This window comes from Enterococcus pseudoavium NBRC 100491, assembly GCF_001544295.1.
Lineage (GTDB): Bacteria > Bacillota > Bacilli > Lactobacillales > Enterococcaceae > Enterococcus_A > Enterococcus_A pseudoavium.
Genome location: NZ_BCQF01000015.1, coordinates 1 through 57671, shown reverse-complemented (window position 1 = coordinate 57671; position 57671 = coordinate 1). Strand labels below are relative to the sequence as shown.

53 protein-coding genes and 1 other annotated feature (1 of these 54 running past the window's edge) are annotated in these 57671 nt (G+C 39.6%); of the genes, 41 read left to right on the top strand and 12 right to left on the bottom strand.

From position 1 onward, the window contains the following. The 9 genes from EP1_RS08470 to EP1_RS08430 form a co-directional block, all read left to right on the top strand. Positions 1–328 carry the 3' portion of a DUF871 domain-containing protein gene (locus tag EP1_RS08470; RefSeq protein ID WP_067626403.1) on the top strand. Its footprint begins 764 nt before the window's first position, so 328 of the gene's 1092 nt are visible here — the last part of the coding sequence; the start codon falls outside the window, past its left edge; the stop codon is at positions 326–328. A gap of 80 nt (positions 329–408) precedes the next feature. Next, positions 409–634, top strand: a binding site (T-box leader). A gap of 322 nt (positions 635–956) precedes the next feature. Further along, positions 957–1598, top strand: a complete 642-nt coding sequence (locus EP1_RS08465) for an amino acid ABC transporter permease (RefSeq protein WP_067626401.1) — start codon at positions 957–959, stop codon at positions 1596–1598. Between the two features lie 13 nt (positions 1599–1611). Beyond that, the gene (locus EP1_RS08460; protein ID WP_067626398.1) at positions 1612–2247 is read left to right on the top strand and encodes an amino acid ABC transporter ATP-binding protein; all 636 of its coding nucleotides are present in this window, start codon (positions 1612–1614) and stop codon (positions 2245–2247) included. A 54-nt stretch (positions 2248–2301) separates the two neighbouring features. After that, positions 2302–3129 (top strand): amino acid ABC transporter substrate-binding protein, encoded by an 828-nt coding sequence (locus tag EP1_RS08455; protein ID WP_067626395.1) that lies wholly within the window; start codon positions 2302–2304, stop codon positions 3127–3129. Between the two features lie 146 nt (positions 3130–3275). Beyond that, on the top strand, positions 3276–5681 hold the full coding sequence (locus tag EP1_RS08450) for a DNA translocase FtsK (RefSeq protein ID WP_067626392.1): 2406 nt from the start codon (positions 3276–3278) through the stop codon (positions 5679–5681). Positions 5682–5987: 306 nt separating this feature from the next. Next, positions 5988–7931 carry a BglG family transcription antiterminator gene (locus EP1_RS08445; protein WP_067626390.1) on the top strand — a complete coding sequence of 648 codons (1944 nt, stop codon included), beginning with the start codon at positions 5988–5990 and terminating at the stop codon, positions 7929–7931. 4 nt (positions 7932–7935) lie between these two features. Next, positions 7936–8397 (top strand): PTS sugar transporter subunit IIA, encoded by a 462-nt coding sequence (locus EP1_RS08440; protein WP_174519748.1) that lies wholly within the window; start codon positions 7936–7938, stop codon positions 8395–8397. A 140-nt stretch (positions 8398–8537) separates the two neighbouring features. Further along, positions 8538–8849: a PTS fructose-like transporter subunit IIB gene (locus tag EP1_RS08435; protein WP_067626386.1), complete on the top strand. Its 312-nt coding sequence runs from the start codon at positions 8538–8540 to the stop codon at positions 8847–8849. Between the two features lie 11 nt (positions 8850–8860). Continuing rightward, a complete protein-coding gene (locus tag EP1_RS08430) occupies positions 8861–9952 on the top strand; it encodes a PTS fructose transporter subunit EIIC (protein ID WP_067626384.1) in 1092 nt (363 codons plus the stop codon). A 38-nt stretch (positions 9953–9990) separates the two neighbouring features. On the opposite strand, the gene EP1_RS08425 is transcribed toward EP1_RS08430, so the two are convergent. After that, the gene (locus EP1_RS08425) at positions 9991–10749 is read right to left on the bottom strand and encodes a DeoR/GlpR family DNA-binding transcription regulator (RefSeq protein ID WP_067626383.1); all 759 of its coding nucleotides are present in this window, start codon (positions 10747–10749) and stop codon (positions 9991–9993) included. A 171-nt stretch (positions 10750–10920) separates the two neighbouring features. Here EP1_RS08425 and EP1_RS08420 point away from each other — a divergent pair, with 171 nt between their 5' ends. The 4 genes from EP1_RS08420 to EP1_RS08405 all read left to right on the top strand — a co-directional run bounded on the left by EP1_RS08420 (position 10921) and on the right by EP1_RS08405 (position 16393). Then, positions 10921–13269: a formate C-acetyltransferase gene (locus EP1_RS08420; protein WP_083507521.1), complete on the top strand. Its 2349-nt coding sequence runs from the start codon at positions 10921–10923 to the stop codon at positions 13267–13269. Between the two features lie 15 nt (positions 13270–13284). Next, entirely contained in the window at positions 13285–14067 is a 783-nt protein-coding gene (locus EP1_RS08415; RefSeq protein WP_067626382.1) for a glycyl-radical enzyme activating protein, read from the top strand. A 278-nt stretch (positions 14068–14345) separates the two neighbouring features. Further along, a complete protein-coding gene (rlmN, locus tag EP1_RS08410) occupies positions 14346–15413 on the top strand; it encodes a dual-specificity RNA methyltransferase RlmN (RefSeq protein ID WP_067626380.1) in 1068 nt (355 codons plus the stop codon). 164 nt (positions 15414–15577) lie between these two features. Next, positions 15578–16393 carry a prenyltransferase gene (locus tag EP1_RS08405; protein WP_067626379.1) on the top strand — a complete coding sequence of 272 codons (816 nt, stop codon included), beginning with the start codon at positions 15578–15580 and terminating at the stop codon, positions 16391–16393. 122 nt (positions 16394–16515) lie between these two features. Here EP1_RS08405 and EP1_RS08400 read toward each other — a convergent pair whose 3' ends face one another. The 5 genes from EP1_RS08400 to EP1_RS08380 form a co-directional block, all read right to left on the bottom strand. Then, a complete protein-coding gene (locus tag EP1_RS08400) occupies positions 16516–16995 on the bottom strand; it encodes a DUF2798 domain-containing protein (RefSeq protein ID WP_067626377.1) in 480 nt (159 codons plus the stop codon). Between the two features lie 230 nt (positions 16996–17225). Further along, positions 17226–18053 (bottom strand): NUDIX hydrolase, encoded by an 828-nt coding sequence (locus EP1_RS08395; protein WP_067626376.1) that lies wholly within the window; start codon positions 18051–18053, stop codon positions 17226–17228. Positions 18054–18153: 100 nt separating this feature from the next. Then, positions 18154–19086: a peptidylprolyl isomerase gene (locus EP1_RS08390; RefSeq protein ID WP_067626373.1), complete on the bottom strand. Its 933-nt coding sequence runs from the start codon at positions 19084–19086 to the stop codon at positions 18154–18156. A 146-nt stretch (positions 19087–19232) separates the two neighbouring features. Next, positions 19233–19619 (bottom strand): YtxH domain-containing protein, encoded by a 387-nt coding sequence (locus EP1_RS08385; RefSeq protein WP_067626370.1) that lies wholly within the window; start codon positions 19617–19619, stop codon positions 19233–19235. Then, positions 19620–20078 carry an HIT family protein gene (locus EP1_RS08380; RefSeq protein ID WP_305040961.1) on the bottom strand — a complete coding sequence of 153 codons (459 nt, stop codon included), beginning with the start codon at positions 20076–20078 and terminating at the stop codon, positions 19620–19622. It lies immediately after the preceding gene. 286 nt (positions 20079–20364) lie between these two features. On the opposite strand from EP1_RS08380, the gene EP1_RS08375 reads away from it, so the two are divergent. The 14 genes from EP1_RS08375 to EP1_RS08310 all read left to right on the top strand — a co-directional run bounded on the left by EP1_RS08375 (position 20365) and on the right by EP1_RS08310 (position 31008). After that, positions 20365–21111, top strand: coding sequence for an ABC transporter ATP-binding protein (locus tag EP1_RS08375; RefSeq protein WP_067626366.1), 747 nt, complete (start codon positions 20365–20367; stop codon positions 21109–21111). A gap of 64 nt (positions 21112–21175) precedes the next feature. Further along, entirely contained in the window at positions 21176–22384 is a 1209-nt protein-coding gene (locus tag EP1_RS08370) for an ABC transporter permease (protein WP_067626364.1), read from the top strand. Between the two features lie 3 nt (positions 22385–22387). Then, on the top strand, positions 22388–23257 hold the full coding sequence (dat, locus tag EP1_RS08365) for a D-amino-acid transaminase (RefSeq protein ID WP_067626362.1): 870 nt from the start codon (positions 22388–22390) through the stop codon (positions 23255–23257). A gap of 89 nt (positions 23258–23346) precedes the next feature. Beyond that, positions 23347–24129, top strand: a complete 783-nt coding sequence (locus tag EP1_RS08360) for a phosphotransferase family protein (protein WP_067626360.1) — start codon at positions 23347–23349, stop codon at positions 24127–24129. 127 nt (positions 24130–24256) lie between these two features. Beyond that, positions 24257–24910 (top strand): tRNA (guanosine(46)-N7)-methyltransferase TrmB, encoded by a 654-nt coding sequence (trmB, locus tag EP1_RS08355; protein ID WP_067626357.1) that lies wholly within the window; start codon positions 24257–24259, stop codon positions 24908–24910. 71 nt (positions 24911–24981) lie between these two features. Beyond that, the gene (gene comGA / locus EP1_RS08350; protein WP_067626355.1) at positions 24982–25917 is read left to right on the top strand and encodes a competence type IV pilus ATPase ComGA; all 936 of its coding nucleotides are present in this window, start codon (positions 24982–24984) and stop codon (positions 25915–25917) included. Beyond that, the gene (comGB, locus tag EP1_RS08345; RefSeq protein WP_067626353.1) at positions 25892–26905 is read left to right on the top strand and encodes a competence type IV pilus assembly protein ComGB; all 1014 of its coding nucleotides are present in this window, start codon (positions 25892–25894) and stop codon (positions 26903–26905) included. The genes comGA and comGB overlap by 26 nt, the downstream gene beginning before the upstream one ends. Continuing rightward, entirely contained in the window at positions 26902–27171 is a 270-nt protein-coding gene (gene comGC, locus EP1_RS13675) for a competence type IV pilus major pilin ComGC (RefSeq protein ID WP_067626351.1), read from the top strand. Before comGB ends, comGC begins: the two co-directional genes overlap by 4 nt. Further along, positions 27152–27613 carry a competence type IV pilus minor pilin ComGD gene (gene comGD / locus EP1_RS08335; RefSeq protein ID WP_067626349.1) on the top strand — a complete coding sequence of 154 codons (462 nt, stop codon included), beginning with the start codon at positions 27152–27154 and terminating at the stop codon, positions 27611–27613. Before comGC ends, comGD begins: the two co-directional genes overlap by 20 nt. After that, a complete protein-coding gene (gene comGE / locus EP1_RS08330; protein ID WP_245630597.1) occupies positions 27591–27878 on the top strand; it encodes a competence type IV pilus minor pilin ComGE in 288 nt (95 codons plus the stop codon). The genes comGD and comGE overlap by 23 nt, the downstream gene beginning before the upstream one ends. Next, positions 27865–28278, top strand: coding sequence for a competence type IV pilus minor pilin ComGF (comGF, locus tag EP1_RS08325; RefSeq protein WP_067626345.1), 414 nt, complete (start codon positions 27865–27867; stop codon positions 28276–28278). The genes comGE and comGF overlap by 14 nt, the downstream gene beginning before the upstream one ends. Beyond that, positions 28271–28585: a competence type IV pilus minor pilin ComGG gene (gene comGG / locus EP1_RS08320; protein ID WP_245630596.1), complete on the top strand. Its 315-nt coding sequence runs from the start codon at positions 28271–28273 to the stop codon at positions 28583–28585. Before comGF ends, comGG begins: the two co-directional genes overlap by 8 nt. 171 nt (positions 28586–28756) lie before the next feature. Further along, positions 28757–29764: a class I SAM-dependent methyltransferase gene (locus EP1_RS08315; RefSeq protein WP_067626340.1), complete on the top strand. Its 1008-nt coding sequence runs from the start codon at positions 28757–28759 to the stop codon at positions 29762–29764. Positions 29765–29811: 47 nt separating this feature from the next. Further along, the gene (locus tag EP1_RS08310; RefSeq protein ID WP_067626338.1) at positions 29812–31008 is read left to right on the top strand and encodes an acetate kinase; all 1197 of its coding nucleotides are present in this window, start codon (positions 29812–29814) and stop codon (positions 31006–31008) included. A gap of 356 nt (positions 31009–31364) precedes the next feature. Here the strand turns inward: EP1_RS08310 and EP1_RS13815 are convergent, their stop codons facing one another. Then, a complete protein-coding gene (locus EP1_RS13815; protein ID WP_425552605.1) occupies positions 31365–31640 on the bottom strand; it encodes a hypothetical protein in 276 nt (91 codons plus the stop codon). A gap of 265 nt (positions 31641–31905) precedes the next feature. Here EP1_RS13815 and EP1_RS08300 point away from each other — a divergent pair, with 265 nt between their 5' ends. From EP1_RS08300 to EP1_RS08285, 4 genes are all read left to right on the top strand, one after another. Further along, entirely contained in the window at positions 31906–32472 is a 567-nt protein-coding gene (locus EP1_RS08300; RefSeq protein ID WP_067626335.1) for an NAD(P)H-dependent oxidoreductase, read from the top strand. 209 nt (positions 32473–32681) lie between these two features. After that, entirely contained in the window at positions 32682–33533 is an 852-nt protein-coding gene (locus tag EP1_RS08295) for a DUF368 domain-containing protein (protein ID WP_067626333.1), read from the top strand. A gap of 315 nt (positions 33534–33848) precedes the next feature. Beyond that, positions 33849–35288 (top strand): proline--tRNA ligase, encoded by a 1440-nt coding sequence (gene proS, locus EP1_RS08290; protein WP_067626331.1) that lies wholly within the window; start codon positions 33849–33851, stop codon positions 35286–35288. A 318-nt stretch (positions 35289–35606) separates the two neighbouring features. After that, on the top strand, positions 35607–36584 hold the full coding sequence (locus EP1_RS08285) for a D-2-hydroxyacid dehydrogenase (RefSeq protein ID WP_067626329.1): 978 nt from the start codon (positions 35607–35609) through the stop codon (positions 36582–36584). Between the two features lie 17 nt (positions 36585–36601). Here the strand turns inward: EP1_RS08285 and EP1_RS08280 are convergent, their stop codons facing one another. Next, entirely contained in the window at positions 36602–37537 is a 936-nt protein-coding gene (locus tag EP1_RS08280; protein WP_067626327.1) for an aldo/keto reductase, read from the bottom strand. 724 nt (positions 37538–38261) lie between these two features. On the opposite strand from EP1_RS08280, the gene hisS reads away from it, so the two are divergent. From hisS to EP1_RS08260, 4 genes are all read left to right on the top strand, one after another. Then, positions 38262–39560 carry a histidine--tRNA ligase gene (gene hisS / locus EP1_RS08275; RefSeq protein WP_067626324.1) on the top strand — a complete coding sequence of 433 codons (1299 nt, stop codon included), beginning with the start codon at positions 38262–38264 and terminating at the stop codon, positions 39558–39560. A 24-nt stretch (positions 39561–39584) separates the two neighbouring features. Next, on the top strand, positions 39585–41357 hold the full coding sequence (aspS, locus tag EP1_RS08270) for an aspartate--tRNA ligase (protein ID WP_067626323.1): 1773 nt from the start codon (positions 39585–39587) through the stop codon (positions 41355–41357). Between the two features lie 104 nt (positions 41358–41461). Continuing rightward, positions 41462–42340 (top strand): YitT family protein, encoded by an 879-nt coding sequence (locus EP1_RS08265; RefSeq protein ID WP_067626420.1) that lies wholly within the window; start codon positions 41462–41464, stop codon positions 42338–42340. Positions 42341–42642: 302 nt separating this feature from the next. Continuing rightward, on the top strand, positions 42643–44523 hold the full coding sequence (locus EP1_RS08260; RefSeq protein WP_067626321.1) for an acyltransferase family protein: 1881 nt from the start codon (positions 42643–42645) through the stop codon (positions 44521–44523). Between the two features lie 24 nt (positions 44524–44547). Here the strand turns inward: EP1_RS08260 and EP1_RS08255 are convergent, their stop codons facing one another. Continuing rightward, positions 44548–44823 (bottom strand): GIY-YIG nuclease family protein, encoded by a 276-nt coding sequence (locus tag EP1_RS08255; protein WP_067626318.1) that lies wholly within the window; start codon positions 44821–44823, stop codon positions 44548–44550. After that, positions 44813–45547, bottom strand: coding sequence for a tRNA1(Val) (adenine(37)-N6)-methyltransferase (locus tag EP1_RS08250; RefSeq protein WP_067626316.1), 735 nt, complete (start codon positions 45545–45547; stop codon positions 44813–44815). The genes EP1_RS08255 and EP1_RS08250 overlap by 11 nt, the downstream gene beginning before the upstream one ends. Before the next feature lie 75 nt (positions 45548–45622). Between EP1_RS08250 and EP1_RS08245 the strand changes: the two genes are divergently transcribed. The 4 genes from EP1_RS08245 to EP1_RS08230 all read left to right on the top strand — a co-directional run bounded on the left by EP1_RS08245 (position 45623) and on the right by EP1_RS08230 (position 54007). Next, the gene (locus tag EP1_RS08245) at positions 45623–46237 is read left to right on the top strand and encodes a lysophospholipid acyltransferase family protein (RefSeq protein ID WP_067626314.1); all 615 of its coding nucleotides are present in this window, start codon (positions 45623–45625) and stop codon (positions 46235–46237) included. Between the two features lie 334 nt (positions 46238–46571). Further along, positions 46572–47705, top strand: a complete 1134-nt coding sequence (locus EP1_RS08240; RefSeq protein WP_067626311.1) for an exonuclease SbcCD subunit D — start codon at positions 46572–46574, stop codon at positions 47703–47705. Then, the gene (locus tag EP1_RS08235; RefSeq protein ID WP_067626309.1) at positions 47705–50827 is read left to right on the top strand and encodes an AAA family ATPase; all 3123 of its coding nucleotides are present in this window, start codon (positions 47705–47707) and stop codon (positions 50825–50827) included. The genes EP1_RS08240 and EP1_RS08235 overlap by 1 nt, the downstream gene beginning before the upstream one ends. Beyond that, positions 50828–54007 (top strand): DEAD/DEAH box helicase, encoded by a 3180-nt coding sequence (locus tag EP1_RS08230; protein WP_067626307.1) that lies wholly within the window; start codon positions 50828–50830, stop codon positions 54005–54007. Between the two features lie 105 nt (positions 54008–54112). Here the strand turns inward: EP1_RS08230 and EP1_RS08225 are convergent, their stop codons facing one another. Continuing rightward, on the bottom strand, positions 54113–54820 hold the full coding sequence (locus EP1_RS08225; RefSeq protein WP_067626304.1) for an HAD family hydrolase: 708 nt from the start codon (positions 54818–54820) through the stop codon (positions 54113–54115). 829 nt (positions 54821–55649) lie between these two features. Between EP1_RS08225 and spxA the strand changes: the two genes are divergently transcribed. After that, a complete protein-coding gene (gene spxA / locus EP1_RS08220) occupies positions 55650–56048 on the top strand; it encodes a transcriptional regulator SpxA (protein WP_010739854.1) in 399 nt (132 codons plus the stop codon). A gap of 79 nt (positions 56049–56127) precedes the next feature. On the opposite strand, the gene EP1_RS08215 is transcribed toward spxA, so the two are convergent. Further along, on the bottom strand, positions 56128–56733 hold the full coding sequence (locus EP1_RS08215) for an HAD family hydrolase (protein ID WP_067626302.1): 606 nt from the start codon (positions 56731–56733) through the stop codon (positions 56128–56130). Positions 56734–56971: 238 nt separating this feature from the next. On the opposite strand from EP1_RS08215, the gene EP1_RS08210 reads away from it, so the two are divergent. After that, positions 56972–57616, top strand: coding sequence for an adaptor protein MecA (locus tag EP1_RS08210; RefSeq protein WP_067626299.1), 645 nt, complete (start codon positions 56972–56974; stop codon positions 57614–57616). Positions 57617–57671 lie beyond the last annotated feature (55 nt).

Genomic DNA, 57671 nt, shown 5'->3' with positions numbered 1-57671 from the left:
AGCAACGGAAATTGAGCGTAAGATCGTTGCTTATCCAAAACACTTCCGCCGCGGTGATATTACTGCTACTGCTGTTCGTTCAACCATGGTTCGGGTAAAATATGCCGATGTCGCAAATCCTGTTCACGACAACACGCAAGAATTTCAAATTGGCGATGTCGTAGTTGGTAATGATGAATTTGGTAAATACAAGAATGAACTACAAATCATTTTGGAACCCCATAGCGATTCACGAAAAAATTTAGTTGGTAAAATTCCGCAAGAAGGACTGATTATGTTGGATTTTCTGAAGCCATGGACGAAATTCCAATTCGTTCCTAAAAATTAAATTTGAGATTGATGATAAAAAGATGAAGATTCCTTGTTGACAAACGGGTTAAAGGCGTGTAAAGTGTGATTTAACTTAATCAAACGACAATGAAAAGAAGAGTAGCGATTCATTTGTTCTCAGAGAGTCTCTGGTAGGTGAGAAGGGACAACAATGTTTTGTGAACCACATCTTTGAGTCGATCAGCTGAAGGCAGTAGGTTGATCCGGGAGAGCCCGTTATCGCAGAGGTCAGATTGACCAGTTGAGATCGTTCGTTGTGAGACGACGATGAAAAAAGGTGGAACCACGTAATTACGTCCTTTAGCCCTAGCGGCTAAAGGACTTTTTTTATTTTACCTACTGAAAAATGCTGACCCGTAGAGGTTCTTTTTGTGAAAAAAGGACAAAACTGAGGTGGAACCGCGTATTCAACGCCCTCTGGTAGAGATACCAGAGGGCGTTTTTTGCTAGTTTAACTTTTTCGTTTCTTGAAAAAGTTAACGGATTAAAACAAATTAGCGGTCAGTTGTTAGTAAAAAAATGAAAAACTAATTGCTACCAGCAAAGTCTATCTCTACTAGAAAAAAGTCACGATTAAGAACCTTCGAAAGGCCGTACAACTTTCGAAAAAATGGAGGGATATTGGAATGAATTATTTGATCGAGGTCATGCCGCAATTACTACAAGGAGCAACGATCACACTGAAATTATTTGCTTTTACGATATTAGGCTCATTGCCGCTGGGAATTTTATTATCATTCGGCTTGGCGAGTAAGTTTAAACCACTGCAATGGATCTTGCGTTTTTATGTTTGGATCATGCGGGGAACCCCACTGTTATTGCAATTGATTTTTGTCTTTTATGGGTTACCGTTGATTGGAATTATTTTTGATCGTTTTGATGCCGCCCTCTTTGCCTTTGTCTTGAACTACGCCGCTTATTATGCAGAAATCTTCCGCGGCGGAATTCAATCAATTCCGGTTGGGCAATACGAAGCATCAAAAGTGATCGGGTTAACGCCTGTTCAAACGATCACGCGAATCATCATTCCCCAAGTAGTCAAAATCGTTTTACCGTCAGTCGGCAACGAAGTGATCAACTTAGTAAAAGACACGTCGCTAGTATATATTCTCGGCTTATCCGATGTGATGCGAGCTGGGAAGATCGCGATGGAGCGGGATACGACCTTACTTCCGTTATTTGGAGTAGCGATTATTTACTTAGCGCTGACGGGAGTTACGTCAGTTATCTTGAAACAATTAGAAAATCGTTTAAATTATTATCGTTAGGCAGGTGGAAAAAATGATCGAATTAAAAAATGTGAACAAATCATTCGGCAGTAAAAAAGTCATCAATAATTTGGATTTAGTCATTCCTGAAGGACAGATCTTAGCGATCGTTGGACCGTCTGGCGGTGGAAAGACAACTTTATTAAGAACCTTGGCTGGATTAGAGACGGCCGATAGCGGCACCTTTTTACTAGATGGCCAACCCTTTGATCCGACGGGCTCGAAAGAACAGGAGCAAGTTGTTGGGGTAGTTTTCCAAGATTTTCAATTGTTTCCCCATTTAAGTGTCTTGGACAATATCACGATTGGCCCACGCTTAGTCTTGAAACAGTCTAAAGAAACGTATTTGAATAAGGCTGAACATTTAGCCAAACTTTTAGGAATCGAAGAATTATTGAGTAATTATCCTTACCAATTATCTGGTGGACAAAAACAACGGCTAGCGATTGCACGGGCGATGGCGATGAATCCAAAAGTGTTGGCTTATGATGAACCAACCAGTGCGTTAGATCCAGCTTTGAGACAACAGGTTGCAAGTTTGATCCTGGAGTTAAAAGCAGATGGCGTTACCCAAATCGTCGTCACCCATGATTTAGTTTTTGCAGAAGAAATCGGAGATAAGGTCCTGAAGGTGGAACCGATTAAATAAAGGGTGTTTAGCTATTAGTTAGCTATTAAATAAAAAATACTAGGAGGAGTAATGATGAAATTAAGAAAATTGGTATTGGGCATGGCGGCGGTATTGACTTTGGTATCATTGGCAGCTTGTGGGAAGAAAGAAGCCAGCGGTGACGACAGCTGGAAAACGATCGAAAAGGATCAAAAGGTGACGATCGGCTTAGATGATACCTTTGTTCCAATGGGCTTTAAAGATGAAGATGGAAAAATCGTCGGTTTTGATGTTGATTTAGCCAAAGCCGTTTTTGATCAATATGATGTCAAGGCAGATTTTCAACCAATCGATTGGTCAATGAAGGAAAATGAATTGGAAAATGGTACGATTGATTTGATTTGGAATGGTTACACCGTAACTGAATCACGGAAAAAGAAGGTACTATTCAGCAATCCTTATGCGCAAAATGAACAAGTTTTAGTCACTAAAAAAGATAGCGGCATTACGAGTGCAGAAGCGATGAAAGGCAAAATCTTAGGAGCTCAAGAAGGCTCTTCAGGGTACGAAGCTTTCGGGAATGAACCAAAGATGTTGAAAGATATCGTCAAAGACAACGATGCTACGCTGTATGCTAGTTTCAATGAAGCAATGATCGATTTAGAAAATGGTCGAATCAATGGGCTATTGATCGATAAAGTCTATGCCGATTACTATTTGAAACAAGCGAATAAATTAGATAAATACACGATTTCAAGTGTTGGATTTAAAAATGAGAATTTTGCAGTTGGTGCCCGTAAAGGTGATAAAGAATTAGTGCAGAAAATCAACAGTGCTTTCAAAGAGTTACAAGAAAATGGCAAATATGCCGAAATCTCGCAAAAATGGTTTGGTGAAGAATTGACCTTGCCTAAAGAATAGCGAAAAGGTGTAGCGCTAAGCTTCAATTAGACCTCAATCAAAGTGATTTGTAGGGATTAATTTCCTAGTCAGAAAGAAAAGGCGGACAAAACTTTTGTTCGCCTTCTTTTTTTTGTATAATGGTACAGAATGAAAAGAGGGATAACATGGCGCAGAAAAAGCGTACAAAGAAAAAAAGAAAAACGAAAAAGCAAAAACAACTGCAAGAACAGCGCCTAATTATCGGATTAGGACTTTTATTTATTTTATTCTCGGTTTTCGCTTTATTTAAATTAGGTTTCTTAGGGAATCTAATTGCCAACGTTTTGCGATTAGTTGGCGGCAATACGTATCAATTTTTAGCTGTATTATTAGGTATTTATGGTGCATTGCTAGTAGCGAAAAATACGAAACTACGTTTGACGAAACCACGACGCTTTGCAGGGATGGGGATTTTCTATTTAGGAATTTTAATGATCTTACATGCCCGTCTATTTGCTAACGTTGAGAGCAAAGATCCTAATATTTTGAAAACGACGTGGGATTTGTTAATGACGGACTTTTTAGGAAATCAGATCACCCAAAATGTCGGTGGTGGGATGCTCGGTGGCGGGTTATATAATTTGACCCACTTCTTAGTTTCGCAAGTTGGGAGTTATTTGATCGCTATTCTATTTTTGATTTTAGGAGTCTTTTTATTTAGTCAATTAGAATTTAATCAGGTCATCGATTATTTAAGTAATTTTGTTGACCAGTTGCAGGAAAAATTTTCGGAATCGGATGAGAAAAAAGCACTGAAAGCAGAGAAAAAAGCTGAGCGACAAGCACAAAGGGCCCAAGCAAAGGCGGAAAAACAAGCAGCTGAAAAAGAAAAATTGGAAGCTGAATTGGCTGAGCGAGAGAAAAATCGGGTTCGCTCCTTGACTGCCGGTGAAAAATTGGCTAAAGAAAGTCAAGAACCTGTAAGCCAAGAGCCCGAACAAATGACTCTGGTACCAATCGAAGGCTTCCAAGAAAAGGTAGAACCGACCAGTTCAGCGCAACTAAAAGCTAAACCAGCGTTTGCTGAAGAAGAGGAACCGGAAGATCCAGGTGATTTGGAATTTGAAATTAGTGCAGAACCGGAAGATCATGATTATCAATTGCCGACTTCCACGTTACTAGATTCAATTCCGGCAACGGATCAAAGTGATGAATACCAAAAGATTGAACAAAATATCAAAGTTCTGGAAAAAACCTTCAACAGTTTTGGGGTGGATGCTAAAGTTGTCAAAGCTAGCTTAGGCCCATCGGTAACCAAATTTGAAGTTCAGCCAGCCGTTGGTGTCAAAGTCAGCAAAATCGTTAATTTGACCGATGACATCGCCTTGGCTTTGGCAGCCAAGGATGTACGGATGGAAGCGCCGATTCCTGGTAAATCTTTAATCGGAATTGAAGTGCCCAACAGTACAATCAGTACCGTGTCTTTCCGTGATATCATTGAAGCGCAGCCTAATCATCCAGATAAATTATTGGAAGTACCTTTAGGGCGGGATATTTCGGGGATCGTCCGGACAGCTGATTTAACGAAAATGCCTCATTTATTGATTGCTGGTTCAACTGGTAGTGGGAAATCGGTGGCTATTAATGTAATCATTACAAGTATTTTAATGCGGGCAAAACCGAATGAAGTGAAATTGATGATGATCGATCCGAAAATGGTGGAATTAAACGTCTATAATGGGATCCCTCATCTATTGACACCCGTCGTGACGAATCCACGAAAAGCAGCGCAAGCTTTACAAAAAGTGGTCCAAGAAATGGAAGAGCGTTACGAAAAGTTCGCTGCAACAGGTGTCCGAAACATTTCTGGCTTCAATGAATTAGTGATTCAGAAAAATTTAGAAGATGGTCAAAATCGACCAATCTTGCCGTTTATTGTCGTAATTGTCGATGAGTTGGCCGATTTGATGATGGTGGCAAGTAACGAAGTGGAAGATGCCATTATCCGTTTGGCTCAGATGGCACGGGCAGCTGGGATTCATATGATTCTGGCGACCCAACGTCCCAGTGTCGATGTCATTACCGGAATCATCAAAGCCAATGTGCCGTCACGAATCGCGTTTGCGGTTTCCAGCGGAACGGATTCACGGACGATTATTGACAGCAACGGAGCAGAAAAACTTTTAGGTCGCGGAGATATGCTGTTCTTGCCGATGGGTGAGAATAAACCAATTCGTGTTCAAGGCGCTTTTATCTCTGATCACGAGGTAGAACGAGTAGTAGAATTCGTCTCTGATCAGCAAGAAGCTCATTATGAAGAAAAAATGATGCCGACTGAAGAAACAACCTCTTCGCCATCAGAAACACCGCAAGATGAACTATACGAAGAAGCTAAAGCATTAGTAGTCGAAATGCAAACGGCCAGTATTTCATTATTGCAACGCCGTTTTCGGATTGGGTATAATCGAGCGGCTCGAATTGTCGATGAATTAGAGGAACGTGGAGTAATCGGCCCTTCAACAGGCAGCAAACCACGAGAAGTACTCATTGAAAAAGCGGAAGAAGAACCGGAAAATCCGTTGGAAGACTGATAAAAGTCTAAGCTTTGCCATTTTGGCAAAGCTTTTTTCTTTTGGATTAATTGCACATATGTGCAAATTAGAAGTCGATTTTTTATTTGAAATGTGAATCAAAAAATGTATATTTTCCTAATCGTCAATTTGAAAAAGCTATAATTTCGGGCTTTTTTTCATTTTTATCAAGCAATGATCCATGAAGGAAGAGATAGAATAAAGATTTTTCAACATTAATGTGTAACATTTTTGTGTTATACAATAGGAAAAGCCTGTGCTATCTTTTTGTTATATTGATAAGCGCTTACAATTGGAGGAGTAAAAATGAAAGGGATGAATCCACGACAAAAAAAATTAATCCATTTACTTATTCAGAATGAAAACTATTTACCAGTATCGTTCTACTCCGAGAAATTGGAAAAATCGAATAGAACTATTTATTCTGATTTAGAAAAAATTCAAAAGCTACTCCCGGAACAACAACTTGTTTTAGAGAAAAAGCCACGAGTCGGAATCCGCTTGATAGGTCCCGTTGAATCGAAAATGCGGTTTCTAGAAGTTATTAATGGAACGACAGCAGACGCGCTCGGTTATCAAGAACGGCAGTGGCAAATTGCTAAAAAGTTATTGATTGATGACGAGACAGTCACGCAGCAAATGCTTGCTCAGAAATTCCATGTGAGTCCAAGTTCAATTGTGAGTGATTTTGAAAAACTGACAGACAAATATCGGGTAAGACTTTCTGCCTCAAAGCAAGGAACCAAAGTGTTTGGAAGTGAAGAAGAACTTCAAAATAGTTTGTTTCGCTTTTGTGAGGACTATTTGGATAAACATGGGGTAGGAGCTGAGCAATTATTTCATGATGAGACGGAGAAATTGTTATTTAAATTATACCCGCATCAATTAGTTGAGACTGTTTTCTCACAGATTAAGGAACTAAAAAAGCAGTCAGAGTTTTGGATACCGGAACAGTATGTAAAATCATTGGTGCTTCGTTTATTAATTTTTTGCTTCCGTTTAAATAAGGGCAAACATATCGAAGAAAAGGATTTCTTTTTTGATCAAATAAAATTGATCGATACGTATTTAGTTGCCAATGATTTATTGGTAAAGATTGCAGAAAAGAACAACTTCGAGTATCAGGAAGAAGATATATCTTATGTGAACAGGCAATTAGTTGGTTATGGGGTACGGGCTTGCGTAAAGAATAAAAGGAACTATAAAAAATATTCTGAGACAATCCAGAAAATTTTAAAAAATATGTCAGAGATCATGCAAGTTGACTTTCAAGGCGATCTACAATTAATTGAACGATTTTCGAACCACTTTATTCCGATGGTCTATCGGTTAAAAATGGGGATTGTAATTACCAATCCGTTAGTCGAAGAGATAAAAAATCAGTATGCAATTATTTTCAGCACAACATGGTATGTCTTAGCGAATACTGAAGAAGAATTAGGAATTCAGTTCAACGATGAAGAAATTGCCTTAATTGCAATGTATTTTCAAATATCTCTAGAAAAAAATCGACATGGGAAAAAGATTTTAATTGTTTGCCCGAGTGGTTTAGGAACATCTGAACTGATTTTTAATAAGATCAATCGAATTTTACCCGCTCAAGATACTGCCGAAATTACGACATTGGATAAGCTTTACAAAAAGAAGCTAGATAATGTTGACCTGATCATTTCTTCGGTGAAACTAGAAAAGATTGATAAACCAACGATTAAAGTCTCCACTTTGATGACACAAGAAGATCTCAAAAATATTACGGCAATTTATGCAAATTTATTTTATTCGGAGGAGTCAGAAGAAAATGCTAATCTAACCCTGCCTTTCTTACAGGAAGTGATTGACTTAGAATTTATTTACACTCAAAAGGAATTTGCAACTAAAGAGCAGTGTCTAAATTGGTTGATTGACCAGTTGGAGCGAAAAAACATCGTTTCACCGGCTTTTCGCAAAGAAGTTTTTGAGCGGGAAGTCATTGGGGAAACGGCGTTAGCAACAGGTGTCGCAATCCCTCATGCATCACCTCAAAATGTCTTACAAACGAAAATTACGATTGTCACACTGGAACGACCGATTGTTTGGGATCAACGAAAAGTTCAGTATATTTTATTGATGTGTATCGCCAAAACTGATCGTAAACTTGTTCGGGGCTTAATCACGGACATTCATAAAATCGTTCAATCAGAAAAAAAATTAACTCACTTTTTCGCAGAAAAAACGGCGACAGAAATTTATGAAACCATTATTAGGAGGTAGAATGATGCAAGTAATCAACGAAGAATTGGTCGATTTAGCGATTGAGGCCGATTCAAAAATAGCGGCTATCAATATACTCGCTGATCGGATCAATCAAGCAGGACGCTTATATAACCACACAGGGTATGTTGAAAGTGTAATAGAACGAGAAAATTTAACTACGACAGGGATTGGGTTTGGGATTGCCATCCCCCATGGGAAAAGTGCTCATGTAAAAGAAACGACCGTAGCTTTTGGACGGTTGAATCAAAAAGTCGATTGGCAAAGTTTAGATGGTGAAACTGTTAATTTGGTCTTTTTATTAGCTGTTCCAGAAGAATGCCAAGGGGATCAACATTTGAAAATTATTGCGGGTCTATCAAGAAAACTTGTTCATCAAGAATTTCGCGATACCTTGGCACAAGCAGCCAGTAATCAAGAAATCGTTGAGTTGTTAAATGATAGTTTAGCTGGCGTGGTAGCTTAAAAAAGTAGTCCCAAAAGAAGCTGTCTTCCCAATGAATGAAAGTGGTAAAAATATCTAGTTGGAATGTCCAAAGAATCCTTTTTAATCATGAGTAAAAGGGTCAATGAACTTTAATTAAAAAATCGAAGGAGAGAAAAATTATGAAATTAGTTGCTGTAACAGCTTGTCCATCAGGAGTTGCCCATACCTATCTTGCTGCAGAAAGTTTAGAGGTGGCTGCAAAAAAAAACAATGTGGAGATTCACGTAGAAACACAAGGATCAATCGGAATCGAAAATGAATTATCAATGGATCAAATTAATTGTGCAGATGCAGTCATTTTAACTAATAATATTGCGATCAAAAATGAAGAACGATTCAAAGGGAAACCTGTCGTACGCGTTAGTGCCGGAGATTGTATCAATAAGGGAGAAGCCATTGTTAAAAAACTCCAACAGAAATTGGCCAAATAGGAGGAAGTAGAATGATTGAATTACTAAAAAATACAAGAAAAAATTTGATGACTGGTGTTTCATATATGATTCCTTTTGTTGTGGCTGGCGGGATTTTGTTGGCATTGAGTGTGCTATTTTCTGGTAATGCCGCGGTTCCAGATAAAGGCTGGTTGGCAGATATTGCCAATATTGGTATTACGGGTCTGGGAATGATGGTACCCATCTTATCCGGCTATATCGCTTTTTCAATGGTAGATCGCCCAGGTCTGGCGCCAGGGATTATTGGTGGATTGATTGCAAGCAACATTGGAGCGGGATTTCTAGGTGGGATTTTATCAGGTATTTTGGCAGGGATAGTAGTTTTTTATCTAAAGAAAATTAAATTACCATCCAGTTTACGATCGTTGGGGCCGATCTTTATCATTCCGTTATTTGGTACGTTATTTGTAGGCGCTTTAATGTATTGGGTGATTGGCCAACCAATTGCTGCATTAATGACAGACTTGACCCAGTGGTTAGAATCTCTGGGAACCGGCAACTTAGTTGTACTTGGATTGATTTTGGGAGCAATGATTGCTTCTGATCTGGGAGGGCCGATCAATAAAGTTGCTTTTAGTTTTGGCTCAGCAATGGTAGGAACGATTAACCCAACAACCGGATTACCAAGTGAGACAGCCTTGACGATTATGGCAGGGATTGGTGTAGCAATTTGTATTCCGCCGCTTGCGATGGGGCTAGCGACGATTGTTGCTCCAAAGAAATTTACGATTGAGGAAAGAAACTCCGGAAAAGCGGCAATTGTAATGGGAATGGTAGGGATTTCTGAAGGAGCGATTCCTTTTGCTGCGGCGGATCCGTTACGCTGTATCCCAGCAAACATGATTGGTAGCGCAGTCGGAGCTGCGCTTGCAATGGCTTTAGGTGCCGGAAATCCAGCACCTTGGGGTGGCTGGATCGTTGCACCCGTCGCACAAAATCCATTGGTTTATATTCTTGGAACGGTGATTGGTTCAATTATTACTGCCGGTATTGTTATGGTTTTGAAAAAACCGGTTGTTGATGAGAAAACACAACCAACTGATTTGGATGATGACTTTGATTTAGACATCGAAATTATGTAGAGAAAAGATGTGTCGAAGGATTATTCGGCACATCTTTTTTAAACTAAAATCAAGTGAGCATAGGCACTGATCATTCGCTGATAGTCTAAGGGGATTCCTTTGCTACTAATAACGATATCAGCTTCAGACCAAGGCGCTACTTGCACAAGGGAAGTCTTTTCAAATTTTGTATTATCCAGCAGGATGATTTTTTTATTGGCTTTTTTAAGCATTCGGCGTTTAGCTTCAGCGTCAATCAAGGAGGAGGTACAAAAGCCTTTACGATTTTTAACTCCACTAGAACCCAAGAAGCATACGTCGAATTGAATGTCCGGATAAAGCTCACGACCGCTATTGCGAAAAGCCATATCAGCAGGAGAATATTCACCACCAAAACAAAAAAGCTTGTGATGACTACTTGCTAGTTGAGTAATTGCTGCTAAAGAGCTAGTGAAGAGTTGTTTTTTTTCTAAGGAGACGATCTTTTTAGCCAGTAAAGCGATGGTACTGCCTTGATCTAGGCCAATCGAGTAGTCTTCATTCGTAATAAAGTTTAAAGCGGTCTGTGTAATCTTATCTTTTTCCGAAAATTGGGAAGTGCGTTGAAAAACGGGCGCCAATTCTTTCTCCTTAATTAAGGTGGCTTTACCATGGTGCTTTGTTAAAACCCCTTCATTAGCGAGATAAGTCAAATCTTTGCGAATCGTTTCATCGGAAACTTGGAATGTCTTTACTAATTCATGAACTTTAACTTCTTTTTTTTGGTATAAAAGTTCCGTAATTTCTTTCCGGCGTTGGCTAATCTCAGTGGCTTTCATAAGAACTCCTTTTTAATCAAAATTAGCATGAGATTCCAATAAAAACAATAAAAAACTTGGGAAAAACGGGGCAAATCCAACTTTTAGCTTGTGATTCCAAAAATTATCTAGTTTCAAGAGAAAAAAATTTCTATACTAAGAGTGAGCAGAAGCAGAACAGGAGTGAGCAAGATGGAAACAGGAGTCATCAATCAAAAAGAAAATATTGCAAACGTGGTTATAAAAGGGAATCCACGGATTCAAATGATGAAAGAGCACTTATTTAAAGAAAAACGTCAAATTTCATTGGAACGAGCGTTGCTCTATACAGAAAGTTATCGTCAAACCGAGGGCGAGCCGACGATTATTCGCCGAGCTAAGGCAGTAGCGCATATTTTAGCCAAAGTTGAAATCAGCATTCGTGAAGGAGAATTGTTGGTTGGTAATCGAACGATTCGTCCGCGATCAGGAATACTTTCACCAGAGATGGATCCGTATTGGATCATGCAAGAGATCGACACGATTGCCACACGACCGCAAGATCAGTTTGAATTCACAGAAACAGATAAAAAAATCTATCGGGAAGAATTGTTTCCTTATTGGGAAAATCGTTCAATGAAAGATTTTATCAATCATGAACTGACGGATGAAGTAAAAAATGCTTTGAAAGATGAAGTTTTTAAATTGAATCAAACGGATAAGGGTCAAGGCCATATCATCATGGATTTCCCTGGAATATTGACCCAAGGAATCGGTAGTTATCTGGTAAGACTGGATGAAAAAATTAGTGCAGAGCCAGAGAATCATTTTTATCAAGCTGGAAAAATTATTTTTATTGGTATGAAGGAACACTTTTTACGTTATGCTCAATTAGCAGAAGCAATGAGTAAAAATGAACATGATCTTCAGCGGAAGCAAGAACTGCAGACAATTTCCCAAATGTGTATCAAGTTAAGCACTCAGCGCCCCGATTCATTTTATGAAGCGCTACAACTGCTATGGATGACTAGTATCGTTGGACAATACGAGTCAAATGCATCTTCGCTGTCGTTGGGTCGAATGGATCAATACTTGTATCCTTTTTACAAAGCATCTTTAGAAGCAGGTATCGATAAAGCTTTTCTATACGAAGTGTTGGGTGATTTTTATATTAAAACAAATGACGTAGTCCTTTTACGCTCTCAAAGCAGCGCGAAATGTTTTGCCGGTTTTCCAACCGGTTATACTGTTGTTTTAGGTGGGGTGGATGAATTAGGTCATACGTCGGTCAATCCACTATCGTTTGTGATGTTAGAACTTTACCATGAAATATTATTGCCACAGCCAAATCTTTCCGTCCGGATGAATGAGCTGATCCCGCGACGATTTTTATTGAAGACGGTAGAAACGATTCGATTAGGAACAGGAATCCCTCAATTATTCAATGATGAGGTTTGTGTGCCAGCCTTTCTGAGTAAAGGGGTGTCTTTAGATGATGCGCGGGATTACGCAACAGTAGGGTGTGTGGAGACTTCCATTCCAGGGAAAACTTATGGGTTGCATGATATTGCACTTTTTAATTTGTTACGAATTATGGAATTGAGCATCTATGAACTTAGAAATAAAAAAGATTTAACATATTTACAATTGGTCGATACGATTGAAAAGAAAATTGACTACTATGTAGAATTGGTAGTTAAAGGTTCAAATATCGTCGACTTAGGCCATCGTCATTACGCGCCTACGCCGTTCTTGTCGGTCTTGATTTCTGACTGTTTAGAAAAGGGTAAGGATGTTACTGAAGGTGGTGCTAGGTATAATTTTTCAGGGGTTCAAGGAATCGGAGAAGCCAATCTGAGCGACTCGATGTATGTGATCAAAAAAATGATTTTTGAAAACGAAGAAATGTCCTTTAGTCAATTAGTTGATGCGTTAGAAGCCAATTTTACAGGTGAATATGCGGAACTTCAAAAACATGTTATTCAGGATTTTGAAAAATTCGGCAATGACGATGAAGAATTAGATGTTATTGCAGCAAAACTATTCCGGCATTACGCTAAAGAATTAGAGAAGTATCAAAATGTGCGGGGTGGGCAATTTATCGCGGGTGCTTACACTGTCTCAGCTCATATTCCATTAGGAGAAGCCGTTGGGGCAACTCCAGATGGGCGAAAGGCTCAGGAACAATTAGCCGATGGTGGTTTATCCCCGATGGTGGGAAGGGATCATCTTGGGCCGACCGCGGTATTAAAATCTGTTAGTCGACTAGATAATTTTTTGACGGTCAATGGTAGTTTGTTAAATTTAAAATTTCAACCGAATACTTTGCAAGGACAACAAGGATTAAACAAATTTGCTGATTTTCTATTAGCATTTACAAAACTGAAAATTCAACATGTCCAATTCAATGTTCAATCAAAAGAAACGTTGCTGGCTGCTCAAAAACATCCAGAAAAATATGCAGGATTATTGGTTCGCGTAGCAGGTTATAGTGCGTTCTTTGTCGATTTAAACAAGCAGATTCAAGATGATATTATCGCACGTGTTGAGCATCAGTTGTAGAATGAGGGATCAAAAATGAAAAAAGGCTTGATTTTTAATCATCAACGTTACTCGGTTCATGATGGTGGTGGGATCCGAACGCTAGTTTTTTTTAAGGGGTGTCCGTTACGCTGTCCTTGGTGTTCTAATCCTGAGTCACGGAAACAGGTTGAAACGACCACGTGGAAAAAGAATGGTAGAATCGAACAAATTGGACAATGGTGGTCGGTGGAAGAATTATTAGATGAAGTGTTGAAAGACGAAATTTTTTATCGCACTTCTGGTGGTGGGGTAACCTTGTCTGGGGGAGAAGTCTTGATGCAGGCAGAATTCGCTAGTGAATTTCTTCAAGAACTGAAAGAACTTGGAATTCATACGGCAATTGAGACAACAGGCTGTTTCCCAGTAGAACGCTTAAAAAAATTAGTACCGTATGTTGATCAAGTACTTTTTGATTTGAAGATTATGGATCATGATAAGGCCAAACGAGTGATTGGACTTGATCAGAAAATAGTTCAAGAGAATTTCGACTATCTTTTGACACAAGAACAACTCCAAGTGATTCCGCGCGTCCCGTTGATTCCTGAGTTCACGACGAATGAAAAAAATATCCAGCAGATTATTGCATTTTTAAATAAACGTTCTGTTCAAGAGGTACATTTATTGCCCTTTCATCAATATGGTAGCAGTAAATATGACTATCTAGGCTGGGAGTACAGTATGAAAGAAGCACAAACTTTGAAACAAGTAGAAATCGAAAAAATCAAAATGAAATTTGAAGAAGCGGGAATCAGCGCGAATATCGATGGACTAGAGTAAGAGGCAATGTGTCTCTTACTCTTTTTCTAAGAATGGAAGCACGGCTTGGTGATGAATTTATGTCTTTTTCTTAAAGTGGATTGTTTTCTCTGAATGAATCGGTTATAGTATGTAACGAATGTTTTCAGCTTTTTTCAATTGTTTTCAGTTAACTAAAAAGAAGCAGATAGTTGTTGAATCAGTTGATTAAAGAGTTAGGATATAAAAAATAAAATTAAATAGAAATCAAAATATTTTTTCTTTCAAGAAAATATTTTGTTGAACTAGGAGGAAATATCTTGGAGAAACCTTCAATCTATGGTTTAAGAAGAACAGAATTGGTCGAATGGTTTTTAGCACACGGTGAAAAGAAATTCCGCGCAACGCAAGTTTGGGAATGGCTCTATCGCAGTCGGGTTAGTGAATTTTCGGAGATGAGCAATTTATCGAAACAAACCATTGCTTTATTAGAAGAAAATTTCGTGATCAATCCGTTAAAACAATTAGTGGTGCAAGAAGCCAGTGATGGTACTGTCAAATATTTATTCGAACTACCGGATCATTTGATGATCGAAACAGTCTTAATGCGTCAAGAGTACGGTTTATCGGTTTGCGTAACAACCCAAGTAGGCTGTAATATCGGTTGTACTTTTTGTGCATCCGGCTTGTTGAAGAAACAACGGGATCTAACCGCTGGAGAAATCGTTGCTCAGATCATGTTGGTTCAACACTATTTTGATGAACGTGATGAAGACGAACGCGTGTCTCACGTCGTTGTGATGGGGATTGGCGAGCCGTTTGACAATTATGACAACGTCATGGACTTTTTACAAGTAATCAATGATGATAAAGGTATGGCAATCGGTGCCCGCCACATTACCGTTTCAACAAGTGGACTTGTACCAAAGATCAAAAAATTTGCAGAGAATGGGCTGCAAGTAAACTTGGCGATTTCCTTGCATGCGCCAAATAATGAAGTTCGGTCATCAATCATGCGGATTAACCGCAGTTTTACAATTGAAAAGTTGATGGAAGCTGTGGATTACTATATCGCAGAGACCAATCGGCGGGTCACGTTCGAATATATTATGTTAGCTGGTGTTAATGATCGGCCAGATCATGCCCAGCAGCTGGCAGACTTGATGAAGGATAAGAAAAAATTAGTCTATGTAAATCTAATTCCTTATAACCCTGTCAGTGAACATGATCAATATTCCCGTAGCAGTAAAGCGGACGTGTTACGTTTTTACGATGTCCTGAAAAAAAATGGTATCAACTGTGTGATTCGTAAAGAACATGGCACGGATATCGATGCTGCTTGTGGGCAACTCCGTAGTAAGCAAATGAAAAAAGTTGCAGCTAAGTAGCTGATTGAGGTTGTGACAAAAGGATCAGTTTCAAGAAATTTCGTCTTATTTTCGAAGAAGCTACTTTTGCAATACCATTTATTCAGAAAAAGGATGTGTGACAAGAATCTTGTCACACATCCTTTTTGTTATACTAGAAGAAAAGGTTACCAAAGGGGTGCGGGATGCATAATGAAGATATTCAAGCAATTTTCGCTCATCGCTACGATCAAGGCTGGGATTATTGGACGACCGAGGATAAGCGTTTAAGTAAGGGGGCACCATTTTCTTGTTTAGAATCGGCTGAGTATTTATTGGAATTAGGGATGGACCCGCAAGAAGAGGTCTTACAAAAGGTCGCCGAATTACTGTGGGAAAGTTGGCGCGAACCTGGCGAGTTCAAGCTTTATCCTCAAGGGGCCGTATTTCCTTGCCAAACCATTCCGGCTGCGACTCTTTTAGTACGTTTAGGTCATGGGGCTGATCTTCGAATGAAACAGACGGTGGAACATTTATTAGCGACACGTTACAAAGACGGCGGCTGGTGGTGTAAAAAATTCTTTTTTGGGAAAGGAGCGGAAACCGAATTTTCCAATCCGTTACCAACGTTGAATGCGTTGGAATTATTTCGTCGGACAACATTTGTCGAAGAAGCCGAATTAGATGATACCGTAGAATTTCTATTGAATCATTGGGAGACGAAATTACCGTTGGGACCTTGTCATTATGGGATTGGAACACTGTTTATGCAAGTGGAATATCCTTTTCGGGGGTATGGGTTGTTTTATTACCTGTATGTTCTATCTTTTTATGAAAAGGCACGGAATGATCCGCGTTTTCAAGAAGCCTTTATGGCACTGAAAGAAAAAATAGTAGCTGACCAGATAGTAGTGGAACGAGTAGTTCCTAAGTTGCGCAAATTGAGTTTTTGTAGAAAGAATCAACCAAGTGAGTTAGCAACGCAAAGGTATCAAGAAATTTTAACTAATTTGGCCCAGTAAACATCCGTTTTAAGCAAACTTGTTCTTCTTAAAAAATGAAAGGATAGAATAATAAATTTCTATACTAGAAAAAGGAAAAAAGGTTGTTCCAGCAAGTAGTCTCTGGAATAACCTTTTTTACGTTATGCGATAATTGTGCCTACGGGGAAAATTTTTCTAAAGATTTTCCGGACGAGCGGCCCAGCGATGATTAATTGGAAGGGCAGAGCCATAATGAGATTTCTCAAAATATTTGTGATCCAAATAAAGAAGAGCTGATGCCATTCTTGAGTTTGACTAAGTACCTCGAGCGTACCATATAATGACATGAAAAAAACCATCGGCAATACCATACAGCTAGAAACGGTCAAGACTTTTCGTAACGGACTAGCAAAAGTCGGTAATAATTTAAAAGCGAGTTTCTTAGCGGGGGTCGAAACGATGAACCAGTCTAAAAAGAGCGCACAACAATACCCCAAGGGCAAGCCAATCCAGGCCGTTTTTAGAACGTCCACGGACAAACTGCCGGTGTGTAAATAAATGTTATACAAGCTCATCCAAAAGACCATTACGAAACACATTAACAAAGTATAAACAAAACTTTCTCTCTTATTTTCGGGCATAAAGATTCCTCCTATTTTGAATACAGTTGCTGTTTAACCGACTTATTTTTAGGGATCAACTGTACTCAGTAATAATTTGCTACTCTGCCAAAAGCAGAATGAATACAAAAAAGCGGCGATCGTATAACTCGTTACGATAACCGCGGGGGAATCTTCACTGCGTTATGGAAAGACAATTTTTTGCTGTTTCCATTATAAACAGATTTCTTTTGTTCATGTAAGTAAAACTTTTATTTTTTTTCACCGATTTCATCTTTTAACCGATAAATCTTTGAAGGCCGGCCGATTCCGACTGGGCGTTCACCGATTTCATCAAAGTACTGTAACATCGCTTTTTTGAAATTCGAGTGATCGACCGTTCTGAAATCAACCCCTAAAAATTTCGCAAATACTTTGCGAGCTTCAGTGATCGTAAACTCTTCGCCTAAAACTTGTAAGATCAATGGTTCATGGTCCATTTTATTCAAGACCCGATTGAAGGCTTTCCGGATGATTTCATTGTGGTCAAAAGCTAAGGTGTCTTTGCCGACCGACTTGCCAGCTTCCAATTCGATCTCGATCGAAATATCATCACTCGTCAAGCTGATTGTTTCACCATGACGTTCCAGATTGAACCAACGGGCATCTTGGGTATCGTCACCAGCGGTTGGCGGCACTTGTCCGATAAAGGCCAAATAACTTACTGTAATCACCCAACCACGGGGATCACGATTCGGTGTACTGAAAGTATGAAGCTGCTCAACGCTTTTACGTCCGATGGTTAAACCAGTTTCTTCAGCCGTTTCGCGGCGAACACTGTCATTGGTAGATTCATTACGTTCTACGAAGCCGCCCGGTAAGGCCCAAGAATTCCGATAGGGATTTCCTCGTCGTTGAATCAATAAAATTTTTAACTGATCTTCTTCTTTGTTGTAGCCCATAATGACAATATCGACCGTCACGGAAGGTTTGTCGTATTCTGGCTGATCTTGTTTTTTATACCAAGCGATGAATTCCGCTTCATCCGCTTCGTGTTCATAATAGTCTTTTTCTGCTTCTTTTGAGGCAAAATGTTTCATGGATTGTCCACCTATTTCCTTATAAGTATTCTCTACTTTATTGTAGCATGAATAGTAAAAAAAAGGGAACTCCGTGTGGAAGTCCCCTTAAGCATTTAAATTATTTTGTCGATTCAGTGGTTGCTTTATTACTTGAGCTTGTAGTAGTCAAGAAATCAGACAGAATGTTTTCAAATGAATCGTCTTTAATCTTCACATTGGCTTTTTTCAATTCTTTTGAGATAACTTCAGAAGTGAAGGTTTGATCAGTCATTTTAGTATCTTCAGCGATCTGTTTCAATTCTTTTTTATATTTATCCATGTCATTGCCCTTAGATGAATTTTTCTCCATCTTGACAATGTAGTAGCTTGATTGATAAGTCGAAGCATCCATTGCTGTAATAACATCTGAAACTTCACCATCTTTTAGCTTGAAGGCAGCTTCTTTGACTTCAGCGGGTACCGTTGATGATTGCGAATCAAATTTGATTTCGCCACCTTTATCTTTCGTTGTGGAATCTTGAGATTTTTCTTTTGCAATCTTAGCAAAATCACCTTTATCATCCAATTGTTTTTTGATTTCTTTGGCTTCGTCTTCGCTACTTGCTAGAATAATCCGAGCAGTAACTTCTGGATGGAAGGATTCCCACGCTGTTTTCAGATCTTTATCAGTAATCTTGATATGAGCTTTCAAACCTTCTTGGAAAGCTAAAGATTGTTTTAGATAATCTTTATACGAATTTTTTGTATAGCCAGCAGATTTTAATTGGCTTTCAAAGCTATCACCCATTTGTTTAGCTTGTTTATTGTATTCTTTATCGATTTGTTTGTCCGTGACTTTATCACCATAAGCATTTTCGAACACTTTATAGATGATCATATTACGAACTAAGCTTTGATTCGTTTGATCTTTTTTGGCTTCATTATAGAAGTCTTCAACGGTAATTTTTCCGCCTTTCATAGTGGCGATCTCTTGATTGGAACTACCTGAGCAGGCTCCCAATGTGATGACACTTAGTAAGCCGGCAGTGGCTAAAAGAATCTTTTTTTTCATTTCTTTGCGACAACTCCTAAATTATAATTTACAGTATTTCTTTCCTTTTCAACTATACCATACCTAAAAATGTAAAAGAAAGAGGATAAAAATAGTTTCCGAGAAAATTCACATTAAAGGCATAATTATGAAAGGAAAAGAAACTATTAATGACTCGTTGTTGGTCTTTCTAATGAGAAACGGCCTTTTTTTATTACCGTTTGGGTCTCGCTCTCTGGTAAGGATTGGTTGATTTTATCTAACTGTGCTTGAATTTGTTGGATGCGAGGCTCGGCTTGAAAACGAAAATCCGCGACATCTTTTTCGACACCAGATTTAAAAGCGGGGACTAGGGTATCAAACGTCCCTTTTAATGTCACCAAAGATTCTCGAAAAGCGGACAGATTATCATTTAGTTCATCGGTTAATTCGACTAATTCCCGCGTGTTGGTAATGATTTTTTCTCGAGTCGCTTCCCCTTTGCGAGGAGCTAATAATAAGCCGCCTAATGTTCCAAGACCAGCACCAAATAAGATTCCTTTAAAAAAACTCATTTATTTCACCTGTTCCTTGATCTTATCAGCAATTGCTTGCATTTCTGCGGGACTCTGCTGATCTGTATGGTTTCCAAAATGGATCGAGAAATCATCTTTTTTACTGTAGCGGGGAATTAAATGAATATGAGAATGGAAAACAGATTGATAGGCCAATTCTTTATTATTATTTAGAATATTCAATCCTTCCATTTCAGGAAAAGCTTTCTCTAATGCTCGGGCAATTTTAGGAATCCGGGCAAAGACGGCTGCGGCGATTTCTTCATCATATTCAAAAATATCCGTGACGTGTTGTTTTGGAACAATTAAAGTATGACCTTTAGTGGCTTGTGAAATGTCTAGAAAAGCATAGACTTTCTCATCCTCATAAACTTTGTAACTAGGGATCTCTTGGTTGATGATTTTACAAAAAATACAATTTTCCATTAAGAACATCCTTTCCGATTGATCTTTAGTAATTTATTTTGCGTCGCTTGTGCGAAAAGAGAGGCATCAGCGACGGTAAATGCTTCTTTTACTTTACCATAACTTATTCTACTTGTGCGGGAAAAGCGCAAGAGAAGATTAATTATCTAAGGGAGTCTGCTATAATACTAATTATAAAATTGCAGTCTATCTGTTTGGCTAATTGCGTTTCCGCACTGCTTTCATAACATAGGTAGGGGAGCAACTTAAAAGCAGATTGGTTAGCCAACAAACAGCGATAAAAAGTAGTGAAAATATGATAGCAATTAGGAGTGAGTACATGGGATTAGTGATTGACCAAGTAACAGGCGGTTATGGTCATTTGCCTGTTTTGAAAAATATCAGTTTTGAAGTTGAAAATGGTGAAATGATTGGATTAATCGGTTTGAATGGTGCGGGAAAATCAACGACGATTAAAAATATTATCGGTTTGTTGACGCCACAAAAGGGAAAAATTGTGGTCGATGATTTGACTCTACAGCAAGATCCAGAAAATTATCGCAGAAAAATCGGTTATATTCCTGAAACGCCTTCATTATATGAAGAATTAACCTTACGGGAGCACATCGAGGTGACGGCAATGGCCTACGGGATTCCCAAAGAGGAAGCTATGAAGCGGGCTACAACGTTGCTAAAAACTTTCCGATTGGAAAATCGGTTAGAATGGTTTCCGGTGAATTTTTCTAAAGGGATGAAACAAAAAGTGATGGTCTTATGTGCATTCTTGATTCAACCCAGTTTGTATATCATAGATGAACCATTTTTAGGGCTGGACCCTTTGGCAATCAATGCTTTACTGGAATTGATGGTGACCATGAAAGAGCAAGGGGCCGCAATTTTGATGTCTACACATATCTTAGCGACTGCTGAGAAGTATTGTGATCGTTTCATCGTGCTCCACGAAGGCGAGGTCCGTGCTCAAGGAACCTTAGCAGAATTGCAACAAGAATTCCAACTGCCGGGTTCATCTTTAGATGAAATCTATCTGGCGTTAACTAAAGATGCCAGTCTAGCTATTGAAAGTTAGGCGAAAGCTAAGGGTTCAATGAAACGAGTCTGGAATTTTATTAAGAAGACAAAGGAGAAGGATGATGGCTGATTTTTTTCTATTGCGACGTCAACGGCATCAGAAAAAAATGATGAAATATATGCGGTATGTGTTAAATGATCATTTTGTTTTGGTGTGTTTATTTTTACTAGGAGGTTTAGGATTTTATTATTCTAACTTACTAAAACAATTGCCACCCCATTTTCCTTGGAGCTTGCCGATCGTAGGCATTATTTGGTGGCTAGTATTACCGTTAGGCAGGCTCGCTACATTGGTTGAGCCGGCGGATATGACTTTTTTATTGCCGAAAGAAACTGAAATGGGCGGCTATTTATCAAGGGGAATTCGCCATTCTTTGGCCTTGCCCTTCACTATCGAACTGTTGATTTGCGGAGCGCTATTGCCGCTAGTTATTTTGGCGAAACAAATTAGTTTTGCAAATTTTTTCTTTTTCTTAGTGATGTTGTGGGGGCTGAAATTTAGTCATCTACGCATTCAACGCCTGGCCTGCTATCAAGATACTCGTACTCAAGTAACGCGATTAACAATAAGCTGGCTGATTACCAGTGGTCTGATTATTTTTGTGGGTCTTTATGGACCGGCTTGGCTTGGAATGTTAGCAGCAATTCTGACGGTAGGAGCCTTTGTCTCTTTGACACAAGAAAATGGGCGGCTGTTAGATTGGAGTAAGATGATTGATCAGGAAAATAGTCGCTTGCACCGCATCTATCAATTCATTAATTTGTTTACCGATGTTCCAGAGATTGAGGCAAAAGTTCGGCGGCGAAAATATCTGGATGGTCTTTTAGCGCGTATTTCCTTTAAACAAGAGAATACGTATTTATATTTATTTGCGCGAGGTGCGTTAAGAGGAGCTGAATTTGGTGGTTTATTTTTCCGCCTGTTGATTGTGGGCGGGATTTTATTGTTCTCATTGAATGACTTTCGTTTTATTGTGGGAGTTAGCCTGCTATTTATTTATTTAATCGGCTTTCAAATGATCCCATTATACAAACAATTTGATTATATCAGTGCGTTGCGGCTATATCCAGTGCCCCAAAAATTTAAGCGTCAGGCGTTGCAACGTTTGATGGTGATTTTATTAATAGCTGCAGCGATTATTTTTACTTTATGTAGCTTGCTTCAATCTAGCATAGTAGAAAGTTTCATCTTACTTGTGGTACTTTTAATGGAAATCGGACTATTTGCGTGGCTTTATCTCCCAGCAAGAATTAAGAAAATGGAGGATTAGTGAATGAAAGTATTATGGAATGATCAAATCGTCGATGAGTCAGAAGTAAAAATCGATCTAGAGGATCGCGGCTATCAATTTGGTGATGGAATTTACGAAGTTATTCGGATTTATGACGGTTATTTCTATATGGAAAAGGAACACTTGGAGCGCTTATGGGTCAGTGCGGAAAAAGTTCGGATGAGCTTGCCTTTTACTCGTGAAGAATTAAGTCGGCGTCTGCATCGCTTAGCAGCTGAGGTTGGTCTGGCGAATGCACGGGTCTATTTTCAAGTAACTCGTGGCACGGCGAAACCGCGTTTGCATGATTTTCCTGATCCTCAAGTAGTTCCGCCGGTTTTAATGGCAGATATTCAGCCTGCTTCGCGCCCAAGTGCGAAACAAGCAATCGGAATTCGGGCTGGTTTAGTCGAAGATAAACGTTGGCTCCATTGTGATATTAAATCAATTAGTTTATTAGGAAATATCATGGCTCTAGATGAAGCACAGCAAAATGGCTACGAAGAGGCGGTGTTGGTTCGAAATGGCTACGTGACTGAAGCCTCGGCATCAAATTTTTGGATGGTGAAAGGCGAAGTACTCTACACGCATCCTGATGGTAATTTAGTATTGCCAGGAATCACTAAAATAAAAATTCGTGAATTAGCTCGTACACTGAATCTAACGCTGAAAGAAGAGGCTTTTACGGTCAAAGAATTATTCGCGGCAGATGAGTGTTTTAAAACGAGTTCTGTTGCTGAAATATTACCCATCGTTGAAATTGACAACCAGCCGATTGGTGATGGGATGCCGGGAAAAGTTACAAAGAAAATTCTTCACGCGTATATTGAAGCGGTTGATTTAGCCGTCCAAGCTCATCGTGAAGAAAAATAAAGCAAGAAGAACATACATGCTCTTGACGAAGTACTCTTCCCCGACTACAATAGTAAATACGTTTAAAATGCTAGGGGAGGGCCTTGGGAATGGAGTTTCAGTTAGATAGCGACTGGCACGTACAGCCGATCAAAGGTGATACAGGGAAAACATATATCGGCTATCGCGACGAAGATCGCGTCTTCATTAAGCGAAATACTACCCCCATGTTGGCGGCCTTATCTCGTGAAGGAATTGCACCAAAACTGGTCTGGATTAAGCGGACAGGTAACGGCGACACATTAACGGCTCAAGAGTGGCTTGACGGTCGCATTCTTGAACCTGAAGAAATCCCCCGACGAAATGACGTGGTGGATGTACTTTATCATTTGCATCACTCGCCTTCATTAAAAATGATGTTAAAAAAAATGGGTGGACGTCAAGTTTCACCGCAGCAGTTATTAGCTGATTATGAAGCTAATTTGCCGACATTGATTGAGCAAAATGGCTTTATCGAACTGGTCTATAATTATTTGAAAAAGAATATTCCAACCTATGCCAAAAAAAATTATACTGTCGTTCATGGCGACGTCAATCATCGAAATTGGTTGGTCTGCTCCAATTACTTGTATTTGGTTGATTGGGATTCAGTGATGTTTGCTGACCCAGCATTTGATATTGGGACGATTTTAGGAAACTATGTGCCACTTTCAAGCTGGAGTAAATGGCTGGTCCGCTACGGGATGCGCCCGACCGATGAAAATATGGAGCGGGTCTATTGGTATGGCTTGATGAGTTTGTTACTCGAAATTGCTCGCCAGTATAAACGTCAGGAATACCACCATATGAATCAATCCATTTTGCAGCTAAAACGAATTTTTGCCGGTAGTTAAGAAAACAAGCCGATGAGCGAATGAAGCATTTTTCCACATTTTGGGAAAAATGCTTCATTTATTGAGTGAACGAACGGGTTTGAATGAAAATAGCGAAATGAAAGAAATAGATTTTTGGAGGAAAACAATGAGAGTAAGAAATCGTCCAGGCGCTGCGGAGATGCTGGCAGCTCGGCCTGAATATGTTGTGCAAGATCCTGAAGCATGGAAAGGTCGTTGGTCAGAACGTTTTGGAAATGACCAGCCGATTCAGATTGAAATCGGCATGGGAAAGGGCCAGTTTATTACAGGGATGGCTGCGGCACATCCGGAAATTAATTATATCGGTATAGAGATGCAAGTGAGTGTTCTCTCAATCGCTTTAGATAAATTAGTCGAAGTCCAACTGCCTAATTTACAACTGTTGCATGTAGATGGTTCTGAATTGACAAATTATTTTGCAGACAGTGAAGTCGATCAAATTTATCTAAACTTCTCTGATCCATGGCCAAAGAAAAAACATGAAAAGCGCCGGTTAACTTCACCGAGCTTTTTAGTGGTGGATGAAAAAATCCTGCGACCAGCTGGAGAGATCCACTTTAAAACCGATAATCAAGGCCTGTTTGAATATTCTTTAAGCAGTTTTTCAAAATACGGCATGACTTTGGAACAAGTTTGGTTAGACTTACATGAAAGTGCTTATGAAGGCAATATCATGACGGAATATGAAGAGAAATTTTCCAATAAAGGTCAGCGGATTTATCGCGTTGAAGCACGGTTCCAAGATAAAACTAAAAAATGAGTTTAAGAAGCTGAACTTTTTAAGGTTCAGCTTTTTTTTTTTTTGCGTATTTTATTTTTGAGGTGGGAGGAATGGAGATTGAACAGCTTTCGAATGAATTGATTGAGTATGGCTTCGAGCATCAGATGCAAGATTTTTATTTATTACCTCGGCGAGAAGAATACCGCTATTTTTTTCGACGCGGCCCCTGCTATGAATATAAAATGACTAATACATCATTGATTAACAATGAACTGGACACAGCAACCGCCTTGCAACTGATTAATCGTTTTAAATACTTGGGTCAAATGGATGTCAGCGAAAAACGCAAAGCTCAGCTCGGCGCAATTTCCTATTCCTTGCCTCATGGCGAGCAACGCTTACGATTGTCGACAGTGGGTGATTATTTACAACAGGAAAGTCTTGTTATTCGCTTTTTACATCAATTTGGTCGTAGTCCAGAAGTCTATCATTTACCAGAACAATTAGCAGTAATTCAAAGCCAATCCAAAAGACGGGGACTTTATTTATTTTGCGGCCCCGTTGGTTCGGGGAAAACAACCCTAATGTACAAATTGGCGCGCGAAATGGTGGGACAGGTGATTACGATTGAAGATCCCGTTGAGATTGAAGAGCCGGATTTTTTACAATTGCAGGTCAATGAAAAGATTCAGCAAAGTTATGATGAGCTGATTAAATTATCGTTACGGCATCATCCGGATGTTTTAATTATTGGCGAGGTTCGTGATAAAAAAACGATTCAAGGTGCTATTCGAGCGGCTTTAACAGGTCATTGTGTGTATGCCACACTGCATGCCGCTAGTTTGGAATCTGCTCAAGCGCGAGTCTTTGAGCTTGGTGGAGAAGCGGCATTATTACAGGAATGTTTGCAAGGAATCGTCTATCAAGAACTTTTACCGGTTGCTGAGACAATCGGGTTATTGACGAGTTATCATTTTTATCAAGAAAATATTCGATTTACTTGGGAAGAAGGATTAAAACGTGTGGCACAAAAGCAAACTAACTAGAAAACAACGAATGAATTTTGCTCGTCTGCTAGGTGATCTGCTAGAAAATGGTTTCAGCCTACAACAGGCAATAGCTTTTTTCAGCAATGCGAATCTTTTTGAAGCGGCTATTTTGAACATCGTTCAACAGGATTTGGCACAAGGAAGATCTTTAGCAGTAAGTTTCACTCAGTTAGACTACTCTAACGATCAAGTCTTGCAGCTCGAGTTGGCAGAATCCCATGGAGATTTAGCCCAGACTTTATTAGGGATTGCGAAACAGATGCGGCTGACACAACAGCAGCGAGAGAATTTTCTCAAAGCAATTTCTTATCCATTGTTGCTATTGCTTTTTTTGATTGTAATTTTATTAGGCATGCGTTTTTTCTTATTACCACAACTTTTAGCTAGTGGCATGATTCGCAGTGGAGATTTTTCTGTCCAATTAATCAAAGCAGTCCCACTCGTTAGTCTAATCCTGCTGGCCTTTTTACTTTTCTTATTATTAGGCTGGCAATCATGGGGAAGACGCCAAAATTATTTAGTGCGGTTTCGTTTTTTAGCCAAGATTCCTTTGGTTGGGACATTATTTAGCAATTATTATTCTGCTTATTTTGCCTTAGAGTGGGGCAAGCTTTTTCAGCAAGGACTTGAATTGCATCAAATCATTGAATGTTTATTGGTCATTGATGGCGAATCATTGATGCAAGAAGTAGCTGCTGATTTGAAAATTCGTCTAGCGCAAGGAAATACTTTAGCGAAGGAATTGCAGCGCTATCCTTTTTTGACGAAAGAATTCAGCCGGATCGTTTTTCAAGGTGAAGCTCGCGGGAATTTAGCGAAAGAATTGCTTACTTACAGTCAATTGGTTTGGCAACGTTTTTTTAATCAGTTGGAGTTTTTATGCTCATGGTTGCAACCCTTCGTCTTCTTGCTTGTTGCGTTATTGATCGTCAGTTTGTATTTAACGATGCTTTTGCCATTGACCAATTTGGAGGGACTACTGTGAAAAAGAAAGCTTCAGGTTTCACTTTGTTGGAAATGTTAGTGGTTCTTTTTATCATCAGCTTGCTTTTGTTACTCTTTGTGCCTAAATTAATGACCCAAAAGGATAGTGCCAGCAAAAAAAGCGATGGAGCGATTGCCAAGGTTGTTGAGACTCAGATAGAAGTCTATGAATTAGATCACGGCAAGAAACCAAGCAGAGAAGAGTTAATCGATGAAGGATATGTCAAAGAAGAACAGTATAAAGCCTATGAACGAGCACAGAAGTAAGAAGCATGCTGGCTTCACTTTGTTTGAGACATTGCTTGTTTTATTTTTAGTTTGCAGTTTCATTTTATTGCCGACAATCGCGTTAAAGCAGTGGCAACAGCAATTAGAAAAGAAATTTTTTTATTATCAATTGGAAAAATCAATCTTGCATCTGCAGCAAGTTGCGATTGCAGATCATCGCGGCACACGGATTGATCTGTATAAAAGTGCGCAACTGATTGTCTTTTTTACCAATCATACAGAATTACCCTGGCGTGAGCTGGAAGTACCTTCCTCGCTCCAATTGGGTAGCAGTTATGCAGTTTTATTTAAAGCCGGTACTGGAAATATTTCTACGAATCAGCCGGGAAATGGTAGTATTCCCAAAATTGTTTTTATCGATGAAGGACAGGCTGTCACCTATCAATTTCAAATGGGAAGTGGACGCTTTGAAAGAAAATAAAGGCTATATTTTATTAGAAAGTTTGATCAGTTTGGCGATTTTGCTGTTAATTGTTTCGAGCTATTTGAAGATAACAATACAGCTTCAACAAGAAGGCCAGAAACGGTTAGCTAATCTGGCCAATTATCGTGATTTATATACCGAGACGCGTCGTTGCCGACTACATGCCCCTAAAGCGACTCTAAATAATTCACAAATTGAAGTTTCCTTTGAGACGGGAACGGCCTTAAATCGTCAAGGAGGAATTGTGATTGAAAGAAAATAGCGGTTTTACGTTATTAGAAAGTATGGTAGCACTGATTATGCTGAGCGGGGTTCTTTTACTACTCGCAGGATTAATTCAACATGCTAACAAAATAGAGCAGAGTTTAAAAGGGTATCATCAATTGGAGTGGGAAATTTACCTTTTGCAACTAGACAATGAGTTGGCGGAGCTTCCGTACATCGAAACGAGTGGCAATGAAATCATTTGTAAAACCGATGCGGAAGAATCAGTTTTTATCCAGCAATTTAAGGATAAAATAATTAAACGTCAATCAGGTGGCTATCAACCTTTACTGACAGGAGTGAAAAAATTTGTTTGCCAAGAAGAAAATCAGGGAGTGGATTTTAGCGTTACTTTTACTGATGGAAAACAGAAAAAGGGGACGTGGATCTTTGAATAGCCATGGCGGAGTCTTGCTCTCTGTCTTACTGGCTATTTTTTTGTTTAGTTTTTTAGTCTTAAATTTAACTACTAGTTATTATCAAACAGCTGATTTGGTTGTACGGACGGAACAATTATACCAAGCAAAAATTGCGAGGGAATTATTTTTAGCTGATTACGTTGAAATGAAAACAAAAAAAGGCACCTGGTCGTTTAATAAAGGTGAAATAGCTTATGAAATTGTACAAGATCAATTAAAAATGACAGTGAAAATTAAAAAAAAAACATATCATTTTTCTGAAAAAATAGCACATCAAACGCGGTAAAGTAACATAGTTAGTGGAATTGATGAAATGACACGGAAAAGTAGATAAGAGATTGTTTTAGGCTGAATTAGGAATTCGATGATAAAAGAAAGAAAGCGATTGATTAATTGAAATATCTTCGCTAAAATAGAACAGGTATTGTGAGTGTTATATTAGTTTGTGAGGTGCGAGATGAATCCAGAGAAAATTGAAACAGCTTTTTCGTTAATGGAAGAAGCAATCATCACATTGCAGCAATCATTAGGAACTTCTTTCTTTGACGCTTACATCGAAAATACGGAGAACTTAGTGGACAATGCCAAAGTACGTGTGATTGATCAGCAACCCAACGAAGCGACAGTGACCCAAATAGAAGCACTGTATCAAGAATTATTAGCATTAGAATTAGGTAAAGAAGATTGGCGGAAATTGACCCAATTAATGCTATTAAAAGGTTCTAAGACAGAAAATTTGCAGCCTAATCATCAATTGACGCCAGATAGCATCGGCTTTTTATTTGTCTTTTTGATTGAGCAATTAACGTTGAGCAAGGATCACCCAATCGCAATTTTAGATATTGCGGTCGGTATAGGGAATTTATTACTGACAACGTTGATTAATCTAGCAGTTGCTGGCTATTCTGTAAAAGGAGTCGGAGTTGATAACGATGAAACGTTATTAGCAATCGCCGCTTCTAATAGTTTATTGATGGAGGAAGAAATCAAATTATTCCATCAAGACAGCTTGCAAGATTTATTAGTCGATCCTGTTGACTATGTAATCGGAGATCTGCCAGTTGGTTATTATCCCAATGATCAGCAAGCAGAAAAATTTGTGACCCATTCGGAAAAAGAACATAGTTATGCGCATCATTTATTGATGGAGCAAGCGATGAATTATGTGAAGCCTGATGGTTTTGGTCTGTTTTTAGTACCAAGCAATTTTCTTGAGACGGAGCAAGGCCCATTATTACAAAAATGGTTGAAGACTGAAGTATTGCTACAAGGAATTATTCAGTTGCCAGATGATTTATTTAAATCAGAACATTCACGCAAAAGTATCTTACTGTTACAGAAAAAAGGTGAGACTGCTGAACAGGTAGAGAAAGTTTTACTTGTTCATTTACCGTCATTAAAAGATCCAGCACAAGTAACAGAATTCTTTAAAAAATTCGAGGACTGGAAGTCTTCTAATTTATAATCCGCTCGAATGAGCCAATAGCTATTTAATATTAAAGGAGAGTTAAAATGTCAAAAACAATTGCAATCAACGCAGGTAGTTCAAGTTTGAAATGGCAGCTTTATCAAATGCCAGAAGAGTCAGTTGTCGCTAAAGGAATCGTGGAACGAATTGGGATTAATGATTCGATTTTTACAATCAAATATGGTGAAGGTCAAAAATTTGAACAAGTCTTAGATATCAAAGACCACGAAGTTGCTGTTCAAATGTTGTTGGATCAATTAATCGAATTAAAGATTATCGCTTCATTTGATGAAATTACCGGTGTTGGTCATCGTGTAGTAGCTGGTGGAGAATACTTCAAAGATTCTGTTGTGATCGATGATGACGTTTTAGCTAAAATTGAAGAATTAAGCGAGTTTGCCCCGTTACACAACCCAGCAAATGCAATGGGAATCAAAGCATTCCGTCATATTTTGCCAAATATTGTGAGTGTTGCGGTATTCGATACTTCTTTCCATGCAACTATGCCTGCAACCAATTATTTATATAGTATTCCTAAAGAGTTTTATGATAAATATGCAGCGCGTAAATATGGTTTCCACGGAACTAGTCATCGCTATGTTTCAGAACGGGCCGCAGAATTATTAGGTAAACCAATTGAAGAAACTAAAATTATCACTGCCCACATCGGAAACGGTGGTTCAGTCACTGCGGTTGAAGGCGGTAAGTCAGTAGATACTTCAATGGGCTTTACACCGTTAGCAGGTTTAACCATGGGTACTCGTTCAGGTGATATCGATGCTTCATTATTACCTTATTTGATGGAAAAAGCCGGTATTAAAGATATCAATGAAATGATCGATGTCTTAAATAAAAAATCAGGCGTGTTAGGCTTAACGGGGATTTCAAGTGACATGCGGGATATCGAACTAGGTGCCGATGAAGGCAATGAAGATGCAATCTTAGCATTAGAAATTTATTGCGATCGAATTCGTAAATACATCGCACAATATATTTCTGTGATGAACGGTGTTGACGCGATTGTCTTTACCGCAGGTGTTGGTGAAAATGCTGATCCTGTCCGCCGGATGGTTTTAGAAAAAATGACTTGGTTTGGTATCGAAATCGACGAAGCCGTTAACAAGAGTATTCACGGCAAAGAAGCGGAGCTTTCAACTGAAAATTCTCGCGTCAAAGTTTACGTGATTCCAACCGATGAAGAAGTAATGATTGCTCGTGATGTACAACGTTTAAGTAAATAAGCTTCCTAGCCTTTTATCAATTTGGTAAAAGGCTTTTTTATCTGTCAGAAAAGGAGTTAGTCAAATTTTTCAAGTGGAGCGACTAAGCGAGCAGCTTTTGACTGTCTTGCTCAGTCGGTCTGCTTATAATTGATACAATCTTTTTTCATAATCCTCTACATAATATCTTAGCTTTTTTCATAATCCTCTACATAATATCTTAGCTTTTTTCTTCCTCGCACAACAATAGTATGGCCTTCTGCTTCGAGTTTCATTTTTTGGGCTTCGATGCCACCAGGAAATTTTGGATTGAGTTCACCGTGTGCTTTCAATGTTCGCCAATAAGGTGTCGGGTCACTAGTGCGTTGTTCGCTAGCTCAAGCGGCAATCGAAATAAAAACACCTGCTGTAATTGGTTCGGTAAAATCAGCTCCATTTTCCTTCGCTAAATATTCCCTAATCGCACCAGTAGTGATAATTTTTCCAGCTGGAATTTTTCTCATAAGTACATCATAAGTTAATGGTGGGGCGAAGTACATTTTGTTTCCACCGTATCGTTTGATGGTAGCTTTGTCAGTAATGATCTGCATTTTTGGCATCCCTTTGTCTTCTTGCAACATCGCATTAAAATCTTTTTGCGCTTCATTTACCATGGGCTGATCCTCCTTAAATTTTTTACTGAGTTGTAGCTAGCCTTTATAACTAGTTTAACGAGGATCAGATAGTCATGCAAGGGGATGTTTTAATTAGAAAAAGTTTTTTTATGAAACTCGGCATAGTAAAAACGAGCAAGACTAAACCAGCAATTTGAAAAGATAACTTAACTTTAGTCTGTTCTTAGTTTGTTTGAAATAAAACTGACATCAAAATGCAATACATTTGTGCTATTTTTGATAAAAAGGGTCTGGGGAGGTTGGCATGACAACAACGTTGATTATTGATCATCCATGGAAAGAAAGTTTTAATCATGGTATTTTAAACCAATTAATCGCTGGTTTGGAACAGGATCAAAAAATTTATCAGGTGATTGATCTAAATAAAGACGGTTTTAACCCGGTGATGTGTGAAGCGGAATTGGCAGGGTATCAAAGTGGCTCAGTCTTGGATCCGTTAGTTTTACACTATATGAACATCTTGCGGGAAACGACTCAACTGGTTTTGATTTTTCCCATCTGGTGGTATTCTTCACCAGCAAGTTTAAAAGGCTTTCTTGATAAAGTATTATTAAATGAATTCGCCTTTTTTGATGGTGGGAATGGCATTCAACCGCTGTTATCCGTCGATTCAGTCGTTGTTTTTACTACCTCAGATCAACCGACAGAACAGTTGGATCAACACTGTACTCGTAGTTACAAGCACCAGTTGACCACGACGTTAGAAGATATTGGTATGCGAAATATTAGTTGGTACCATTTAGGTTCGGTGAAACACTTATCCGCGAATGAACGCCAAGCCCATCTGGATTCGGTTTATGAAAAGCTTTAAAAAGATTTGAGACTCCTTTTTTGTGAGTTTCAAATCTTTTTTTGGATAAATTTTTGAGCAGGTCAACGTAGAATTTAAGCTAATCAGTTCTTTTATTTCAAAAAAATTGTTTAATTTTTTATTGGAAGAGCCGCGAGGGGTCTTGCATGGTGTTCTTTTTACCGATACACTGACTAAGATATAAAAGAAAGAAGAGGGACTTATTTTTTATGAAAAACGAAAAAGTTACAACGCCCAATAAGAGCGATTGGTTTTTACGCTTCATCAAAGGGATGTTCATTGGCTCAGGTTTTATTCTGCCAGGGGTCAGCGGTGGTGCATTGGCTGCTGTGTTTGGAATTTATGAGCGAATCATTTCATTTTTAGCCCACATTACTAAAAATTTCAAAGAGAATCTACTATTTTTCATTCCAGTCGGTTTAGGCGGATTGACTGGTGTTTTCGTGTTATCTTTTGCGGTTAGTTTTTTATTAGGTGAATTTGAAACGATCATGCTCTGGTTCTTTGTCGGTTGTATTATTGGTACGGTCCCGGCATTATGGAAAGAAGCTGGCAAACATGGACGAGGAACGAAAGATTTAGTAATTATGATCGTTAGCTTCGTCGTTGGTTTTTTATTTTTATGGAAAGGCTCGAGCTTGTTTGGAACAGTCGATCAAAACTTCTTCACTTGGATGATTGCAGGTGCTTTGATTGGCTTAGGGCTGATTGTACCAGGATTAAGCCCCTCTAACTTCTTAGTTTATATGGGGATGTATAAGGCAATGGCTGATGGGTTCAAATCGATTGATTTGGGTGTGATCATTCCAATTGGGATTGGTGGATTAGTCACCGTATTGAGTTTATCGAAATTGATGGACTGGGTCTTCAGCCGTTTTTATGCCCCGATGTTTCATTTTATTTTGGGGATCGTCTTTGCCTCAACAGTCATGATTGTGCCGACAGATTATAGCGGAATCGGTCTTTTAGGATTTCTTGGCTGCGGAATTTTATGTCTTCTAGGAGCCGCTTTAGGCTGGTGGATGAGCCGACTAGAAGAACGTTATGTCCCAGAAGATTAAAAAAGATTAACATTTAGGCTTGCAATTTTGATGAGAAGTCTTTAATATGGTGTTAAGCATTTGGAATAGTAATAAATTTTTATGACTGCAGAGAGTTGATTCACCGGCTGAAAGATCAACACGTCCTCTGGAATTTATGAACCTACCAAAGTTGAATGTTGTGAAAACAACACGCGACTCTAGCGTTATTGGAGCTGAAAGTTGGGTCAACAAAGTTTGACCAAGCAAGGTGGTACCGCGAAATTATCCGTTTCGTCCTTACAGAGATGTAGGGATGGAACGGTTTTTTTATTTTATTTTTAGGAGGATGCATGAATGACAAACTTACAAAAAGAAGATTTTTCAAAATGGTATTTACAAACGATTCAAAAAGCAGATTTAATGGATTATTCACCTGTTCGTGGCTGTATTATTTTTAAAGCAGATGGCTGGGAATTATGGGAACATATTCAAGAGGACTTTAACAAATACCTAAAAACTCAAGACATTCGCAATGTCTACTTCCCAATGCTGATTCCTAAACATTTCTTAGAAAAAGAAGAAGAACACGTTGAAGGGTTTGCACCTGAATTACCTTGGCTAACGAAAGTCGGTGACGAAGAATTAGAAGAACCGTATGCTTTACGGCCAACGTCAGAAACATTGATTGGCGATGCCTTTTCTAATTGGATCAATTCTTACCGCGACCTGCCATACGAAATCAATCAATGGGCGAACGTTTTCCGTTGGGAGAAAAAGACGATGCCATTTTTACGGACGTCAGAATTTTTATGGCAAGAAGGTCATACCGCTCATGAATCCGAAGAAAGTGCTCGTGAACGGACGATGAGTATCTTAGAAGCGTATGCGACTTTGATTGAAGATACCTTAGCGATTCCTGTTTACCGTGGACAAAAGACGCCTTCAGAACGTTTTGCTGGAGCGGTCGATACTTATTCTGTAGAGGCAATGATGCGTGACGGGAAAGCCGTCCAAGCAGGAACGTCTCATTACCTTGGTCAAAACTTTGCTGAAGCTTTTGATATTAAATTCTTAAACCGCAGCAACGAGCATGAACATGCTTACACCACTTCATGGGGGATTTCAACTCGTTTGATTGGTTCATTGATCATGGTTCATGGTGATGAACAAGGATTAGTCTTGCCGCCAAAAGTGGCACCAACACAAGTTGTTTTAATTCCAGTGGGTCCTTGGCAAAAGAAACCGGAGATTCTTGATCGCTTGAAAGAATTAAAAGCAGCTTTAGTTCAAAAAGGTCTACGGGTTCGCATTGATACGACTGATAATACACCAGGGTTCAAATTCAACGAATGGGAACTAAAAGGTGCGGCTTTACGAGTGGAATTTGGACCACGCGATTTAGAAAATAATCAAGCGGTTATTAAAATGCGTGATTTAGCAGAAAAAGAATCCGTTTCTTTAGATGGTATTGAAGAGTATATCGAAGCGCAACTTGATGTGATGCAAAAACGTTTATTCGAAAGTGCTAAAAAGCGTTATGGAGCCAATGAACATACTGACATCGATACATTAGATGAGTTGAAGGAACACATCGCAAAATCAAAAGAAGCCGGTGAAGTCCCTGGATTTGTTTTGATTGGTTGGGATGGTACCGAGGAAACCGAAGCTAAGATCAAGGAAGAAACTGGCTTCACGACAAGAAATATTCCATTTAACCCACCGATTGAAAAAACGGTCGATATCGTTAGTGGAAAGCCTGCGAAACACACTGTTTGGATCGCACGTGCATATTAATTTGAGGAAATCCGTCACAGTATCACTTTTAGATAAATAAGTTTTTGCAATTACTGTTTAATCAATCAGCCACCAGTATGCAGGAAAGTAGGGAATTTGATTTCCCAAATAAGTGATCTGTGCGGTTATATTCTTAGAGCCTAGGAAAGTTTTGATAACTTTCCTAGGCTTGTTTTAATGCAATGGCCTCTTAGCATAATGTGGAGGAAACCCATTAGCGACCTGTGAGCTAATGAGTAGTTTCAGTCTGGTATTGGTGCTTTTCTTTTAGAAAAAAACTAGGTAGAATAATTTCAAGTAGAAAGTGAGGCAAGTAGCATGAAAATTGTAGTTTTAGATGGTTACGCCTTGAATCCCGGTGATTTAAGTTGGCAAGGATTTGAAACATTTGGTGAGGTGACGGTTTATGAACGAACTTCATTTACCGATAAAAAGGAAATTATTGAACGAATTGGTGAGGCAGAGGTAGTCTTGACCAACAAGACACCGATCGATGCGGAAGTTTTGGCAGCTGCTCCACAAGTAAAATATATCGGTGTGATGGCCACAGGGTACAATGTGGTTGATCTTGATGCAGCTAGCAAGCGTAAGATACCAGTAACGAATATTCCCGCATACGGAACCGACGCCGTAGCACAATTTACTTTTGCATTGCTATTAGAAATTGTGAACCAAGTAGGCGCCCACAATGCCTCGGTCCATCTGGGAGAGTGGCAAAGTAGCGTCGATTTTACCTATCAAAAAACTCCTTTGATGGAATTGCAAGGAAAAACAATCGGCTTGATCGGGTACGGTGAAATTGCACAAGCAACGGCAGCAATCGCTCAGGCCTTCAAGCTGAAGGTGATTTATTGGAATCACCGGGAAAAAGCTCCGCAAGCTGCTTGGGCGCGACAAGTGTCACTAACTGAACTCTACCAACAAGCTGATATTATCAGTTTACACGTTCCTCAGACGGACGAGACGCAGCAGATGATCAATCAAACGGCCATTAACCAAATGAAAGATGGCGTCATTTTATTAAATAGTGCTCGCGGCGGTCTAATCGATGAAGCGGCAGTTGCCGAAGCGTTGAATGCAGGTAAAATTTATGCGGCTGGCTTAGATGTCGTCTCAAAAGAACCCATGTCCGGGGATAACCCATTATTAAAAGCCAAAAATTGTTTTATTACACCCCATATTGCTTGGCGTCCTTTAGAGACGAGGGAACGCTTGATGGGAATCGCAGTCGATAATTTAGCGGCCTTTCTAGTGGGTCAAGCCAAAAATGTTGTAAATAAGGCCCTGACGGATTAACGTCACGGCCTTTTCTTCTATTTAAAAAGTTGATCGATCTTATCAAAGTCTGTTGTAGAAAGGTGGATGTCGACGGCTTTAGCATTAGCTTCAACTTGATCTGGACGTTTAGCTCCCGGAATCACTACATCGATTTGCGGATGTTTCATATACCAAGCCAAAACTAGTTGTGTCACTGTTGCATCATAATCTTTGGCGAGTGGTTTTAGCTGGTCAACGGTATGGATGATTTTTTTGAAGCGTTCGCCTTTGAAATCGGGATTCTTGCTGCGTAAATCACTATCTTCAAAGTGAGTTTCCTGGTCATATTTTCCGGTCAAAAGACCAGAATCCAATGGGTAGTAGGGAACAAAGCTAATTTCATTGGCTTTTAGGTAAGGAAATAAAGTTTTTTCGTGTTCCCGATGTAGCAAGCTGAAACGATCTTCAACAATATCGACATAGCCATCTTGATTGGCTTCTTTTAATTGGGCTAAGGAGAAATTAGAAACACCGATGGCTCGAATTTTACCTGCGTCTTTTAATTCACGTAAAGCTTGGACTGCTTCATTTTTTGGCGTTGCTTCATCAGGATAATGGATATAGAAAATATCGATATAATCTGTTTGTAGTCTTTGTAAAGCTGTTTCAACAGCCTCCCGCAGAAAATCTGGAGAGTTGTTAAATTTTCCGCCTTGCTTCAAATCGTGGGCCGCTTTCGTTGCTACGATTACACGTGACCGGTCAAACTCTGGCTCTTGCAAAACTTCGCCGATTAATTCTTCCGAGCGACCATGGCCGTAAGCAAAAGCCGTATCTAACAGAGTAAGGCCATTATTAAGTGCTGTGCGAATAATTTCTTTGCCGTTTTCATCTTCTAAATTCGGATAAAGATTGTGTCCGCCGACGGCATTTGTTCCTAAGCCTAAGGCACTGGCATAGACTTGTGATTTTCCAATTCGTACATCTGACATATCGTATTCACTCCTTATTTTTGCTGTTTGATTCAAAGAGTCATTCTATTTTTAGTGTAAGATAAAGTAAAAGAAAAAGCGACTAATCGCATTTAGCTCTCATTTCTGTTTAGAATATCGCTTGACTTTCGAGCTTTTTTTTAGTAGCTTATTAAGAGATAAATACATCAATGAAATATCTATGAAGGAACCAGTAGATTGCACAGAAACGTACAGAAAAAATTGCCTTGGCTGAGAGCAATTTCGTGAGTGATGATTGAAAGACAGTCTGGAGATGAGCGCGTGCAAAGCCGCTCCGTTACGCAAGCGTTAATTGCTAGAGAAAAAGAGCGAGACTCTTTTAAAAAATAGGTGGTACCGCGGAATTTTCGCCCTTGTTCAATTGAACAGGGGCTTTTTTGTGCTCAGCTTTTTGAAAAAGATAATGTTAGTATGGAAGAGCGCGCAATTGCTGTTGGCGTGTTGAGAAAGCCCTCAACGAAACCGTAGCAGAATGATATACGGCTTGAAGATCAGCCTTATTTTTCTGAAAAGAAAAATAAATACATTAGTATGAAAAAGGATGTCAGTTCTGCTTTTTGCAGTTTATAAAGGGACGATAAAGTAATAAAAGAGGGAGCAAAGCAACAGTTAAGGAACTAGCAGAATGATATACGGCTTGAAGATTAGCCTTATTTTTCTGAAAAGAAAAATAAATACATTAGTATGAAAAAGGAGACTTACCATGAGTTATCAACGACCAAAAGGGACCAATGATATTTTACCGGGAGAAAGTGAGAAATGGCAGTTTGTGGAAGAAACGGCGCGTTTAGTCTTTGCTGATTATCAGTATCGCGAAATTCGCACACCGATTTTTGAACATTACGAGGTGATCGCCCGCAGTGTAGGGGATACGACGGATATTGTCTCAAAAGAAATGTATGACTTCCGTGACAAAGGGGATCGCCATGTTACTTTGCGGCCAGAAGGAACAGCACCAATCGTGCGTGCCTATGTTGAAAATAAATTGTATGGTCCGGAATTTAAGAAACCATACAAAGTTTACTATACTGGTCCGATGTTTCGTTATGAACGTCCACAAAAAGGCCGTTTGCGTCAATTTCATCAAATCGGCGTTGAAGCCTTTAGCAGTGAAAATCCAAGCTTAGATGTAGAAGTAATGGCGATGGCAATGGATTTCTTTAAACAATTAGGGATTAATCAATTGCGTTTAGTCATCAATACTTTGGGTGATAAAGAAACACGGACAAATTATCGCCAAGCATTGATTACGTATCTTGAAGCTCATGAAGAAGAATTGAGCGAAGATTCACGTCGACGTTTACATGAAAATCCTCTACGGGTATTAGATAGTAAGGATCGTAAAGATCAACCGATTGTGGCTGATGCACCAAGTATTTTGGATTATCTAAGTGATTATGCTAAAGAATATTTTGCAGGTGTAACGAAAACGTTAGAATACTTGAATATTTCATTTGAAATTGATCATCGAATGGTGCGGGGCTTAGACTATTACAACCACACTATCTTTGAAATTATGAGTGATGCACCGGGAATGGGTGCCCAAACAACGATCTGCGGTGGTGGGCGTTATGATGGTTTAGTCGAAGAACTTGGCGGACCAGAAACACCGGGAATTGGTTTTGCCATGGGAATCGAGCGGATTTTATTAACATTGGAACAAGAAAAAGTCATAATTCCTGATGCGACTAATCTAGATGCCTATGTTGTTGGACTTGGCGATGCCACTAATATGGAAACACTGAAAGTTGTACAAGCAATTCGCGGTTTTGGTTTTTCCGCTGATCGTGACTTTATGGGTCGAAAAGCGAAAGCGCAATTTAAAGCGGCTGATAAAGAGGGCGCTAAGCTAGTTTTGACTTTAGGTGAAGACGAATTAGCTAAAGGCATGATCAATGTTAAAGATTCAGCTACACGAGAAGAAAAAGCTTTTTCATTAGCCGAGCTTTATCAAGATTTTGCTAGGATTTATGATGAAATGACAACACCAAAATTTGATTAATTAAAATGGTAGGAGGAATAGAAAATGGCTAGACGTACTGTCTATTGCGGACGCGTGTCCGATGAGTATTTGGATCAAAAAGTAACATTAAAAGGGTGGGTGCAAAAACGCCGTGATTTGGGTGGGTTGATTTTTATTGACCTACGCGATCGTGAAGGTGTTGTACAAGTGGTCTTCAATCCTGAAGAATCAAAAACTGCTTGGGAAGTTGCGGACCAATGCCGCAGCGAATTTGTTGTTGAAATTACGGGGACGGTCATCCGCCGGGATGCTGGTGCTGTCAATAAAAAAATGACGACCGGTGATTTTGAAGTCAAAGGTGAAGACATCACGATTTTAAATAGTGCAAAAACACCGCCGTTTTCAATTGAAGATGAGCAAAACATCAGTGATGAAGTTCGTTTGAAATATCGTTATATGGACTTGCGTCGTCCAAAGATGACTCAAAACTTGATGATGCGTCACCGTTTAACCCAATCGGTTCGTCGCTTCTTAGACAACAATGATTTCTTAGATATTGAAACGCCTTATTTAGCAAAATCGACACCAGAAGGCGCGCGGGATTATTTGGTTCCTTCACGAGTACACGCGGGGCATTTCTATGCGTTGCCACAATCACCACAAATTTTGAAACAATTGTTGATGACTGCGGGATTTGATCGTTACTATCAAATCGTCCGTTGTTTCCGTGACGAAGATTTACGGGGCGATCGTCAACCGGAATTTACCCAAATCGATATTGAAACGAGCTTCTTAACAGCTGAGGAAATTCAAGAATATACTGAGCAAATGATTGCACAAGTCATGAAGGATGTTCGAGGAATCGATGTAACGTTGCCATTCCCACGAATCACTTGGGATGATGCGATGGAACGTTATGGTTCGGACAAACCGGATACACGCTTTGAGATGGAATTGATCGATATTACTGAGATCGCAGCAGCGACCGATTTCAAAGTCTTCCGTATGGCTTCAGATAACGGTGGTGTGGTTAAAGCACTGAACGCTAAAGGCGCGGCTGATAAATATTCACGGAAGGAATTGGATCGTTTAGGTCAATTCGTAGGTCAATTTGGTGCGAAGGGCTTGGCTTGGATCAAAGTTGATGAAAATGGTGAATTAACTGGACCCATCGCTAAATTTATGGGCGGCGTCAGTGATGAATTGAAAAAAGCTACGAATGCGGAAGCTGGCGATGTTTTGATGTTTGCAGCTGACCAATTCTTAACAGCTGTGACCGCATTAGGTGCGGTTCGTTCGAAGGTCGGCAAAGAGCTGGGCTTAATTGATGAAGATCGTTTTGATTATTTATGGGTCGTTGATTGGCCACAATTTGAATTTGATCAAGAGTTAGGCCGTTATGTCTCTGCTCACCATCCATTCACAATGCCGATGGAAAAAGATATTCCTAACTTGCAAGATCATCCTGAAAAAGTTTACGCGCAAGCGTATGATATCGTCTTGAATGGTTACGAATTGGGCGGCGGCTCACTCCGGATCAACACGCGTGAATTGCAAGAACAAGTTTTTGAAACATTAGGCTTCACACGAGAAAGCGCCAACGAGCAATTTGGCTTCTTATTAGAAGCTTTAGACTATGGTTTCCCTCCAATCGGCGGAATCGCTTTAGGACTGGATCGTTTTGCGATGCTACTAGCCGGGGAAGATAATATTCGTGAAGTGATTGCCTTTCCTAAAAATGGGAAAGCTGCTGACCCAATGTCAGATGCTCCAAGCACGGTATCACCATTACAACTTTATGAGTTGAGTATTGATGTGACCAAGGTAGAAGAATAAGAAAATACTAAGAGAAGCACCTACCTCCATGGTAGGTGCTTTCTTTTTTTCATGAAAATACGTATAATGTGAATGAAATTTTGAAATGAGGCGGACATATTATGTTGAAAAAAAAGATAGAAGAGTGGCCCCATCACGACTACGCTACTCGCTTATCTGTTGCAGTTGTTTATGCATTTCTAGCGGCGATTGCCGTAAACTTTTTTTACCAACCAGGACACATTTATTCTAGCGGAGCTACCGGATTTGCCCAAATCCTCACGACGCTTTCTCATCGGGTCATCGGTTTTACCGTACCTGTATCCATCACGCTGTTTTTGATTAATGTGCCACTATTTTTCTTGGCATGGTTTAAGATTGGTCATAAGTTTACGATTTTTACTTTCATCACCGTGTTCTTGACATCATTTTTTATTCATATTATTCCAGAGACGACATTGACCTCTGATCCGATTATTTGTGCGATTTTCGGCGGTGCGATCATGGGTGTTGGGATTGGGTTTGCCTTGAAGAATGGATTGTCTTCTGGAGGCTTGGATATCTTGAGTATCACAATCCGTAAGCGGACAGGCCGTTCGGTCGGTTCGATTTCGATTATCTTTAATGTGCTGATCATGCTGATGGCAGGGATTCTATTTAGTTGGCAATATATGTTCTATTCAGCATTAGCGATTTTCATGAGCGGTAAATTAACAGACGCACTTTATACGAAGCAAAGAAAAATGCAAGTTATGATCGTGACAAAATGTCCTGAGCGAGTGATCAACGGCATTCAAGATCATATGCGTCGGGGGATTACCATCATCAATGAAGCCGAGGGAGCGTATAAACATGACAAGCAAACGGTCTTGTTCACCGTGGTAACACGTTTTGAGTTACCACTATTAGAATCAATCATGCGGGAAAATGATCCAGCTGCTTTTGTTAGTATTTCGGAGAACGTACGGATCATGGGTCGCTTTTATGAAGAATCAATGGACTAAAGTTGGGATAAATTTCCCAACTTTTTTGCTAGTCCAACTTTTCCCAATGACTCAACGGGTGAGGTAAATAAAATTTTTGTCTATTGACAAGACCAAACGGTTTAGTTAGTAGGCGGATGAAAAAAATAATTTTATCAAAAAATAGAGTTTAGTCCTTGGAATACGCCATTCTCATCAAATTTTAGCAAAATAAAAATCAAAAATGTTTAGAAAATACTTTTTTTATTGAGAAAATGTTGCAGTTTACAAAATTTATCCGTATAGTTAATTTGATATTCTATAGTAAAGTTGGAAAATAAAATATGGGAAAAAGACTGAAGCATAGTCGCTACATTACTGGATTTGACGGCATTCGTTCGTTAGCAGTAATCGGCGTCATTTTATATCATTTAATGCCTACTCAAATGCATGGCGGTTATCTAGGAGTCCCGATTTTTTTCGTGGTCTCTGGTTATTTGATTACTGATTTATTATTGCAGGAATGGAAACAGAATGGTCGGATCGATATCAAACAGTTTTATTATCGACGATTGAAACGTTTGTATCCCGCGTTAGTTGCGATGTTGATTGGATCTTCAGCATACATAACACTATTTCAGCGTAACCTGCTAAATAATTTACGGGGAAATGTCATCAGCAGTTTATTTTATGTAAATAACTGGTGGCAGATCAACCATGGTATGTCCTATTTTGATCGTTTTGCCAGTGAATCGCCATTTACGCATATTTGGTCGTTAGCGGTAGAAACGCAAAATTATCTTATCTGGCCAATCGTTTTTGTGTTATTGATGAAGTTTGTTAAAAACAGAGGGAAAATATTTCTCGGGATTGTTGGAGCCGCCTTTATATCGGCGATTCTAATGGCGATTTTATATGTTCCGGGACAAGATCCGACTCGTGTGTATTACGGTACCGACACACGACTGTTTTCGATTTTATTAGGGGGTGCACTAGCCTACGTTTGGCCAAGCAACCGCCTGAAAGAACAGATTCCTCCTCAAGCCAAACGCATTTTGAATGGTATTGGTTTGGGATCATTGCTCCTTTTGTTACTAGCCTTTTTGTTTTTACGAGATGACTTAACCTTTGTTTATTACGGGGGAATGTTTTTAGTCAGCCTTTTGAGCGTTTTATTAGTCGCAGTCACTGCTCATCCAGGGGCTAGTTTGAATCGCTGGTTAACAAATCCAGTGTTTACCTGGCTAGGTAAGCGAAGCTATGGTATTTATTTGTACCAATTTCCAGTTATGATCTTTTACGAAGCGAAAATCAATGTGGCCAATCACGCGGTACTTCATACGATTATGGAAATCATTTTGATCTTGTTAGTTACGGAGTTGTCTTATCGTTATGTTGAAAAACCACTGCGTGTCTTTAATTATCGCGAGACCTTCGACACACTAAAAGCCAGCGTTAGTGCTCCGCTAAAAAGCCGCAGAAAAATTGGCTTGATTTTTTCTGGCATAGTTACTCTAGTCGCAGTCATTGGTATGATCCTTGCCCCGACGAATGAAGTAGACGCTAATCAGCAAGCGCTGCAAAAACAGATTGAACAAAATAAGCAAGCCGCGAATAAAACAGAGGTAAATACGGAGTCAAGTGATTCCAGTGGTACGGAACAGTCGCAAGAAACAACGGACAGTTCTGAGAAGCCGGTAAGTTTAGCAGATAAATACGATTTAAGTAATCGTGAAATGACTAAGGCTAAAAATCTAAAAGTTACCGCCTTTGGTGATTCTGTTTTGTTGGCCGGTTCTAAAGGATTGACAGAAATCTTCCCTAATATGGTTGTTGATGGTGAAGTGGGTCGTCAATTAAAAGATAGTCCGCCATTATTACAGGCATTGAAGGACAAGGGTGAGTTAAACGATACGATTCTGTTAAGTCTTGGAACTAATGGGGCCTTCAGTCCAGACGATTTCACTCAAATCATGAATGTCCTTGGTTCAAAACATCAAGTTTTTGTCATTAACACGCATGTACCAACCCGCCGTTGGCAAAATGATGTGAATGCAAACTTGGCAGCCGCGGCAAAAGATTATAAGAATGTTCATTTAATTGATTGGTATGATTTTAGTAAAGATCATCTAGATTGGTTTTATGATGATCAAGTCCATCCTAATGAGGTTGGCTCGATCCATTATTGTCACTTGATTACCAAGGAAATGTTAAAGGGCGTCTAATTAAAAAAAACGTTTTGTGAGGGATCACAAAACGTTTTTTGCTTGATTATCAATTAAGTACTGTTCCTTTTTTCTGCGGGGAAGCTTTTTAAAAGCAGCTTCAGCTTTCGTTGCTTGACTACGTGTTTCAAAGCGCTCTGCATGGATCATCTGAACTGGTCTGCGGCTTTGCGGATGGGTATATTTTGCACCAGTACCAGCGTTATGCTCGGCTAATCGGCGTGTTAAATCGGTCGTATAGCCGCCATAAAAGCTGTGATCATTACAAAGTAACACGTAAAAGAATTGATCAGTCGCCATAAAGCATCTCTTGTAAAGCCGCAGAGTAGCTGCCGGATTCATCATAAGTATATAATGGAGGAAGAAAACGTAAGCCTTCGTTCTTGCCGTCTTTGATCCCTTCAATCAATAGCGTGTTCGCTTCTTTGCCGGGTTTTGGATAAACAAATTGGATTCGCTTAGGGGCAATCCGATTTGCTCGCAAACAATCCACAATTTCGAGGAAGCGATCGGGCCGATGGACCATCGCAAAGCGACCGTTCATTTTTAACAGTTTTGCTGAGACGCTGACCACGTCGTTTAAGGTTGCGTGAATCTCATGGCGAGCAATCGCTAAATGAGGATTGGGATTTTTTTTGCTAGTTGGCAGTTCCTTAAAATAAGGTGGATTGCAGACCACAAGATCGGTTGAGTCCGCTTTAAAATAAGTAAAAGTATTTTTTAAATCCAGCTCATGCATCGTCAGCTGATCTTCTAAATGATTTAATTGAATACTGCGAGCCCCCATGTCAGCTAAGCGCGGCTGCAATTCAATTTGATCGATCTGGGCAGCTGTTTTACGACTGATAAAAAGACCAATCGCACCGTTGCCGGCACAGAGATCAATAATTTTGCCATGTTTTGGTATCCGAGCGAAATTTGCCAGCAGCACCGCATCAATCGAAAAAGAAAAAACATTCGCACTCTGGATAATTTGAATGTCCTCGGCGTAAAGTTGATCGATTCGTTCGCCTTTTTTTAACAATTTCGTTTGCCCCCTTAAAAAAATCATACCGTTGTATTATACTACGTTTAGTTAGTTAACTGAAAGGAAGAAAACATGTTTTTTAAATTTATCCGTGTCATTGTACGCGCCCTCTTAGCAGTAATTAATGGGAATGCTCAGTATCAAAATCGAGAAAATTTGCCCGAGGGAAATTATATTTTGGTTGCACCTCACCGCACTTGGTGGGATCCGGTTTATTTGGCTTTAGGTGCTTCACCTAAGCAGTTCAGCTTTCTGGCCAAGGCTGAATTATTTAAAAATCCCATTTTACGTTTCATATTAGTTCATTTAAATGCTTTTCCAGTGGATCGCGACAAGCCTGGCCCCAGTGTCGTTAAGCGTCCGGTTAAGATGCTGAAGGACTCTGATAAAAGTTTGATCATGTTCCCAAGTGGTACGCGTCATTCGACGGAGTTGAAAGGCGGCATGGCATTGATTTCACGTTTATCAAAGAAACCAATCGTCCCAGCAGTCTATCAAGGGCCAATGAAATTCTCGCAACTATTCAAACGGACTCCGGTGATTATTCGTTTTGGTGATCCGATCGATATTTCGGATATCAAAAAGATGGACAAAGATGGATTAGCTGAAGTAGAGCAACGTGTCCAGGGCGCGTTTGATCAATTGGACCATGAGATTGATCCGAATTTTAAATACATTGCTAAGTAAAGAGGCTATGACAAAAGTGGTCAGCTTCAAGAAATAAGAAGGAATTCTCGAAAAGTGCTTCTCAAATTTTTGCGGAATTTCGGCTTGTTTCCGAATAAGCTACTTTTGGAATACTATTTATTCAGAACAAGGAGATGTGACAAGATTTTTGTCACATCTCCTTTTCTTTTAGGCAGATTCAAAAAAAGACGGTAAACAGCAAACAATTTTTCAGCGAGACCAAGAATTATTCCAGAGCAAGTTCTTATAGTCGGACCATCACTGGCTGTGGAGAAAAATTTGCCAAATCATGGTATACTTTTGGGAAGGACTTAATTAGGAAAAGGGTGGATCAATGAAAGTTTTACATACGGCTGATTGGCATCTAGGCAAAAAATTGCATGGCTACGATTTACTGCCGGATCAGGCCTATATTCTTGATCAGATATTAAAGATTGCCAAGGCGGAAGCGGTGGATGCGATTATAATTGCGGGGGATCTGTATGATCGGTCAGTTCCTTCTGAGGACAGTGTGCGGTTATTAAATCAAACACTTACTAATTGGAACTTGAAAGAAAAGTTGCCCCTATTAGCAATTTCCGGCAACCATGACAGTGCGACGCGGTTAGCGACCGGAACTCCCTGGTTCAATCAAGCCAATTTTTATTTGCATACTCGTTTAGCTGAAGCTTTTACACCGATTGATATGGGGGACACAGAGTTTTACTTATTGCCCTATTTTGAACCGGTGGATGCACGAATCTACTTTGAAGACCCTGAGCTACGCACAATTAAGGATGCTATGCCTAAGGTAATCCAAAAAATAGAAGATTGTTTTAGTCCTAATAAAAAACATATCTTAGTAAGCCATTTTTTTGTGGCAGGTAGCAGTAAGACGGATTCGGAGACAAAAATAGAAGTCGGGGGACTAGATGGGATTAACGGGGCATTACTGGAAAACTTTGACTATGTCGCCTTAGGACATCTTCATGGAAAAGACGCTCTTAAGTTGCCGAATGCCCGCTATAGCGGCTCGCCGTTAAAATATTCTTTGTCGGAAAAGGACCAGCCAAAAGGTGTTTGGATCGTGGATACGGCCACCAATGATTTTTCTTTTCAGACACTTACACCGCTACACGAAGTTTGCGAGCTGCAGGCCAGTTTTGCAGAATTGTTGCAGCCGGAATTCTATACAAATTTTAAGCGAGACGATTATTTATCGTTTTTATTAGAAGATCGGTCAGTGATCCCTAACTTGATGAATCAGCTACGTCAAGTTTATCCGCGAATCATTCAGGTAGAACGAGCGAATGGCTTTGAGACGTCGATTGAAAGCCAATTAAAAAAAGCCAACATTAAGGAAAAATCACCGATTGACCTATCTGAAGAATTTTTTACGGCTGTCTCACAAAATGAATTGACCCCACAACAAAGAAAGTGGATTGAAGCGGGGATGCATGAGATGCTAAAAAAAGGAGGCGAAAGCTGATGCTTCCTAAAAAAATCATAATGGAAAATTTTGGTCCTTTCTTACATGAAGAGGTGGACTTTGAAGCAATGTCAGAAGCTCCTTTGTTTTTGATCAGTGGGAAAACCGGTGCGGGCAAAACAACGATTTTTGATGCGATTACCTTCGCTTTGTACGGGGATGCGTCGGGTGGGATTCGCTCCTCTAATGAAATCCGCTCCTCCTTTGCCGAACCAACGGAAGAAACCCGCGTTCAGTTTTTGTTTGAACATCAGGGCCGCAATTATTTGATCGAACGTTGGCCCAAACAAACTTTGGCTAAGAAAAATGGCAAAGGCGAAACGACCAAAAATCAAAAAGTTCAATTGAGTATTTTCAATGATGAGGGTCAAGAAGCAGAAGCTTATACTAAAGTAGATGCTGTTAACGAAGTGATTTACCAAATTCTGCACTTACAAAAAGACCAATTTCGTCAGATTGTGATGTTGCCGCAAGGGGAATTCCGGACCTTTTTAAATGCGAATAGCACCGAAAAAGAAGCCGTTTTACGCAGTTTATTTGGAACTAGTATTTATCGTAATTTTACAGATAGCCTGAAAGTTCAAAAAACGGAGCTTGAAAAGTCGGTAAGTGAGTTGACGACGCGGATCGATCAATTATTTCAGCAGATTATTGCCGAAAAGGGAGCGACTTATGAAGAATCTCTTCGTTTTGCGCAAGCTTATTTAGAAGCAGAAGAACAAACACTGCAAAAGCGTCAGACAGAGCTTATTCAGCTGCAAATGAAGCAAAAAGAACAGCAGCAGGAATTGCAAAAAGCACAAGAGCTGACTGAGAATTTCAGTCAAGCGCAGGAAACTGAAGAGCAACTTCAAAAATTAGAAGCTCGCTTACCCGAACAGACTGAAAAGCAGCGGCAGTTGCGTCAGGCAAAAGAAATGGAAAAGTTGCGACCGACTTATGAACGGAGCCAAGAGTTAGCAGAACTGCAAGCGCGACAGCAACATGAAGCGGCGGAGTATCAGAAGCGTTCGGTAGAATTAACGCAGCAAATCACGGAATGTCAGCAACAGGCGACAGAATACGAACAGCAGCATTCTAAGTGGCAAGAACAAGAGCAAATTTTACAGAAATTAACAGCACTCCTGCCCTTAGTGGAACAAAAAGCCCAGCTTTTGAGGCAAAAAGAGTTGTTGATGAAAAAGCAAGATGAGTATGAGGCAACCTCAACTCTGCTTCAGCAACAAGCTGAAAAGCTTGAGGGCGAGCGTAAAGTTTTAGCAACAAAACAAAGTGCTGAAAAAAAATGGCAAGATCGACGGTATGAAGAATTACAGTTCCAACAAAACATCGACCAACTACAAATGCTGGCCCAACAGATCTTTGAGCAACAAGAAGAAGAGGAAGATCAGCAGATCAAACTAGCACAATTCGTGGAAACGGCTAGCCGGACTAGCAATCAGTTAACTAGTGAAACCGCTGAATATAAAAAATTGAAAAGTAAATGGGCGGCCGCGGAAATTGCCCGTTTAAGTAGAGACTTGCTTCCCGGAGAGCCTTGCCCGGTCTGCGGGTCAAAAGAACATCCAAACCCTGCACAGCACAGTGAGTTGGCAGGTGATGATTTGGTCCAGCTGCAAATGGCATTGGAAGGTCAAGAAGCACGGATCAAACAATTGGAATTGATTCGCGAGCAGGTACAAGCGCGTTACGAAATTGCGATGAAAACATTCGATCAATTACAGGAGGATCGTCTGAGTGGGCAAAAAACTTTTGTGCAGCGCGTGGATGCTTGCCAGCTTGAGCTGAAAAATTATTATCAAGCGGAGGTCAGCTCAGAGCTTTCTGAGCTCGCTGAATTTTTGATCGCGCGAAAAATAGAGACGACGACGGCTCTAGCAGAGATAGCTGAAGTGAAGCAGAAACTGCAAGCAGTGACGACTGAACTAGAAAAACAGCAAAAGAATAAAGCTGAGGTTGAGAACGGCTTGAATACGGTTAATAGTGAGCTGCAAACCTTGCTAGGCCGGTTAACAAGCGTGGAGGAACAAACAGCTGAGTGGCAATTACCTGAATTAACATTGCGAATTAATGAATTAAACCAAGGGTTAGCGGATTTCAAAAAACAGTTGCAAGCCCATCAAGTCTGGACGAAAGAACTTGAACAGCAGCAAATTCGACTGCAAGAAAATCAAAAACTTTTGGCAAAACAACAGCAGGAGACCGCGGAACAATTGCAGCATTATCAAGCCATGTTGGCAAAACAATTAGCCGAAGCAGGACTGACCATTGAAGAATTAACCGCGCCAGCGCTTAATCTTGTTCAGTTAGAAAAAGCGCTGGCGGAGTTTGACCAACAGCTAGTAGTTTTGAAAGATCGCCAAAAAAGATTACGGGTGCTTATTAACGGACAAACACCCCCAGAAATGGAACGTTTACAGGATTTAGTAAATGCTAGCGAAAGCGCTGTGATGGAAGCGCAGCAGCATTATTATGCCCAAGAAAATCAACTGCAGCAACAGCGAAAACTGGTGGAGGCAATTTCAGCCTTGCAGGAACAAAGCAAAGGGCAGTTAGCTGAATTAAGCCAGCTGATCCAACTCTATCAAACGATGAACGGTGATAACCCGCAAAAAATCAGTTTAGAGCGCTATGTTCTACAGTGGTATTTAGCCGAAGTACTGCAAAGTGCCAATCAGCAGTTGCATCAGCTGACAAAAGGTCGGTATCGCTTTGAATTGAAACAAGAAGTCGGACGTTCCAAAGGAAATACGGGCTTAGAAATCAATGTCTATGACGACAATGCCGGTGCCACCCGCAGTTCTCATACTTTGTCTGGGGGCGAAAGTTTTATCGCAGCGTTGTCATTAGCTTTAGGACTGGCGGAAGTCATTCAAAATCAGGCCGGTGGAGTAACGATCGAAGCATTGTTTATCGATGAAGGTTTCGGATCGTTGGACGAAGAAGCGCTAGAAATGGCGATGGAGGCTCTAGCCGGAATTGAAAGTGCGGGACGTATGATTGGTATTATTAGTCACGTACGGGAGTTGAAAGAACGAATTCCGCAACAAATTATTGTGGAGACTAGCGGAACGGGGCGCAGTAGCATTCGTTACCAGCTAGAAGGATGGAGTGAAAGGTAAATGAGATGGAGTATTCCAGAAAAAGTGATTGAGCGCGGCAGAACCTATTTAAAAGAAGGACGGGTCTTGTCGGTTGAGGCAGATCCAGCACGCCGCGTTTGGCACGGTGAAGTATTAGGCAGTGAACTTTATCTGGTTGACTTAGATGGCAGCGGAAAAGAAAATGATATTTGTGCTTGTCCTTATTGGGAAGAGCATGGGTATTGCAAGCATACGGTAGCGGTAGAATTATATTTACGAGAAAAAGGTTTGTCTCGAGTCATTAAACCAGAGACTGTTTTACCGAAAAAAATGGAGAGCGGTGTATCGTTCGCTGATTTGTTGAACCAAGGCTTTGCGCGTTTGGAAAAAGAAGCAGAACCTTTGCAGTCTTTATTTGTCGAATTTGTGGTCGAGGCACTTCCGACCAATCCGTATCACCCTGAATTGGACGTGCTGGCTGTCTCCTTGCGAATCGGCAGTAATGTAAATAAACGCAGTTATATCGTGAAGAATCTCTATGATTTTCTTCATGCTTATCAAACGGATTCCGCTTATACGGTCAATAAACAGTACAAGTTTCAAATCGAAGCCGGTGCTTTTGATCCGAAATGTCGAGATCTGATTGAAGATTTAGTCGGTGTCAGCGAGACCTATCAATTATTGGGTAAAACGGGATTGCAAGTAAAAGGCAAATTAGATAAGCGCTATTTATTACTGCCAGTTCATCGTTTCCAAGAGTTGTTAACAGCGATGGAAAAGACGGGAAATTTGAGTATCAAATTAGGTGAAAAGACCTATACTGAAGTTCATGAGGGACAAGAATTGCCCTTGCTGTTTACTTTAGAAAAACGTGGGGAGAATGATTTTGGTTTAACGATCGATGATGATTTTACTAGCTATTATAGTAATTATTTCGTAGGTTTTGTTGAAAATTCCTACTATTTGATGACACAGGAACAGCAGGATACGTATATTACGTTGAAGCAGCTGATGAAACGATTGAAAGAGCCGGTGATCGGCTATGAACAACGCCAGCTTTCCCAACTATTCACGGATGTATTTCCCTATTTGCGAAAAATTGGTCGAGTGATTGTGATGGATGATGTGGCCGAACTTATGAAAGAGGAACCATTACGAGCGGTGGTCATTTTCCGTAAGATTAAAGGGATGATTAAAGCTGAAGCCGAGTTTCATTACGGGAATGCCTATTTCTCTACGAATGAAGCCCATCAGCCAAAACTGCCCAATAATGTTGAAATCTTACGGGATCGAAAAAAAGAGCAGCAAATTTTAGCGCTTTTTGATGCTTATCGTTATCAAAAAATCGACACTGGCTTTGAAAAAAAATTACCAGTGAAGGATAATCTCTATTACTTCTTTAAAGTAGAGGTAGAAGAATTTAGAAAATATGCTGAAGTTCGGATGGGGAAAAAACTTCGTCAACTATTTTTAGATGGGGAAGAGTTCCAACCAACGATTGAAGTTGATCAGGAAGGCTCTTGGCTGGACATCAAATTCGATGTTACTGGAATCGATGATAATGAGATTGATCAAGTTTTAAATAGCCTATTGCGCAAAGACCGCTTTTACACTTTAGATAATGGCGAAGTCTTGTCCTTTGACTCAGAGGCATTTCAGCAAACGAGTGAGATGATTGGCCAATTACGTGAAAAGATCAATGCCAAAGATGGCTTGATTCGTTTGCCGAAGAGCCAAGGCTTGATGCTGGAGCAACGCTTGAAGGATAATCCACAAGCACAGTTCAGTGAAAGTTTTACTGCGATGGTGCATGATTTGACTCATCCAGAAGACTATCAAGTAGACTTGCCAGACAATTTGCAAGCGACCTTACGACCTTATCAAGAAGCCGGTTTCCGCTGGTTGAAAATGCTAAGTGACTATGGTTTCGGCGGGATTTTAGCCGACGAGATGGGGCTTGGGAAAACAATCCAAGTCATTACGTTCTTATTGGCGGAAAGAAAACAACAGCCGATCAAGGCGTTGATTGTGACCCCGGCCAGCCTGATTTATAACTGGCAGGCAGAGATCAAGAAATTTGCGCCCTCACTGAGCTCAATCGTTATCTCTGGCAGTCGCAGTGAGCGGGAGCAATTACTAGCGGAAGCGGATGAAATTGTGATTACTTCTTATGCCAGTCTGCGTCAGGATATCGAGTTACATGAAAAAATGGGTTATCAGTATTTGATACTAGATGAGGCGCAAATGGTGAAAAATGCCTCAACGAAAACATCCAGTGCATTGCGCAATTTAGCTATTCCCCATCGTTTTGCCTTAAGCGGGACACCGATTGAGAATAATTTAGAGGAACTTTGGTCGTTGTTTCAAACGGTTATGCCGGGCTTTTTCCCAAGCATTGGGCGCTTTCGCCAAATGGCGGTCTCTGAGATCGCTAAGATGATCCAACCATTTGTTTTACGGCGAGATAAAAAGACCGTCTTACAAGAATTGCCAGAACGGATTGAATCCAATGTGTTGAGCAGTTTAACAGAAGAACAGAAGACTGTTTATCTAGCTTATTTAAAACGGATGCGTCAAGAAGTTGATCAAATGGATTCAGCGACATTCCGTAAACAACGGGTTAGCATTCTCGCGGGATTAACGCGCTTACGGCAAATCTGTGATGATCCTCGACTCTTTATTGAAGGTTATGATGGCGGCTCAGGTAAGTTGGAACAAGTGAAGGATCTGATCCAAGCGGCAAAAGAAAATGGCAGACGGGTTCTTCTGTTCTCGCAATTTACTAGTATGCTTTCAATTATTGAAAAGGAATTTGCTGATCAAGGAATTTCTAGCTTTTATCTTCGGGGCAGCACCAAAGTTTCAGAGCGGTTAAAAATGGTCGATGCTTTCAATGCAGGTGAAAAAGATGTCTTTTTGATTTCCTTAAAAGCTGGTGGGACTGGCTTGAACCTAACGGGTGCTGATACGGTCATCTTGTATGACTTATGGTGGAATCCAGCTGTGGAAGAACAAGCAGCCGGTCGAGCGCATCGAATCGGTCAGAAGAAAGTCGTTGAAGTTTGGCGAATGATTGCAGAAGGTACCATTGAAGAACGGATGAATCAACTACAGCATGAAAAACGGGAGCTGTTCCAAAAAGTTATCCAAGGTAACGAGGAACAAACGAATAAACTTACTGAAGAGGATATTCGTATGATTTTAAGCTTAGGTGAATAGAGCCGGATAAGAAGAGGTTCTATTTCAAGAAATATTTCTGGATTCTCGTTTATTTTATAAATAAAGGGCTGGGACAACTGAATGTCTCAGCCCTTATTGTGTAACTCAAAGGGAAGAACGAGTAAGTGTTTTAGCGAGTTCTTCAAAGCTTTTGATTTCCTTTTCGAAGGCAATGTGTTCTGCTGGGAGATCACGGTCTTGGTGATTAAACCACCAGACAGACCAACCGGCGGCTTTAGCACCGACCACATCGTTGTCGTAACTATCACCGATATACAGTAGCGATTCAGCAGGAAGCTTCAAGTGCTGCTCCATTAATTGAAAGATTGCTGGATCGGGTTTTTGAATCTCTACACCGTCAGAAATCAAAATATTTTCAGGAGTAAACCAACGAGTGAGCTGTAAAGCATTGAGTTTATCTGTTTGCCGTTTTACTGGTCCATTAGTGATAATTCCCAATGAGAGCGGCTGTTGCTTGAGAAAAGTCAATGCAGCAATTATTTCATCAGGCAAGCTTATGGTTTTTAAAGCTTGATCATAAGCGGTTTGAAAAGCCATCAATTCAGTATCTGATGGCGCAAAAGAAAAATCTGCAAGAGCTTGCCGAATTCGTTCGTAACGCATTTTTTCTAGACTCCACTCACCAGTGATTGATTTCATATAATGAAGATCACTATAATGGCGAAACCGAATAAATAGTGGGTTCATTTTATCAGCTGGAAAGTTTGGAAATAAACGGGTGATCGCTTCGGCAAAGGGAGACTGTTGTTGGTATAAGGTATCATCCAAATCAAATACAATTCCTTGAAACATGAGTACACTCCTATTCCTAAAAATATTGGTGGATCATTGTAGCAGCAGGCCTGAATCTTTTACAGCTACTTGAATGGTTTCATTATAGCAAAAAAGAAAATTTTTTTCCGGTTGAGCAATAAAGCTGCTTATGTAGATAAAATCTGTTATGTTATATTTCTAACAAAACGGTGAAAAAAACACCGGTAATCGCCAATCAAAAATATTCCCGCGGAAAAAAATAATGATTGGAAAGTTAGAAGTTCGTGTAAAAACAAGGTCTACCAATTTTCCTAAACTCCATGTTTTTTTTATCTTTTTTTGCATTTATGTAAGCTGTATCTATTATTATAAGGGATATAAAGGATAAAATTTGGTACAGAAAAATGACTAGAGAACTGATATAAAATAACTATAAAATAATAACGTGTGTGCTTTATTATTTTAACTAAAATAAAATAATTTAAAAAAAGACTTGTTGTATCGAGTTTTATCCATACTAGTTTATTCTTTTTTAAAGAAAAAATTTAAATATTTGTAAAATAAAAAAATTCTTTTTTTGAATTAAATATGCTAGATTGTAAAAAAATCAATTATAATGATACAGATATCTGTGTTGTTATACAGAACAATCAAATGAGAGCTGCACCATTGTTTTCTCATCTTAACAAGTCTTGAGTGGCATGATAGCTTTTAATCCGTTAGTAAATATTAAATAACGTTAATATTTATAAAAAAAAGCAAACTGACTCTTTTTTTTGTTACCTTTTTTTTGTATAATAGAAACAGATAGTAGGAGACAAGTAATACCTGTTACAAAATTTGAGAGTCAAGAAAAGGAGTGATATGCATGTTAACACTATATACTTCCCCTAGTTGTACATCATGTCGGAAAGCACGTGCTTGGCTACAGGAACATGAGATTCCTTATGTTGAACGAAATATCTTTTCTGAGCCATTGAACATCGATGAGTTGAAAGCTATTTTACAAATGACTGAAGATGGAACTGAAGAAATCATTTCGACACGCTCGAAGGTTTTCCAGAAGTTGAACATGGATTTAGATGAGTTGTCACTGAAAGAATTATTGGATTTAGTTAAAGAAAATCCTGGATTGTTGCGTCGTCCGATTATGATCGATGAAAAACGTTTGCAAGTTGGCTTTAATGAAGATGAAATTCGTCGTTTCTTACCACGTGATGTTCGCCAATATGAATTACGACAAGCCCAATTAATGGCTGGATTATAGAGTGAATGCCTCGCATGCGCGAGGCATTTTTAAATAGGGTCAAACGATCGATAAGTTCGTCGTTTGACCCTATTTTTTTTTATAGTATCCCTAGTGAGAGCAGTTCTTGTTTTAAGTCAGTGTAGTTCTTTCTAAAATGAAAGCCTTTCATCCCAGTTTCTTCAGCTGCTAAAATATTGGCGGCAGTATCATCGATGAAGTAACATTCTGCTGGATTTAACCGGAAATGGCTGTAGAAGGCTTGAAAGATCTGGTGGTCTGGTTTGGCTAATTTCCAGTCTGAAGAGATAAAGAAGCCATCAAAAGCGTGATAGCTAGGAACTTTTTCTTCAAATAGATAATAATCTTGTGGCGCATTTGAAAGTAGGTAGATATCCAGTCCATTATCTTTTAATTGTTGCGGAAGTTCAGCCATTTGAGGTAAGGAATGCAGTCCCTCATACCAAGTGCTTAATAATTCCTCTGCCATATCATGAAGTTCTTTTGGCAAACGAGCTGCAACAGTCTGCAAAAATTCTTCTTTAGTTATCGTACCTTTGTCAAAGCGTAGCCAATCCACGGAACCGAAAATTTCTGTCATCAGTAACTTTTGTTGGGATTTATCGCTCGTTTTTTCACGGACAAAGCGTGCCGGATCAAAATCAACCAAAACATTTCCTAAATCAAAGACAATATTTTTTATCATTTGAAACCCTCCTAGATGGTATACCTTAGTCTAACAACGAATTGAGGAATAGTCATCTTTTTAACGGAATGAAGATAGGTTAGATAAGGCCCTTTGGTTTTTAATGGGATTATGGGTAAGTTACTGTAAGGAGTCCTTTGTTTATAGGAATTTAATAAAATTCGTCGGCTTTCTTTACTTTTAAACGGAATCAGTTACAATGAACATATAATCTATCTTTAAAGTGAGGTGTGCCAAAATGGAGATGGAACACATCAATGAGAATACAATCCGAGTCATTATTGAAAATGAGGATTTGGCTGAACGTGGGATTACCTTTTTAGATTTACTGGGGAACCACCGTGAGATCGAAACCTTTTTTTACAGTATTTTAGAAGAAGTCGATGTTGAAGATGAATTCAAGAGTAGTGAAGCGGTCACTTTCCAAGTTTTGCCAAAGAATGACGGATTAGAACTATTTATTAGCAAAAATCTGACACCTGAAGATATCAATAAAATGAATAATTCAACCGAATTTGAAACGGATGATTTTGATCAATTGATTCGCCAACAAATTTTAGCTAATTCTGAGAGTCTTGAAGAGGATGAAAAAAGCAATCGTTTACGAATTTTTCAATTAAGCAGCTTTGAGAATATGATTGAACTAGCCAATTATCATTTTTTAGATGATGCTTGGTGTGATTTATATCTATTGAATGAGACGTATTATGTACAAGTTTATTTTGATCCTGAGATTTTCGGTGAGTTTGGAGTAGCAGATGTTGTAGCAGAAATTCTGGAATATACTCAAAACACTTCAGTTTCGACTGAGATGTTAGAGGAATATGGAAAACTAATCATGCAACGTGATGCGATTTCAATTACGCGGGCTCACTTTAACTAAATAGTAAGCAGACCATTGTTCTTTGGAACAATGGTTTTTTTTTGCGCTATTTTTA

Coding starts and splice junctions, on each gene's coding strand:
- EP1_RS08240 (WP_067626311.1), top strand. CDS start 46,572: ATGAAAGTTTTACATACGGCTGATTGGCATCTAGGCAAAAAATTGCAT.
- EP1_RS08395 (WP_067626376.1), bottom strand. CDS start 18,053: ATGAAACATTTTGCCTCAAAAGAAGCAGAAAAAGACTATTATGAACAC.
- EP1_RS08400 (WP_067626377.1), bottom strand. CDS start 16,995: ATGCCCGAAAATAAGAGAGAAAGTTTTGTTTATACTTTGTTAATGTGT.
- EP1_RS08450 (WP_067626392.1), top strand. CDS start 3,276: ATGGCGCAGAAAAAGCGTACAAAGAAAAAAAGAAAAACGAAAAAGCAA.
- spxA (WP_010739854.1), top strand. CDS start 55,650: ATGTTAACACTATATACTTCCCCTAGTTGTACATCATGTCGGAAAGCA.
- EP1_RS08360 (WP_067626360.1), top strand. CDS start 23,347: ATGGAGTTTCAGTTAGATAGCGACTGGCACGTACAGCCGATCAAAGGT.
- EP1_RS08370 (WP_067626364.1), top strand. CDS start 21,176: ATGGCTGATTTTTTTCTATTGCGACGTCAACGGCATCAGAAAAAAATG.
- comGD (WP_067626349.1), top strand. CDS start 27,152: ATGAACGAGCACAGAAGTAAGAAGCATGCTGGCTTCACTTTGTTTGAG.
- EP1_RS08210 (WP_067626299.1), top strand. CDS start 56,972: ATGGAGATGGAACACATCAATGAGAATACAATCCGAGTCATTATTGAA.
- EP1_RS08260 (WP_067626321.1), top strand. CDS start 42,643: ATGGGAAAAAGACTGAAGCATAGTCGCTACATTACTGGATTTGACGGC.
- EP1_RS08445 (WP_067626390.1), top strand. CDS start 5,988: ATGAAAGGGATGAATCCACGACAAAAAAAATTAATCCATTTACTTATT.
- EP1_RS08300 (WP_067626335.1), top strand. CDS start 31,906: ATGACAACAACGTTGATTATTGATCATCCATGGAAAGAAAGTTTTAAT.
- EP1_RS08385 (WP_067626370.1), bottom strand. CDS start 19,619: ATGAGTTTTTTTAAAGGAATCTTATTTGGTGCTGGTCTTGGAACATTA.
- EP1_RS08405 (WP_067626379.1), top strand. CDS start 15,578: ATGCATAATGAAGATATTCAAGCAATTTTCGCTCATCGCTACGATCAA.
- EP1_RS08435 (WP_067626386.1), top strand. CDS start 8,538: ATGAAATTAGTTGCTGTAACAGCTTGTCCATCAGGAGTTGCCCATACC.
- EP1_RS08285 (WP_067626329.1), top strand. CDS start 35,607: ATGAAAATTGTAGTTTTAGATGGTTACGCCTTGAATCCCGGTGATTTA.
- EP1_RS08245 (WP_067626314.1), top strand. CDS start 45,623: ATGTTTTTTAAATTTATCCGTGTCATTGTACGCGCCCTCTTAGCAGTA.
- EP1_RS08415 (WP_067626382.1), top strand. CDS start 13,285: ATGAAAAAAGGCTTGATTTTTAATCATCAACGTTACTCGGTTCATGAT.
- EP1_RS08295 (WP_067626333.1), top strand. CDS start 32,682: ATGAAAAACGAAAAAGTTACAACGCCCAATAAGAGCGATTGGTTTTTA.
- EP1_RS08465 (WP_067626401.1), top strand. CDS start 957: ATGAATTATTTGATCGAGGTCATGCCGCAATTACTACAAGGAGCAACG.
- EP1_RS08255 (WP_067626318.1), bottom strand. CDS start 44,823: ATGGCGACTGATCAATTCTTTTACGTGTTACTTTGTAATGATCACAGC.
- dat (WP_067626362.1), top strand. CDS start 22,388: ATGAAAGTATTATGGAATGATCAAATCGTCGATGAGTCAGAAGTAAAA.
- EP1_RS08310 (WP_067626338.1), top strand. CDS start 29,812: ATGTCAAAAACAATTGCAATCAACGCAGGTAGTTCAAGTTTGAAATGG.
- EP1_RS08280 (WP_067626327.1), bottom strand. CDS start 37,537: ATGTCAGATGTACGAATTGGAAAATCACAAGTCTATGCCAGTGCCTTA.
- hisS (WP_067626324.1), top strand. CDS start 38,262: ATGAGTTATCAACGACCAAAAGGGACCAATGATATTTTACCGGGAGAA.
- aspS (WP_067626323.1), top strand. CDS start 39,585: ATGGCTAGACGTACTGTCTATTGCGGACGCGTGTCCGATGAGTATTTG.
- comGA (WP_067626355.1), top strand. CDS start 24,982: ATGGAGATTGAACAGCTTTCGAATGAATTGATTGAGTATGGCTTCGAG.
- EP1_RS08215 (WP_067626302.1), bottom strand. CDS start 56,733: ATGATAAAAAATATTGTCTTTGATTTAGGAAATGTTTTGGTTGATTTT.
- EP1_RS08390 (WP_067626373.1), bottom strand. CDS start 19,086: ATGAAAAAAAAGATTCTTTTAGCCACTGCCGGCTTACTAAGTGTCATC.
- trmB (WP_067626357.1), top strand. CDS start 24,257: ATGAGAGTAAGAAATCGTCCAGGCGCTGCGGAGATGCTGGCAGCTCGG.
- EP1_RS08440 (WP_174519748.1), top strand. CDS start 7,936: ATGCAAGTAATCAACGAAGAATTGGTCGATTTAGCGATTGAGGCCGAT.
- EP1_RS08420 (WP_083507521.1), top strand. CDS start 10,921: ATGGAAACAGGAGTCATCAATCAAAAAGAAAATATTGCAAACGTGGTT.
- EP1_RS08315 (WP_067626340.1), top strand. CDS start 28,757: ATGAATCCAGAGAAAATTGAAACAGCTTTTTCGTTAATGGAAGAAGCA.
- EP1_RS08460 (WP_067626398.1), top strand. CDS start 1,612: ATGATCGAATTAAAAAATGTGAACAAATCATTCGGCAGTAAAAAAGTC.
- EP1_RS13815 (WP_425552605.1), bottom strand. CDS start 31,640: ATGGTAAATGAAGCGCAAAAAGATTTTAATGCGATGTTGCAAGAAGAC.
- proS (WP_067626331.1), top strand. CDS start 33,849: ATGACAAACTTACAAAAAGAAGATTTTTCAAAATGGTATTTACAAACG.
- EP1_RS08225 (WP_067626304.1), bottom strand. CDS start 54,820: ATGTTTCAAGGAATTGTATTTGATTTGGATGATACCTTATACCAACAA.
- EP1_RS08375 (WP_067626366.1), top strand. CDS start 20,365: ATGGGATTAGTGATTGACCAAGTAACAGGCGGTTATGGTCATTTGCCT.
- EP1_RS08455 (WP_067626395.1), top strand. CDS start 2,302: ATGAAATTAAGAAAATTGGTATTGGGCATGGCGGCGGTATTGACTTTG.
- EP1_RS08425 (WP_067626383.1), bottom strand. CDS start 10,749: ATGAAAGCCACTGAGATTAGCCAACGCCGGAAAGAAATTACGGAACTT.
- EP1_RS08430 (WP_067626384.1), top strand. CDS start 8,861: ATGATTGAATTACTAAAAAATACAAGAAAAAATTTGATGACTGGTGTT.
- EP1_RS08235 (WP_067626309.1), top strand. CDS start 47,705: ATGCTTCCTAAAAAAATCATAATGGAAAATTTTGGTCCTTTCTTACAT.
- EP1_RS08230 (WP_067626307.1), top strand. CDS start 50,828: ATGAGATGGAGTATTCCAGAAAAAGTGATTGAGCGCGGCAGAACCTAT.